Source organism: Streptomonospora sp. PA3, from assembly GCF_009728995.1.
GTDB lineage: Bacteria > Actinomycetota > Actinomycetes > Streptosporangiales > Streptosporangiaceae > Streptomonospora.
Map to the genome: position 1 here is coordinate 228045 of NZ_VTZW01000007.1, position 55413 is coordinate 283457.

The 55413-nt window shown below is 75.2% G+C and carries 53 protein-coding genes (1 of these 53 cut by a window edge); 30 read left to right on the forward strand and 23 right to left on the reverse strand.

The window, feature by feature from the left end; translation table 11 throughout:
• Both FZ103_RS05615 and FZ103_RS05620 read right to left on the reverse strand, forming a co-directional pair.
• On the reverse strand, positions 1-544 hold the 5' portion of the coding sequence (locus tag FZ103_RS05615) for a metal ABC transporter substrate-binding protein (protein ID WP_155999458.1). The gene continues 329 nt to the left of window position 1, outside the view; the window shows 544 of its 873 coding nt (coding positions 1-544); its start codon is at positions 542-544; its stop codon lies off the left edge, out of view.
• A gap of 200 nt (positions 545-744) precedes the next feature.
• Positions 745-1791: an iron-siderophore ABC transporter substrate-binding protein gene (locus tag FZ103_RS05620; protein WP_155999354.1), complete on the reverse strand. Its 1047-nt coding sequence runs from the start codon at positions 1789-1791 to the stop codon at positions 745-747.
• A 311-nt stretch (positions 1792-2102) separates the two neighbouring features.
• Between FZ103_RS05620 and FZ103_RS05625 the strand changes: the two genes are divergently transcribed.
• Positions 2103-2891, forward strand: coding sequence for an MHYT domain-containing protein (locus tag FZ103_RS05625; protein ID WP_155999355.1), 789 nt, complete (start codon positions 2103-2105; stop codon positions 2889-2891).
• Between the two features lie 62 nt (positions 2892-2953).
• On the forward strand, positions 2954-3634 hold the full coding sequence (locus tag FZ103_RS05630; protein ID WP_343233396.1) for a (2Fe-2S)-binding protein: 681 nt from the start codon (positions 2954-2956) through the stop codon (positions 3632-3634).
• Positions 3635-3661: 27 nt separating this feature from the next.
• Here the strand turns inward: FZ103_RS05630 and FZ103_RS05635 are convergent, their stop codons facing one another.
• Together FZ103_RS05635 and FZ103_RS05640 are read right to left on the reverse strand one after the other, a co-directional pair.
• Positions 3662-3997, reverse strand: coding sequence for a DUF2795 domain-containing protein (locus FZ103_RS05635; RefSeq protein WP_155999356.1), 336 nt, complete (start codon positions 3995-3997; stop codon positions 3662-3664).
• A gap of 132 nt (positions 3998-4129) precedes the next feature.
• Positions 4130-5002 carry an LLM class F420-dependent oxidoreductase gene (locus FZ103_RS05640; RefSeq protein ID WP_155999357.1) on the reverse strand — a complete coding sequence of 291 codons (873 nt, stop codon included), beginning with the start codon at positions 5000-5002 and terminating at the stop codon, positions 4130-4132.
• Positions 5003-5256: 254 nt separating this feature from the next.
• Here FZ103_RS05640 and FZ103_RS05645 point away from each other — a divergent pair, with 254 nt between their 5' ends.
• Entirely contained in the window at positions 5257-6246 is a 990-nt protein-coding gene (locus tag FZ103_RS05645) for an aldo/keto reductase (RefSeq protein WP_155999460.1), read from the forward strand.
• A gap of 118 nt (positions 6247-6364) precedes the next feature.
• On the opposite strand, the gene FZ103_RS05650 is transcribed toward FZ103_RS05645, so the two are convergent.
• On the reverse strand, positions 6365-7063 hold the full coding sequence (locus tag FZ103_RS05650) for a metal-dependent transcriptional regulator (protein WP_155999358.1): 699 nt from the start codon (positions 7061-7063) through the stop codon (positions 6365-6367).
• Between the two features lie 285 nt (positions 7064-7348).
• Here FZ103_RS05650 and FZ103_RS05655 point away from each other — a divergent pair, with 285 nt between their 5' ends.
• Positions 7349-10720 (forward strand): DNA polymerase III subunit alpha, encoded by a 3372-nt coding sequence (locus FZ103_RS05655; RefSeq protein WP_186355860.1) that lies wholly within the window; start codon positions 7349-7351, stop codon positions 10718-10720.
• Between the two features lie 156 nt (positions 10721-10876).
• A complete protein-coding gene (locus tag FZ103_RS05660) occupies positions 10877-11635 on the forward strand; it encodes a metallophosphoesterase (RefSeq protein WP_155999360.1) in 759 nt (252 codons plus the stop codon).
• A gap of 13 nt (positions 11636-11648) precedes the next feature.
• On the opposite strand, the gene FZ103_RS05665 is transcribed toward FZ103_RS05660, so the two are convergent.
• Positions 11649-12839 (reverse strand): ROK family protein, encoded by a 1191-nt coding sequence (locus tag FZ103_RS05665; protein ID WP_155999361.1) that lies wholly within the window; start codon positions 12837-12839, stop codon positions 11649-11651.
• Positions 12840-13083: 244 nt separating this feature from the next.
• Between FZ103_RS05665 and edd the strand changes: the two genes are divergently transcribed.
• Genes edd through eda form a run of 3 tightly spaced genes read left to right on the forward strand, consistent with a single transcriptional unit; the run spans position 13084 to position 16530 of the window.
• Complete coding sequence (gene edd, locus FZ103_RS05670) at positions 13084-14898, forward strand: phosphogluconate dehydratase (protein ID WP_155999362.1); 1815 nt, start codon at positions 13084-13086, stop codon at positions 14896-14898.
• Entirely contained in the window at positions 14895-15911 is a 1017-nt protein-coding gene (gene glk / locus FZ103_RS05675) for a glucokinase (protein WP_186355861.1), read from the forward strand. Before edd ends, glk begins: the two co-directional genes overlap by 4 nt.
• Positions 15892-16530, forward strand: coding sequence for a bifunctional 4-hydroxy-2-oxoglutarate aldolase/2-dehydro-3-deoxy-phosphogluconate aldolase (gene eda, locus FZ103_RS05680; RefSeq protein ID WP_155999363.1), 639 nt, complete (start codon positions 15892-15894; stop codon positions 16528-16530). Before glk ends, eda begins: the two co-directional genes overlap by 20 nt.
• A gap of 28 nt (positions 16531-16558) precedes the next feature.
• On the opposite strand, the gene pabB is transcribed toward eda, so the two are convergent.
• Positions 16559-18604, reverse strand: a complete 2046-nt coding sequence (pabB, locus tag FZ103_RS05685; RefSeq protein WP_155999364.1) for an aminodeoxychorismate synthase component I — start codon at positions 18602-18604, stop codon at positions 16559-16561.
• Positions 18605-18920: 316 nt separating this feature from the next.
• Here pabB and FZ103_RS05690 point away from each other — a divergent pair, with 316 nt between their 5' ends.
• From FZ103_RS05690 to FZ103_RS05715, 6 genes are all read left to right on the forward strand, one after another.
• Positions 18921-19175 (forward strand): hypothetical protein, encoded by a 255-nt coding sequence (locus FZ103_RS05690; RefSeq protein WP_155999365.1) that lies wholly within the window; start codon positions 18921-18923, stop codon positions 19173-19175.
• Between the two features lie 161 nt (positions 19176-19336).
• Positions 19337-19678, forward strand: coding sequence for a VOC family protein (locus tag FZ103_RS05695; RefSeq protein ID WP_155999366.1), 342 nt, complete (start codon positions 19337-19339; stop codon positions 19676-19678).
• Between the two features lie 123 nt (positions 19679-19801).
• A complete protein-coding gene (locus FZ103_RS05700) occupies positions 19802-20362 on the forward strand; it encodes a TIGR03086 family metal-binding protein (RefSeq protein WP_155999367.1) in 561 nt (186 codons plus the stop codon).
• Positions 20363-20462: 100 nt separating this feature from the next.
• A complete protein-coding gene (locus FZ103_RS05705) occupies positions 20463-21014 on the forward strand; it encodes a GNAT family N-acetyltransferase (RefSeq protein ID WP_155999368.1) in 552 nt (183 codons plus the stop codon).
• A 30-nt stretch (positions 21015-21044) separates the two neighbouring features.
• On the forward strand, positions 21045-21527 hold the full coding sequence (locus FZ103_RS05710; protein WP_186355862.1) for a GNAT family N-acetyltransferase: 483 nt from the start codon (positions 21045-21047) through the stop codon (positions 21525-21527).
• 70 nt (positions 21528-21597) lie between these two features.
• Entirely contained in the window at positions 21598-22218 is a 621-nt protein-coding gene (locus tag FZ103_RS05715; RefSeq protein ID WP_343233397.1) for a histone deacetylase, read from the forward strand.
• A 22-nt stretch (positions 22219-22240) separates the two neighbouring features.
• On the opposite strand, the gene FZ103_RS05720 is transcribed toward FZ103_RS05715, so the two are convergent.
• Positions 22241-22534, reverse strand: coding sequence for a YiaA/YiaB family inner membrane protein (locus FZ103_RS05720; RefSeq protein WP_155999369.1), 294 nt, complete (start codon positions 22532-22534; stop codon positions 22241-22243).
• An 89-nt stretch (positions 22535-22623) separates the two neighbouring features.
• Positions 22624-24711 (reverse strand): acyltransferase family protein, encoded by a 2088-nt coding sequence (locus FZ103_RS05725; protein ID WP_155999370.1) that lies wholly within the window; start codon positions 24709-24711, stop codon positions 22624-22626.
• 512 nt (positions 24712-25223) lie between these two features.
• On the opposite strand from FZ103_RS05725, the gene FZ103_RS05730 reads away from it, so the two are divergent.
• The 3 genes from FZ103_RS05730 (at position 25224) to FZ103_RS05740 (ending at position 27163) form a co-directional block, all read left to right on the forward strand.
• Positions 25224-25976 carry a methyltransferase domain-containing protein gene (locus tag FZ103_RS05730; RefSeq protein ID WP_155999371.1) on the forward strand — a complete coding sequence of 251 codons (753 nt, stop codon included), beginning with the start codon at positions 25224-25226 and terminating at the stop codon, positions 25974-25976.
• A gap of 120 nt (positions 25977-26096) precedes the next feature.
• Complete coding sequence (locus FZ103_RS05735; RefSeq protein ID WP_155999372.1) at positions 26097-26933, forward strand: arginase family protein; 837 nt, start codon at positions 26097-26099, stop codon at positions 26931-26933.
• A gap of 32 nt (positions 26934-26965) precedes the next feature.
• Positions 26966-27163: a hypothetical protein gene (locus FZ103_RS05740; RefSeq protein WP_155999373.1), complete on the forward strand. Its 198-nt coding sequence runs from the start codon at positions 26966-26968 to the stop codon at positions 27161-27163.
• Positions 27164-27227: 64 nt separating this feature from the next.
• On the opposite strand, the gene FZ103_RS05745 is transcribed toward FZ103_RS05740, so the two are convergent.
• Positions 27228-28241, reverse strand: a complete 1014-nt coding sequence (locus FZ103_RS05745) for an acyltransferase domain-containing protein (RefSeq protein ID WP_155999374.1) — start codon at positions 28239-28241, stop codon at positions 27228-27230.
• 143 nt (positions 28242-28384) lie between these two features.
• Here FZ103_RS05745 and FZ103_RS05750 point away from each other — a divergent pair, with 143 nt between their 5' ends.
• Entirely contained in the window at positions 28385-30007 is a 1623-nt protein-coding gene (locus FZ103_RS05750) for an AMP-binding protein (protein ID WP_155999375.1), read from the forward strand.
• Positions 30008-30035: 28 nt separating this feature from the next.
• Here FZ103_RS05750 and FZ103_RS05755 read toward each other — a convergent pair whose 3' ends face one another.
• Both FZ103_RS05755 and FZ103_RS05760 read right to left on the reverse strand, forming a co-directional pair.
• Entirely contained in the window at positions 30036-30341 is a 306-nt protein-coding gene (locus FZ103_RS05755) for a 4a-hydroxytetrahydrobiopterin dehydratase (RefSeq protein ID WP_155999376.1), read from the reverse strand.
• 176 nt (positions 30342-30517) lie between these two features.
• Positions 30518-31303, reverse strand: a complete 786-nt coding sequence (locus tag FZ103_RS05760; protein WP_186355863.1) for a hypothetical protein — start codon at positions 31301-31303, stop codon at positions 30518-30520.
• 168 nt (positions 31304-31471) lie between these two features.
• On the opposite strand from FZ103_RS05760, the gene FZ103_RS05765 reads away from it, so the two are divergent.
• The 5 genes from FZ103_RS05765 to FZ103_RS25850 all read left to right on the forward strand — a co-directional run bounded on the left by FZ103_RS05765 (position 31472) and on the right by FZ103_RS25850 (position 36414).
• The gene (locus FZ103_RS05765; protein WP_155999377.1) at positions 31472-32545 is read left to right on the forward strand and encodes a MoxR family ATPase; all 1074 of its coding nucleotides are present in this window, start codon (positions 31472-31474) and stop codon (positions 32543-32545) included.
• 9 nt (positions 32546-32554) lie between these two features.
• Positions 32555-33535 (forward strand): DUF58 domain-containing protein, encoded by a 981-nt coding sequence (locus tag FZ103_RS05770; protein WP_155999378.1) that lies wholly within the window; start codon positions 32555-32557, stop codon positions 33533-33535.
• Positions 33536-33635: 100 nt separating this feature from the next.
• Positions 33636-34583, forward strand: a complete 948-nt coding sequence (locus tag FZ103_RS05775; RefSeq protein WP_186355864.1) for a VWA domain-containing protein — start codon at positions 33636-33638, stop codon at positions 34581-34583.
• 182 nt (positions 34584-34765) lie between these two features.
• Positions 34766-35539: an HAD family hydrolase gene (locus tag FZ103_RS05780; protein ID WP_155999379.1), complete on the forward strand. Its 774-nt coding sequence runs from the start codon at positions 34766-34768 to the stop codon at positions 35537-35539.
• Entirely contained in the window at positions 35536-36414 is an 879-nt protein-coding gene (locus FZ103_RS25850) for an NUDIX domain-containing protein (RefSeq protein ID WP_343233399.1), read from the forward strand. Before FZ103_RS05780 ends, FZ103_RS25850 begins: the two co-directional genes overlap by 4 nt.
• 67 nt (positions 36415-36481) lie before the next feature.
• Here the strand turns inward: FZ103_RS25850 and FZ103_RS05790 are convergent, their stop codons facing one another.
• The 4 genes from FZ103_RS05790 to FZ103_RS05800 all read right to left on the reverse strand — a co-directional run bounded on the left by FZ103_RS05790 (position 36482) and on the right by FZ103_RS05800 (position 39825).
• Positions 36482-37747: an APC family permease gene (locus FZ103_RS05790; protein WP_155999380.1), complete on the reverse strand. Its 1266-nt coding sequence runs from the start codon at positions 37745-37747 to the stop codon at positions 36482-36484.
• Between the two features lie 695 nt (positions 37748-38442).
• Positions 38443-38718 carry a DUF1876 domain-containing protein gene (locus FZ103_RS25350; RefSeq protein WP_255429774.1) on the reverse strand — a complete coding sequence of 92 codons (276 nt, stop codon included), beginning with the start codon at positions 38716-38718 and terminating at the stop codon, positions 38443-38445.
• 33 nt (positions 38719-38751) lie between these two features.
• Entirely contained in the window at positions 38752-38955 is a 204-nt protein-coding gene (locus FZ103_RS25355; protein ID WP_255429775.1) for a DUF1918 domain-containing protein, read from the reverse strand.
• Positions 38956-39069: 114 nt separating this feature from the next.
• Complete coding sequence (locus FZ103_RS05800; protein WP_186355865.1) at positions 39070-39825, reverse strand: SDR family oxidoreductase; 756 nt, start codon at positions 39823-39825, stop codon at positions 39070-39072.
• A gap of 252 nt (positions 39826-40077) precedes the next feature.
• Here FZ103_RS05800 and FZ103_RS05805 point away from each other — a divergent pair, with 252 nt between their 5' ends.
• From FZ103_RS05805 to FZ103_RS05825, 5 genes are all read left to right on the forward strand, one after another.
• Entirely contained in the window at positions 40078-40767 is a 690-nt protein-coding gene (locus FZ103_RS05805) for a methyltransferase (protein ID WP_343233400.1), read from the forward strand.
• A 120-nt stretch (positions 40768-40887) separates the two neighbouring features.
• On the forward strand, positions 40888-41466 hold the full coding sequence (locus FZ103_RS05810) for a TrmH family RNA methyltransferase (protein WP_186355866.1): 579 nt from the start codon (positions 40888-40890) through the stop codon (positions 41464-41466).
• 254 nt (positions 41467-41720) lie between these two features.
• Positions 41721-43112 (forward strand): hemolysin family protein, encoded by a 1392-nt coding sequence (locus tag FZ103_RS05815; protein ID WP_155999383.1) that lies wholly within the window; start codon positions 41721-41723, stop codon positions 43110-43112.
• A complete protein-coding gene (locus tag FZ103_RS05820; protein WP_155999384.1) occupies positions 43109-44122 on the forward strand; it encodes a hemolysin family protein in 1014 nt (337 codons plus the stop codon). The genes FZ103_RS05815 and FZ103_RS05820 overlap by 4 nt, the downstream gene beginning before the upstream one ends.
• Positions 44123-44427: 305 nt before the next feature.
• Positions 44428-45369, forward strand: coding sequence for an EamA family transporter (locus FZ103_RS05825; RefSeq protein ID WP_343233401.1), 942 nt, complete (start codon positions 44428-44430; stop codon positions 45367-45369).
• 231 nt (positions 45370-45600) lie between these two features.
• Here FZ103_RS05825 and FZ103_RS05830 read toward each other — a convergent pair whose 3' ends face one another.
• The 5 genes from FZ103_RS05830 to FZ103_RS05850 form a co-directional block, all read right to left on the reverse strand.
• Positions 45601-46143 carry a hypothetical protein gene (locus FZ103_RS05830; RefSeq protein ID WP_155999385.1) on the reverse strand — a complete coding sequence of 181 codons (543 nt, stop codon included), beginning with the start codon at positions 46141-46143 and terminating at the stop codon, positions 45601-45603.
• A gap of 123 nt (positions 46144-46266) precedes the next feature.
• Entirely contained in the window at positions 46267-46689 is a 423-nt protein-coding gene (locus tag FZ103_RS05835) for an organic hydroperoxide resistance protein (protein WP_155999386.1), read from the reverse strand.
• Positions 46690-46771: 82 nt separating this feature from the next.
• Positions 46772-47251 carry a MarR family winged helix-turn-helix transcriptional regulator gene (locus FZ103_RS05840; RefSeq protein WP_155999387.1) on the reverse strand — a complete coding sequence of 160 codons (480 nt, stop codon included), beginning with the start codon at positions 47249-47251 and terminating at the stop codon, positions 46772-46774.
• 66 nt (positions 47252-47317) lie between these two features.
• Positions 47318-47758 (reverse strand): MarR family winged helix-turn-helix transcriptional regulator, encoded by a 441-nt coding sequence (locus tag FZ103_RS05845; RefSeq protein WP_155999388.1) that lies wholly within the window; start codon positions 47756-47758, stop codon positions 47318-47320.
• 133 nt (positions 47759-47891) lie between these two features.
• Positions 47892-50276: a lysylphosphatidylglycerol synthase transmembrane domain-containing protein gene (locus FZ103_RS05850; protein ID WP_343233402.1), complete on the reverse strand. Its 2385-nt coding sequence runs from the start codon at positions 50274-50276 to the stop codon at positions 47892-47894.
• 176 nt (positions 50277-50452) lie between these two features.
• Between FZ103_RS05850 and FZ103_RS05855 the strand changes: the two genes are divergently transcribed.
• Positions 50453-51325: a hypothetical protein gene (locus FZ103_RS05855; protein ID WP_255429776.1), complete on the forward strand. Its 873-nt coding sequence runs from the start codon at positions 50453-50455 to the stop codon at positions 51323-51325.
• 280 nt (positions 51326-51605) lie between these two features.
• On the opposite strand, the gene FZ103_RS05860 is transcribed toward FZ103_RS05855, so the two are convergent.
• Positions 51606-53147 carry an aldehyde dehydrogenase family protein gene (locus tag FZ103_RS05860; RefSeq protein ID WP_155999389.1) on the reverse strand — a complete coding sequence of 514 codons (1542 nt, stop codon included), beginning with the start codon at positions 53145-53147 and terminating at the stop codon, positions 51606-51608.
• A 327-nt stretch (positions 53148-53474) separates the two neighbouring features.
• Here FZ103_RS05860 and FZ103_RS05865 point away from each other — a divergent pair, with 327 nt between their 5' ends.
• Positions 53475-54542, forward strand: coding sequence for a pyroglutamyl peptidase (locus FZ103_RS05865; protein ID WP_255429777.1), 1068 nt, complete (start codon positions 53475-53477; stop codon positions 54540-54542).
• A gap of 99 nt (positions 54543-54641) precedes the next feature.
• Here the strand turns inward: FZ103_RS05865 and FZ103_RS05870 are convergent, their stop codons facing one another.
• Entirely contained in the window at positions 54642-55037 is a 396-nt protein-coding gene (locus tag FZ103_RS05870) for a hypothetical protein (RefSeq protein WP_255429778.1), read from the reverse strand.
• Positions 55038-55413: the final 376 nt, after the last annotated feature.

Consider the following 55413-nt stretch of genomic DNA (forward strand, 5'->3'; position numbering starts at 1 on the left):
CGCAGGTGACCAGGGCGCGCTGGGACTCGGGGACGCGGTCCAGCCGGTCCGCGAGGTCTTCGCCGATCCGGGCGATGCGCCGCTTGTAGTCCGCGGCGTCGGCGGCGTAGCCCTGTGCGTGTGCGGGGTCGAGCTCGCTGAGGGCCGCGGCGATGTTGTCGACGTAGATCCGGGCGTTGTCCGGCGACATCCAGGCGTGCGGATTGGGGTCGCCGCGGTAGCCCCCGGAGGTGATGGGGATGGTCTCCACCCCCTCCGACACGGTCGCGGCGGGCGCGTCGATCTGGTCGGTGAACTGGGAGAACCAGGTTTCCAGGCCGAGCCCGTTGTGCAGCATGAGGTCGGCGTCGGCGGCGCGCACGAGGTCGTCGGGGGTGGGTTCGTAGGCGTGGATCTCCGAGCCGACCCGGGTGACGGAGACGACGTCGACCCGCTCGCCGGCGACGTTGCGGACCATGTCGGCCAGCACGGTGAAGGTGGTGACGACGGTGAGGCGGCCGTCGTCGGCGGCGGAGGGGCCTGTTGCGCAGGCGGGGGCGCACATCAGGGCCGCCACTGCCGCGACCGCGGCAGCGCGCCGGGTTGAACTCAGGCGATCTCCGATGTTCGGCACGCCTAACTACTACCATAGGCGCACCGATTTCATGCACGGCCCGCGGACCCGACAGCGGCGCGCCCCCGCCGCGACCGCGGCAGGGTGCGGTCACTCGCGGCGGGGGCGCCGGGCCGGTCGGCCGGCCGAAGCTATGCGACGGGGGCGGCCTCGCCCTTGGCGGCCTGGCCGAGGCGCTCGACGTAGCCGTCCATCACCCAGGGGATGGTCAGCGGGTTGGGGGTGGAGATCGCCATGGACTGCTCGGGGTCCTCGTAGGCGATGTAGCCGCCGTTGCGCACGGCGTCGACCTTCTGGAAGACGGGGTTGCCCTCCAGCTTCTTGCGCTCCTGGGCCGAGTTGAACCACATCACCAGCACGTCGGCGTCGATCTTGTCGGCGTTCTCCAGGCTGAGCGTGCCGTAGAACTGCCCCTCGGGCACCGAGAGGTCGCCGGTGAACCCGGCGGGCTCGAACCCGAGCTGCTTCATGATGACCACGCGGGCGTCCTTGCCGACGTAGAAGCCGAACTCGCCGGTGGAGGGCATGAGGGTGCCCACCGCGAAGCTGGTGCCCGCGAACTCGGGGTGGTCCTGGGCCAGGCCCTCGATGTAGCCGCCGGTCTCCTCGACGAGCTTGCGGGCCTCCTCCTCCTTGCCCACGGCCTTGCCGATGGTGACCGTCTGCTCCTGCCACTCGGTCATCCAGGGCTGGTCCAGGTAGGGCACGGTGGGGGCGACCTTGGAGAGCTGCTTGTACTCGGCCTCGGTCATGCCCGACTGCACGCCCAGCACCAGGTCGGGCGCGAGGTTGGCGACCTGCTCGGCGGAGATGCCGTCGTCGGTGTTGATCAGCTCGGGCTTCTTCGCGCCCATCTCCTCCAGCTTCTCCAGGTCCCAGGGCAGGTAGCCCTGCTCGTCCCCGGCGTAGGTGGAGGCGTTCATGCCCACCGGGACGATGCCCAGTTCGAGCAGCGTGGCCTCGTCGGACCAGCCCACGGTGACGATGCGCTCGGGCTTGTGCTCGATGGTGGTGGAGCCGTGGGCGTGCTCGATGGTCACCGGAGACCACTCGCCGCCGGAGGCGCCACCGTCGGTCTGGGCGCCCGACGGGGCCCCGCAGCCGGCGGCGGCCACGGCTGCGGCCGCGATCAGGGCGATACGGGCAAGGGGGGCCGAAGCCCTCGTTGGCGAAGGCATGGAAGGGCCTTTCTCGGATCAGGGGCACGACTGCCGCCAGCGCGGCTAGGTGAGGCTACCCTAACTCACGTTTCTCCTGGTTTGTCACCCGGGGCGCCGCCGCGGGCCCGGCCGGCCGCCGGCGCGTGCGCGCGCTGCCGGGCACCGGCCCCCCGCGCGCGGGACGCGCGCGGGCCCGAACCGGGGGCGCCGCGAGGGTGGCCGCATACGGCCAGCTCAGTCCCCTAGGTCGCGCTCGGCGATGGAACTAAGGTCTCTTTACCTTCCCTTCATCAGCCCCAAATCGGGGCAAATCCCCCGTCAGGATCCCCATGATCGACCACTTCGCCTACGGGTGGACCACTCCCGCACTGGCCTACGCGGTCTCGTTCCTCGGCTCGCTCATCGGCCTGCAGGCGGCCCGGCGCGCCCGGCGCGGCGAGGGCGCGATCCGGGCCGGATGGCTCGCCGTGGCCGCCTTCACCCTCGGCAGCGCCGCGATTTGGGCGACGCACTTCATCGCGATGCTGGGCATGTCGGTCAGCTCGACGACGGTTCGCTACGACGTGCTCCTGGCCGTCCTCAGCGCACTGGTGGCCGTCGCCGTGGTCGGCGCCGCCCTGCTGTGGTGCACGACCCGCCGGCCCGGCCCCACCGCGGTGCTCGGCGGCGGGGCCGTCATGGGCCTGGGCGCGGCGTCGATGCACCACCTGGCCACGGCATCCATCGAGATGCAGGCCCGGATGGACCACGACCTGCGCTACTTTGCCGCCGCCGTGGCCATCGCCGTGGCGGCGTCGGCGGCGGCGCTGCTCTTCGCGCTGCGGCTGCGCGGCACCCCGGCCGCCGTCGGCGCCTCGCTGATCATGGCGGCCGGGGTCTCGGCCATGCACTACACGGCCGCCGCGGGCGCGCGCGTCACCACCCTGCCCGACACGCCGTTCGACGCCCCGCCCACCGGCGCCACCATGATGGACTTCTTCCTGCCGGTGTTCGTGGGCCTGGGCTTGCTGCTCATGATCATCTCGCTGATACTGCTGCTCTCACCCGCCGAGGACGACGAGCCGCGGCCGGTACGCGGGCGGCCGCCCCGGCACTCGGCTTTCACCCGGAGGCACTGACCATCGACCCCGCCCTGCGCACGGCACTGGCCGACGCCGGCGCCGTCAACGCCTTCTTCGCCGTGGAGACCGCGCCCGGAAGGGACGCCCGCTACCCGCTGAGCGACCTGTGGCGGGGCGGGGACCTGCTGGAGCGCGAATGCCGGGCGGTACGCGCCGGCCTGGCCGCGGCGGCGGGACTCCCCCTCGCCGCGGTCGAGCAGCGGGCCGCGGCCTCCCTGTGCTACCAGGGCCTGGCCTCGCGGCTGCTGTCGCCCCAGGTGGCCGCGGCGCTGTGCCACGGCGTGGTGGCGCCGCCCGCGGCGCTGCGGTGGCGCGTGGCCGGCGGGCGGCTGCGCCTGGCCCTGGGCGAGGGCGCGGGCGCCGCGGCGGCCGCGGACCGGCCGCGCGCCGAGGCCGCCGCCGACCTGCTGGCCGAGCACGTGCTGAGCGCCGTACTGGTACCGCTCGCCGATGCGCTGCGCGCCCGCAGCCGCCTGGCGCCGCGGCTGCTGTACGGCAACGCGGCTTCGGCGCTGGCGGGGGCCGCATCGGCGCTCGCGGCGGCCCGCCCCCCGCGGGCCGCCGACGCCTTCACCCTGGCGCGCCTGCTGCTGGACCGGCCCCCGCTGCGCGGCCTGGGCGCGTTCGCGCCCGCGGGCGGCACCGGGTTCGCTCGCAGAACGTGCTGCCTGTACTACCGCGTTCCCGGCGGCGGAGTCTGCGGCGACTGCCCGGTCGCCGCCCGCCGGCGGAACGGCTGAGCGGGGTCCGGCGCCGCGCCGGGCCCCTCAGGAGCCGCGGTTCTCGCCGAGCTCCTCCTCGATGGGGTTGACGGGGCCGGCCTCCTTGGCGCTTTCGGCGACGCCGGGCTTGGTGTGGTGCCGGCGCTGCTGGGCGCGGTCGGACTCGTCGCGCGGCCGCCCGCCGAGGTCGTCCTGGGGGACGGCGCGCAGCACCTCGTTGGGCTCGTTGTAGTCGGCCGGGGGCATGGCCTGCAGGGCGCTGAGGAGGAACCGGTCGGCGCCCTGCTCCTGGGCGTACTCCACGATCCGGTCCTTGCCCACGGGAAAGTCCAGACCGGACAGGATCTGCTTCAGGCCCTCGGTGTCGCGCAGTACCGCCATGGGGCGCTCCTTTCACTCGACCGCGGTCCCGGTGCCGCCGCCGCTGCCGGATCGGTCCAGCTCAGCGGCGCCGAGCGTACGCCCGCCGACTACCCCTGCCCCGGCCCCTCCATTCACGGCGCGGCGGCGGGCTCAGCGGCCGGCGGGGACGATGTCCGCGGCCTGCTCGGCGACGCGGCCCACGAAGGCGGCGGCACCCTGCTCGTCGGTGGCTCCCGTGCAGATGACGTGGTCGATGCCCTGCTCGGCGAGCCGGCCGCAGGTGTCGACCATCTCGGCGACGCTGGTGGAGCGCTCGAAGGCGGCCAGGGCCGTCTTCTCGATGTCCTCGTAGCGCCGCCCCTCGGCGGCGCAGTGCTCGCGCAGCACCTCCAGCTTGCGCGGCAACCGGGGGCCGCCGAAGAGGTTGCAGGCGTCGGCGTACTTGGCGACGAGGCGCAGCGTCTTCTTCTCCCCTCCCCCGCCGATGAGGACGGGCGGGTGCGGGCGCCGCACCGCCGAGGGCGAGTTCAGCGGGCGCTCCAGGCGGTGGTGCCGCCCGTGGTAGGGGCTCTCGTCGCCCGACCACATGCGGTGGGCGATCTGCAGGGTCTCCTCCAGGCGCTCGAAGCGCTCGGCCGTGGGCGGGAAGGGCAGCCCCAGACCGCGGGCCTCGGCCTCGAACCACGCCGCGCCGATGCCCAGCCAGGCGCGCCCGCCCGAGAGCACGTCCAGGGTGGTGACGCTTTTGACCAGTGCGCCGGGATGGCGGTAGACCGCGCCGGTCACCAGCGTGCCCAGGGTGATGCGCTCGGTCAGCGCGGCGGCGTAGGACAGCGCCGAGTAGCCCTCCAGCATCGGCTCCTCGGCCGCGCCGACCATCTCGATCTGCCAGAAGTGGTCCATCACCCACAGGCTGGACAATCCGGCCTGGTCGGCCTCGCGCACCGTGCGCGCGAAGGCCGGCCCGATGTGCTCGGGGCTGCCGGCGCCGGTGAAGCGGGGGATCTGGATGCCGATGCGCATGGCGGCCTCCTTCTCGCGTGCCCCGGCGGCGGGGCGCGGGCGTGTGCGGTCCGCCGCCCATCGAACCAGGCCGTGGCCCGCCGGCAAAGCAGGTTCGGGCGGCGGACCGTGCGGCGGGGCGGACGGCGGGTAGGCGCATGACTCCGGAGCAGCCGAGGCAATCGTCGTTACGGTTGCATCGATACCAATGATAACTTATCGTCGTTAGCAATACTTCGTTATCGTTGATCGGAACAAGGAGTCTCATCGTGACCATGGAAACGCGCGGCCTGGGCGCCACCGGTCCGCGGGTCTCGGCCCTGGGGCTGGGGATGATGGGCATGTCCGACCTCTACGGGCCCGCCGACCGCGACGAGGCGATCGCCACCGTGCACAGCGCCCTGGACGCCGGCATCACCCTGCTCGACACCGGCGACTTCTACGGCATGGGCGACAACGAGATGCTGCTGCGCGAGGCGGTGCGCCAGCGCGACCGCGGCAACGCGGTCATCAGCGTGAAGTTCGGCGCCCTGCGCGGGCCCGACGGCCGCTTCGCGGGCTACGACGCCCGCCCCGAGGCGGTGCGCAACTTCCTGGCCTACTCGCTGCGCCGCCTGGGCACCGACCACATCGACGTCTACCGCCCCGCCCGCCTGGACCCGGCCGTGCCGATCGAGGACACGGTGGGCGCCATCGCCGAGATGGTCGAGGCCGGCTACGTCCGCCACATCGGACTCTCGGAGGTGGGTGCGCAGACCCTGCGCCGCGCCGCCGCCGTCCACCCCATCTGCGACCTGCAGTTCGAGTACTCGCTGCTCTCCCGCGGCATCGAGGAGGAGATCCTGCCCACCGCCCGCGAGCTGGGCATCGGCGTCACCGCCTACGGCGTGCTGTCGCGAGGGCTGCTCTCGGGCCACTGGGACAGCGGACGCGACCTGCGGCCCGACGACTTCCGCGCCCGCAGCCCGCGCTTCCAGGGCGAGAACCTGCAGCGCAACCTCGACCTGGTCGAGGCGCTGCGGGCCACGGCCCAGGCGAAGGGCATCACCCCGGCCCAGGCCGCGATCGCGTGGGTGGCCGCACGCGGCGAGGACGTCGTCCCGCTGGTGGGCGCCCGCCGGCGCGACCGCCTCGCCGAGGCGCTGGGCGCGCTCGAGGCCGGCCTGACCCCCGAGGAGGCCGCCGAGTTGGAGAACGCCGTGCCCCGCGGTGCCGCTGCGGGCGAGCGCTACCCCGAGCCGCAGATGCGCCACCTGCCCGCCTAGCGGCCGGTCCGGGCGGAGGGGGCCGCCGGGGGCGGCGCGGTCGCAACGTGGGCGGCGCGGGCAGGCGGGCGCCGACGCGCCGCCCCTTCAAGCTCCCCCGGCCGCCGCCGGAACCCGGCTATTCGTGCTCGGGCGCCGGTGCGATCCACAGGGCTTCGGCGGCGACCAGGCCCAGCGCCTGCTCGCGCTGCTCGCCGGGGGCGCCGGTGCGCACGATCAGCGGGCCGCCGAAGGGCCGGCGCTCGGCCAGCTCGATGCGCATGCCGATCCCGATCTCCTGCTCGGCCAGGTGGCGCAGCAGGTCGGGATCGGAGTCGTTGACCCGCACGATGACGCCGGTGGTGCCCGCCTCGGCCTCGGAGAGCAGGAGCGTCTCGCGCTCGGGGACGCTGCCCTCGCGGGTGGGGATGGGATCGCCGTGGGGGTCGACGGCGGGCTCGCCCAGGTAGGCGGCGATGCGGTCGACGAACCGGTCGGAGACCACGTGTTCGAGGATCTCGGCCTCGTCGTGGACCTCGTCCCAGGAGTAGCCCAGCGCCTCGACCAGGTAGGTCTCCAGCAGCCGGTGGCGGCGCAGTACGGCCAGCGCGGCCTTGGCGCCGGTCTCGGTGAGCCGCACGTCGCCGTAGCGGCGGTGGGAGACCAGCCCCAGTTCGTTGAGCTTGCGCAGCATGCCCGACACCGAGGAGTTGGACACCGAGAGCCGCTCGGCCATCGCCGAGATGGTCACCGGGCCGGAACCGCGCTCCTGCAGGTCGTAGATGACCTTGACGTAGTCCTCGACCGAGGTGGACGGCCGCTCGGATGCGTTCTCCATGCTCGCCACGGTATCGCGCCCGGAAAGGTGGAGGAGGGGCCGCGGGCGCCCGGCGCCCGTCCGCCGCTGCCGGGGCGGACGCACCCCACGCCATATTTTTCCTGGTCATGGTTTTACCCAAGATCATCCCTGCGGTACGATCACTACTGATTCGTACATAGTTTCGATTTCGGCCTGTCTTCCCCGGGCGCGCGGCAGCAGCTGCCCCGCTCTGGCCGCCGCAACGGGGGGAACCATGGCCACAGCACTCGTCGCCACCGCGGCGCGCCCGAAAGGCCGCCGCTGATGGCCGGCGCCTTCGCCCACCTGCACACCGCCTCATCGGCCTCGATGCGCCACGGCACCGCGCCGCCGCACGAACTGGTGGAGCGCGCGGCCGAACTGGGCATGGACATGCTCGGGCTGACCGACCGCGACGGCCTCTACGGCGCCGTCAAGCACGCCCGCGCCTGCCGCCGGGCCGGCATCCGCCCCGTCCTGGGCGCCGACCTGGCCGTGGCCGCACCCGAGGGCGGGCGGGTGGTCGTCCTGGCCCGCGGCAGGCGCGGCTTCGCCTCCCTGTGCCGGCTGGTCAGCGCCGTCCACGCCGCCGGAACCCGCGGCGTGCCCGCCCTGTCCCGGTCGATGCTGGCCGAGCACGCCGAAGGGCTGGTCGTGCTCGCCGGCCCCGAGTCCGACGTCGGCCTGGCGGCGGGCGAGCACCGCATGGAGCGCGCCCGCCGGTGCCTGGAGGGCTGGCGCGAGGTCGCCGAGACCGCCGTCGAACTGGTCGACCACTACGGGCCCGGCCAGCACCGCCGGGCCACGGCGATGCTGCGGCTGGCCGAGGAGACCCGGACCCTGGCCGTGCTGGGCAACGCCGTGCGCTACCCGCGCCGCTCCGGAGCCGAGGTCGCCCGCGTCCTGGACGAGGCGCGGCGCTGGCTGCCCGGCACCGCCCCACCGCCCCTGCCCTGCGGGTCCCAGGCCTACCTGAAGAGCACCGCGGAGATGACCGCGGTCGCCGAGCGGATCTGCGGCCCCGACCGCACCGCCGTGCGGCGGCTGCTGGCCCACACCCGCGCCCTGGCCGCCTCCTGCAGCCTGGAACCCGGCGCCGATCTGGGCATGGACGACCACCACCTGCCCGAGATCCCCGGCGCCCGCGACCGGCTGTGGCTGACCTGCCGGGAGGGCATGGCCCGGCTGGGCCTGGGGGGCGACCCGCGCGCCCGCTCCCGGCTCGCCCACGAGCTGGAGACCATCGAGCGCAAGGGGTTCTCCGCCTACTTCCTGACCGTCGCCGACATCGCCCACCGGATCCGGGAGCAGGGCATCCGCTGCTCCATCCGCGGTTCGGGCGCCGGCAGCCTGGTCAACCACCTCATCGGGATCTCGGCCGTGGACCCCCTGGCCCACGGGCTGCTCATGGAGCGCTTCCTCACCGAGAGCCGGACCGGCCTGCCCGACATCGACCTGGACGTGGAGTCGGCCCGCCGGCTGGACGCCTACCAGGTGATCCTGGACGCCTATCCCCACGCGGCCTGCGTGTCGATGATGGAGACCTACCGCGCGCGCAGCGCCATCCGCGACGTGGGCTCGGTGATGGGCATCCCGCCCCACGAGATCGACGTGCTGGCCAAGGCGTTCCCCCACATCCGCGCCCGCCAGATCCGCTCCGCCTGCGCCGACCTGCCCGAACTGCGCTCCGGCGGCCTGGCCGACTACCCCGTGGAGACACTGTTCCGGCTGGCCGAGCGCCTGGACGGGCTGCCCCGCCACATCGCCCTGCACCCCTGCGGCATCGTCGTCTCCGACGCCTCGCTGCGCGACCGCGCGCCCCTGGAGCCCAGCCGCATCGGCTACGACATGGTCCAGTACGACAAGGAGGACGTCGAGGAGATGGGGCTGATCAAGCTCGACGTCATCGGGGTGCGCATGCAGTCGGCCATGACCCACGCGCTGGGCGAGGTCGAGCGTGTCGAGGGCCGGCGCGTCGACGTGGACGCGCTGCCCCCCGACGACGCCGCCACCTATGCGATGATCCGCTCCTCGGCCACCCTGGGCTGCTTCCAGATCGAGTCGCCCGGCCAGCGCGAGCTCGTCAGCCGGCTGCGCCCGGCCTGCATGGACGACCTGATCGCCGACATCTCCCTGTTCCGCCCCGGCCCGGTCAACAGCGACATGATCACCCCCTTCATCGCCGCGCGCGACGGCAGGCGCGTGCCCGAGGCCCCCACCCCCGTGCTGTCGGAGGTGCTGGCCTCGACCGGCGGGGTGGTCGTCTTCCACGAGCAGGTCATCGCCGTGCTGCACGCCATGACCGGCTGCGGGCTGGACCAGGCCGAGGCGATGCGCCGCCGGCTGGGCACCGACGAGGGCAAGGAGGAGGTGCGCCGGCGCTTCACGGCCATGGCCGGCGAGTGCGGCCACAGTGAGCGGGTGATCGAGGAGGTCTGGCACATCCTCGCCGCCTTCGGGGCGTTCGGGTTCTGCAAGGCCCACGCCGCGGCGTTCGCGGTGCCGACCTACCAGTCGGCGTGGCTGAAACGCCACCACCCGGCGGCCTTCTACGCCGGGGTGCTCACCCACGACCCGGGCATGTACCCGCGCCGCGCCATCATCGACGACGCCCGCCGCTTCGGCGTGCCGGTGCTGGGCGTCGACGTCAACCGCTCCGAGCGCGAATGGCGGGTGGAGCCCGCCGGGCACGGCAAGCTGGGCATCCGCGCCGGATTGGCCGACGTCAAGGGGATCACCGAGGCCGAGATGGACGCGCTGGTGGCCGGGCGCCCCTACGCATCGCTGAACGACGTCGCCAACCGGGCCCGGCCCTCCCGCGGCGTACTGGAGGGGCTGGTGCGGGTGGGCGCCTTCGACTCCCTCTACGGCATCGGCCAGGGCGGAGCCGCAGCGGGCGGGCTCACCCGGCGCGACCTGCTGCTGCGGGCCGGCGCGCTGGAGCGCACGGCCCGCCGGTCGCTGGGCGGCGGGCAGCTTCCCATCGCCCTGGAGGCCGCCGCCGAGGAGCCGCGCGAGGAGGGGCTGCCGCCGATGACGCCGGCGGATGCGGTCCAGGCCGAGCTGGAGGTGCTGGGCTATGACGCCTCCCGCCATCTGCTGGACTGCTACGCGGAGCTGACCGCCGCGCTGGGCGCGCTCTGCGGCGCGGTGCGCGCCCGCGACCTGGCCGCGGTCCCCTCGGGGACGGAGGTGCTGGTGCTGGGGGTGAAGGTGGCCACCCAGACCCCGGCGGTGCGTTCGGGCCAGCGCATCGTCTTCACCACGCTGGACGACGCCACCGGGCTGATCGACCTGACGTTCTTCGAGTCGGTGCAGGAGCGCTGCGCCGCCACCGTCTTCGGGTCCTGGCTGCTGGCGGTGCGCGGGACGGTGCGCCGGGCGGGTTCGGGGCTGGCCACGGTCAACGCCACCCACGCCTACGACCTGGAGGAGCTGGCGCGGGTCTGGCACGAAGGGGGCGAGGACGCCGCGGCGGCGCTGCGCGAGCGGCTGGGCCAGGAGCCCGCGAGCGTGCCGGTCAGCGGGGTCGGCGGGCGCCGGATCCGCTACGCCAACGGCTATGAGCTCTCTACCTACGCCGACATCGCGCCGGCGGGGGCCGCGGCCGCGCCCCGCAAGCTCTGGCACGCCAGCCCGGGCAGCGCGGGCCGCTGAGGCCGCCGCGCAGGCGGTGGTCACCGCCCGCTCACCCGCCCGCCGCGGCGCGGTCGTCCCGGCGGCCGCGGCCCGGGCTAGAGTGCCGGGTGCGGGCACGGCCGGCGGCGGACCGTGACCGCGGCCGCGGCCCCCCAGAAGCGCGGAGGACGGATATTGATCACGCTGGCCCACATCAGCGATCTGCACATCGACGGCGGCGCCCGCGCCCGCGAGCGGGTCGAGCGGGTGATGGCCTACATCGACGCGGTCGCCGACTCCCTGGACGCCCTGGTGGTCACCGGCGACCTCGCCGAGCACGGCGCGCTCGGCGAACTGGAGGAGGCCCGGGCGCTGCTGTCGGGGCGGCTGCCGGCGGCGACCTGCCCCGGCAACCACGACGTCGTGGAGGGGCGGTCGGCCTTCCGCCGGGTGATGCTCGGCGAGCCGGGCGGCGAGGACCCGGTCAACGCGGTGCACCGGGTCGACGGCGGCGCGGTGGTGATGTGCGACTCCACGGTGCCCGGCGAAGGCGGCGGCCTGCTCTCCGAGGAGACCCTGGAGTGGCTGGAGGACACCCTCGCCGACCTGCGCACCACGCCGGTGGTACTGGGTTTCCACCACCAGCCGGCGCGCCTGCACGCCCCCTACGTCGACGCCCTCGCCATGCAGGGCGCCGACCGGCTGGCGTTCCTGCTGGAGCGCCATCCGCAGGTGGCGGGGCTGCTGTGCGGGCACGCCCACACCGCGGCGGCCACCGCCTTCGCGCAGCGCCCGCTGCTGGTGGCGCCCGCGACGGCCGGGGTCCTGCCGCTGCCCTGGGAGGACGCCCACCGGGTCACCGACGCCCAGCCGCCGGCGCTGGCCTTCCACATCCTCGACGACGACGGGCGGATGACCACCCACTTCCGCACGGCGCCGCCGCAGGAGGACTGAGGCGCCGGCGGGGTCAGGGCTGTGCGGCGATGCGGGCGTTGACGGCCTCGGGGGCCAGGACGCGGTCGAGCACCATGGTCGCGGCGCCGCGCAGGCCCGCCTCCTCGCCGCTGCTGTTGGCGAGGATGCGCAGCTGCCGGGTGGCCAGCGGCGCGGAGCGCTGGAAGACCACCTCGCGCACGCCGGCCACGAGGTGGTCGTAGGCCTGGCCCAGCAGCCCGCCAAGCACGATCACCTCGGGGTTGAGCAGGTTCACCGCCCCGGCCAGCACCTCGCCCAGGCGGCGCCCGGCCTCGCGCACCAGCCGCACGGCGCGGGGATCGCCCTCCTGGGCCAGCGCCGCCAGCTCGGCCGTGTCGGCGGCGGCGCGCCCCTGCTCGGCCAGGCGCGCCAGCAGCGCCGGGCCACCCGCCACCGCCTCCAGGCAGTCGGTGTTGCCGCAGCGGCAGGGCGTGCCGCCGCCCTCGCGCACCGGGATGTGCCCGATCTCCCCGGCCGCGCCCAGCGCTCCGCGCAGCAGCCGGCCGCCGGCGATCACGCCGGCGCCGATGCCGGTGGAGACCTTGACGAAGAGCAGGTCGCCGACGTCGGGGTGCGCGGCGCGGTGCTCGCCCAGGGCCATGGTGTTGACGTCGTTGTCGAGCAGGACCGGCGCGGCGAAGCGCTCGGTCACCAGCGGCGCGATCTCAACGCCGCCCCAGCCGGCCAGCACCGGCGGGGTCTGGGAGCGCCCGGCGGCGAACTCGACGGTGCCGGGCACGCCGATGCCGCTGCCGCGCACGTCGCCGGCGCCGCGCCCGCACGCGGCCAGCAGCTGCTGCCAGGTCTCCAGCAGCCACGGCAGCGCCGCCTGCGGGCCGTGCTCGATTTCGGGCGCGCCGCTGCTGCGGGCCAGCAGGCGCCCGCCCAGATCGCAGACGGCGGCCTGGCTGCGCGAGACGCCCAGCGCGGCCGCGAGTACGACTCCCCCGCCGGCGTTGAACTCCAGCCTGCCGGGCGGGCGCCCCCCGTTGGAGGGGGCGGCGCCGGTCTCGGTGACCAGCCCCTGGCGCAGGAGCTCGGTGACGCGCAGGGCCACCGCGGGGCGGGAGAGCCCGGTCAGCCGCCCGATCTCGGTGCGGGTGGCGGCCGCACCGGTGCGGATGAGGTCGAGCACGTGTCCGCTGGAGGCGGGGGCGGCCGATGCCGCCTTGCTACGGGGCATGCCTCATTGAAACACCTTGCGCACCGGTTCGGCGCACAAGATGGGAACTTATGTAAACGAATGTTCAAAAGCGAGGGTTGTCTGACACACAAGTTGCCGCTATGTTTCCAGGGACCCTGAAGACCCTCGCCCGCTCCCCCGCTGCCTCGGCCCCATCCCGCGGGCCCGTGCGGCCGCGCGGGACGCCCCCCGGCGCGGGTTCCGGCCGGTTCGGCCATCCCCCGCACGAAACGGAGCCCGCACGATGACGCCGCACCCCCGCATCGCCGAAGTCACCCGGCGCATCGCCCAGCGCAGCGCGGCCACCAGAAACGCCTACCTGGAGCGGATGCGCGCGGCCGCCGCCGAAGGCCCCGCCCGCGCCGGGCTGGGCTGCGCCAACCTCGCGCACGGCTTCGCCGCCTGCTCCCCGGGCGACAAGCTCGCCCTGGGCACCACGGCCAAGCCCGACATCGCGATCGTGTCGGCCTACAACGACATGCTCTCGGCCCACCAGCCGCTGGCCGACTACCCGGCGCTGCTGAAAGAGGCCGTGGCCCAGGCCGGCGGCGTGGCCCAGTTCGCCGGAGGCGTACCGGCGATGTGCGACGGCATCACCCAGGGCCGGGCGGGCATGGAGCTGTCGCTGTTCAGCCGCGACGTCATCGCCATGGCCACCGCCGTCGCGCTCTCCCACGACATGTTCGACGGGGCGCTGATGCTGGGCGTGTGCGACAAGATCGTGCCGGGCCTGCTGATCGGCGCCCTGTCCTTCGGCCACCTGCCGGTGGTGTTCGTACCGGCCGGGCCGATGCCCTCGGGGCTGCCCAACGCCGACAAGGCCCGCGTCCGCCAGCGCCACGCCGAGGGCAAGGCCGACCGCGCCGAGCTGCTGCAGGCCGAGTCGGCCGCCTACCACGCCCCCGGCACCTGCACCTTCTACGGCACCGCCAACTCCAACCAGATGCTCATGGAGGTCATGGGCCTGCACCTGCCCGGAGCCAGCTTCGAGCAGCCCGGCACCCAACTGCGCACCGCGCTGACCGCCGAGGCCGGGCGCGCGGTGACCTCCCTGACGGCGCTGGGCGAGTCCTACACCCCCATCGGCGAGGTCGTCGACGAGCGCGCGATCGTCAACGCGGTCGTGGCGCTGCTGGCCACCGGCGGATCGACCAACCACACGCTGCACCTGGTGGCCGTGGCCCAGGCCGCCGGCATCGAACTGACCTGGGACGACTTCGCGGCGCTGTCGGAGGTGGTGCCGCTGCTGGCCCGGATGTATCCCAACGGCACCGCCGACGTGAACCGGTTCCACGCCGCGGGCGGGATGGCGTTTCTCATCGGCCGGCTGCTGGACGGCGGGCTGCTGCACGCCGACGTCGCCACCGTCGCCGGCGCCGGCCTGGCCCGCTACCGCCTGCGCCCCCGGCTCACCGGCGCGGGCCTCACCTGGGGCGAGGAGCCCGAGGAGAGCACCGACACCACCGTGCTGCGCGGCACCGAGGACCCCTTCAGCGCCGACGGCGGACTGCGCATGGTCCGCGGCAACCTGGGCCGGGCCGTCGTCAAGGTCTCGGCCGTGGCGCCCGAGCACCGCGTCGTGGAGGCCCCGGCGCGCGTCTTCGACAGCCAGGCCCAACTGCAGGAGGCCTTCGCCGCCGGGGAACTGGACGGCGACCTGGTGGCCGTCGTGCGCTTCCAGGGCCCGCGCGCCAACGGCATGCCCGAGCTGCACAAGCTCACCCCGCCGCTGGGCGTGCTGCAGGACCGCGGACACCGGGTCGCCCTGGTCACCGACGGCCGCATGTCGGGCGCCTCGGGCAAGGTGCCCGCGGCCATCCACGTCTCCCCCGAAGCCGCCGCCGGCGGAGCGCTGGCCCGGGTGCGCGACGGCGACCTGGTCCGGCTCGACCCGGCCGCCGGGGTGCTGGAGGTTTCAGGCGCCGACCTGCAGGCGCGCCCGGCCGCCGAGCCCGCCGCCGACTCCGCGACCGGCACCGGCCGCGAGCTGTTCGCCGCCTTCCGCGCGGCCGTGGGCCCGGCCGAGCGCGGCGCCGGCGTCTTCGGGGCACTGCAGTGAGCCCGCTCGCACCGCCCTGCGCCCAGCGCCCCTGGCTGGTCGCCGACATCGGCGGCACCAACGCCCGCTTCGGCCTGGTGGAGGCCCCCGGCGCCCGGCCGGTCCGGGTGCGCCGACTGGACGGGGCCGACCACGCCGGCCTCGCCGCGGCCGCGACCGCCTACCTGGAACAGGCCGGCGCCTCCGCCGCCCCCGGCGCCGCGTGCGTGGCCGTGGCCGGACCCGTCGGCGGCGACCGGATCCGGCTGACCAACTCCCACTGGGACTTCTCCGCGGCCCAGACCCGCGACCGGCTGGGCCTGGACCGGCTGGAGGTCATCAACGACTTCGCGGCCCTGGCCCTGTCGCTGCCGCGGCTGCAAAGCGCCGACCTGGTGGCGCTGGGCGGCCCCGCCCCGGCGCCCGCGGGACCCAAGGCGGTGCTGGGGCCGGGCACCGGGCTGGGCGTGGCCGGACTCGTGCCCGCCGGCAACACCTGGGTCCCCGTGCCCGGCGAGGGCGGCCACGTCGACGTCTGCGCCGTGGAGGAGCGCGAAGAGGAGGTGGTGCGCCTCCTGCGCGCCCGGCAGACCTCGGTCACCGCCGAGTGCCTGCTGTGCGGGCCCGGGCTGGCCCGTCTGCACGACGCCCTCGCCCGCCTGCGCGGGGAGCAGGCACCGCCCCGCACGGCCGCCGAGATCTGCGCCGCCGCGCCCGAGGACGCGCTGTGCGCCGAGACGCTGGAGGTGTTCTGCCGCCTGCTCGGCGGCTTCGCCGGCAACACGGCGCTGATGCTGGGCGCGACCGGGGGCGTGTTCCTGGGCGGCGGGATCCTGCCGCGTATCATCCCCACGGTGCTCTCCAGCGGCTTTCGCCGCCGCTTCGAGGACAAGCACCGGATGACCGACTACCTCCGGGGCGTCGCCACGGTGCTGATCGTGGCGCAGGACCCGGCGCTGCTGGGCGCGGCGGCCCGCCTCGACCAGCTTCTCGACCACGGCAAGGAGGCGGCGTATGAACCCGCGCAGCGGTGAGGACCTTCTCGCACTGGCACCGGTCGTGCCGGTGGTGGTGCTCTCCGAGGCCGCGACCGCGGTGCCGCTGGCCCGCGCGCTGGTGGCCGGCGGGCTGCCGGCCGTGGAGGTCACCCTGCGCACCGGCGCCGCCCTGGAGGCCATCGAGCGCATCGCCGCCGAAGTGCCCCAGGCCGTGGTCGGCGCGGGCACGGTGACCACCCCGCACCAGGCCGAGCAGGCCGCCGCCGCGGGCGCGGCGTTCCTGGTCTCCCCCGGCTGCACCCCGGGGCTGCACGCGGCGATGGCCGCCACCGGCCTGCCGGCGCTACCGGGTGCGGCCACGGCATCGGAGGCGCTGGCGCTGCTGGAGCGCGGGGTCACGGCGATGAAGTTCTTCCCGGCCGAGGCGGCGGGCGGGCGCGCCTACCTGAAGTCGCTGGCGGGCCCGCTGCCCCAGGTCCGCTTCTGCCCCACCGGCGGCATCACCGCGGCCTCGGCGCCCGACTACCTGGCCCTGCCCAACGTCGGCTGCGTCGGCGGCACCTGGCTGACCCCCGCCGACGCCGTCGCCTCGGGCGACTGGAGCCGCGTGGAGGAGCTGGCCCGACTGGCCTCCGGGCTGGGCGGCGCACCCTAGGCGCGCAGGCGCCCGCCCCCGGGCGCCGTCAGCCGCCGCTGAGCGGGACGGCCGCCTTGAGCAGCATCTCGGCGTACTCGTCGGCGGGGTCGGAGTCGAGGACGATAGCGCCTCCGGCCCCGACGGCCAGGTGCGGCCCGCTGCGCACCGCCGTGCGGATGACCACGCTCAGATCCGCGGTGCCCTGGTGGGAGAGGTAGCCCAGCGCTCCCGAGTACACGCCCCGGGCCGAGCCCTCCAGCCGGTCGATGATCTCCATGGTGCGCAGTTTGGGCGCACCGGTCATCGACCCGGCGGGAAAGCAGGCCCGCACCGCGTCGACGGGGTGCACCCCGGCGCGCAGAGCCCCGCGCACCGTCGAGACCAACTGGTGCACCGTGCTGTAGGACTCGACGTCCATGAAGCGCGGCACGTCCACGCTGCCGACCTCGCAGACCCGGCCCAGGTCGTTGCGGAGCAGGTCCACGATCATCAGGTTCTCGGCGCGGGTCTTGGCGCCGGTGCGCAGCCGCTCGGCGCCGCGGGCGTCGGCGGCCGGGTCGGCGCTGCGCGGCGCGGTGCCCTTGATGGGCCGGCTCTCGACCGCCGCCTGGGCGTCGATGCGCAGGAACCGCTCGGGCGAGGCGCTGTGCACGGCCGCGCCGTCCAGCCGCAGCAGCGCCGCATACGGGGCCGGGGCCGCGCGGCGCAAACGCCGGTAGAAGTCGAGGTCGCCGGCCGGCGCGGCGGCGCGCAGCCGGTTGGTCAGGCAGATCTCGTAGCTCTCCCCGGCCTCCAGCAGCCTCAGGCACTCCTTGACGTCGGTCAGGTAGCCCTCGCGACCGCGCTCCAGCAGCGGTTCCAGGTCGCCGGGCGCCGCGGCGCCCGGTCCAGGCCGCGGCGCGGGGCCCAGCGCGGCCAAAACGCCGGCGGTCTCGGCGGCCCAGGCGCCGGCGCCGGATCCGCGGGCCACCAGGTAGGTGCGGTCCTGCTCGTGGTCGACGGCCACCAGGCGGTCGCAGCGCATCCACACGGCGTCGGGCCCGGGCGCGCGGTGGGCGGCCGCGGCGCCGCAGTCGGCCTTGAGCTCGTAGCCGAAGTAGCCCACGTAGCCGCCGGTGAAGTCGAAGGGCAGGCCGGCGGGCGGCGCGGGCCGGGCGGGCGTGCGCCGCCGCAGGGCGTCGAAGATCGTCCCGGCTTCGCGCCGGCGCGGGCCGCCGGCCGGGTCGACGGTGACGGCGCCCTGCCCCACGCGGTAGGTCAGCACCTCGCCGCCGGGCGCGTGGGCGTCGCCCAGGAAGGAGAAGCGCGCGGTGGGGCCGGTGCGGCTGCTGTCCAGCCAGAAGGCGTGGCGGCTGCCGGCGTAGAGGCGGGCGAAGGCCGCCTCGGGGTCCACGGCGCGCTCCAGGGTGCGCACATGCGGGGGCGGGGGCGGGGGCGTGCCGCGGGCGTCACCGGTCCGGCCGCCGCGGGGCACCGCCGCCGGCGCCGCAGCGCGGCCCGCGGGTCCCCGGACGCGGCGGGCCAGGCGCAGGAAGTTGGCGACCAGTTCGCGGCCGTACCGCCCGGCGACGGACTCGGGGTGGAACTGCACGCCCCACCGGGGCAGGGCGGTGTGCTCCACGGCCATCACCACGCCGTCCTCGGCGCGGGCCGTGGCCGCCAGCTGCGCCGGCAGCGGAGGGCGCGCGGCCAGCGAGTGGTAGCGCACGGCGGTGAAGTCCTGCGGCAGCCCGGCGAAGAGGCCGCGGCCGGTGTGGCGGATGCGGCTGAGGTGGCCGTGGCGGGGTGCGGGGGCGGGGGCGACCTCGCCCCCGGCCAGGTGGACGAGGGCCTGGTGGCCCAGGCACACGCCCAGCACCGGCACCTCGGGGGCGCGGGAGAGCGCGCCTGCGAGCAGTCCCAGGTCGCGGGGGCGGGCGGGGTGGCCGGGCCCCGGCGAGACCACCACGGCGGACCGTCCCGCCAGTCCTTCGCACTCCAGGCGCGGGTCGTCGTTGGTCCACACCTCGGGTTCGGCCCCCGCGGTCGCGGCGAGGAGCTGGAAGAGGTTGTAGGTGTAGGAGTCGTGGTTGTCCACGAGCAGGACGCGCATGCGGCTCCCGGGGGTCGGGGACGGCTTCGGCGGGGGCGCGGCGGGAATCGGCCGCGGGCACCGAGACCGTTTCAGGCTACGTTCGCCGCCGCCGCCCGCACCGACCGGGGCGCGTGCCGCCTGCCCGACAGGCGGGCCCGGCGCTCAGCGCGGCGCCGGCCCGGCCGCACCCCGGCCCGGGGCGGCGTGCAGCGGCATCCGCTGCTCATCGGATTCCGGACAGCAGGAATCCCGGCCTCTGCCCGTTCCGATACCCGCGTTTCGATGATGTGCTGCGACACTGGCCGCCCACGTCCCGCGACCCCCGGAAGGACACATGCACGCGCCCTGCGACCTCTTCGGACACCTCGTGGCCCTGATGCACGCCACCACCGACGCCGTCATCGCCGTGTCGGCCGAGGGAACGGCGCGCATCTGCCCGCGCTCCGAGATCGGCGCGGCCGAGCGCGAGGCCTACTCCCGCGACCTGCTGCTGGCCGAAGGCGTCGTGCCCACCCCGGCGGCCCTGCACGAGGTGATGGCCCGCATCGCCGCCGACGCCGGCAGCGAGCACTGGGACCTGGTGGCCTGAGGAGCCGCCGCCGACCCGGCGCGCCGCCGCAGGGACACACCCGCGCCCACCCGAACCGGTCCGCAGCGCTGCCGGCCGCGCCCTCTCAGCCCGCCCGCTGTGACCGCCTGCGGCCACCGGATCGTCCGCGGCGCCGGGCTCCGATCGCCTACGATCACCGGATGGCCCTGCAACTGTTCGCCGGGATCCCGGTCGCCGACTACGCGGCGGCCCTGGCATGGTACGAGCGGCTCCTCGGCCGCCCACCCGCGTTCGTCGCGAGCGACACCGAGTCGGTGTGGGAGCTCGCCGAACACCGCTACCTGGCCGTGGAGCACCTGCCCGAGCGGGCCGGCCGGGCCCTGACCACGGTCTTCGTCGACGACTTCGACACCGTGGTGGCGCAAATCGCCGAGCGCGGAATCGAACCGGCCCACCGGGAGACCTACCCCAACGGCGTGCGCAAGGCCACCTTCCGCGATCCGGACGGCAACGAGATCGGTTTCGGCGGCGCACCGGTGTGACCCGGCCCCCGGGCGGGCCCCGCGGCCCGGCTCCGGCCGATCACCCCGCGCCGGGTTGATTGCCCCGCCCGCACTGCGGGTAGTGTCCCGCACCGCCCATGTCCGAGCCCAAGGGGGAGCGCGATGACCGATCTGCTGGATTTGCACGGCCAGGCCATGGCGGAGTTCGACCGCAGGGTCCGCGCGATCCGGGTGACGCAGTGGGCCGATCCCACGCCCTGCACCGACTGGGACGTCCACGACCTGCTCAACCACCTCACGGGCGAGCAGCTGTGGGCGCCCTTCCTGCTCGCCGGCGGCCGCATCGAGGAGGCCGGCGACCGCTACGAGGGCGACGTGCTCGGCGAGGAGCCCGTGGCCACCTGGGAGGTCGCCTCGCGCGAGGCCCGCTCGGCCTGGCTGCAGCCGGGTACGCTGCAGCGCACCGTCCACCTGTCCTTCGGTGACGCGACGGGCGAGACCTACCTGTGGCAGATGACCTTCGACCTGGGCGTGCACGCCTGGGACCTGGCCCGGGCCATCGGCGCCGACGAGAAGCTCGACACCGGCCTGGTCGAGGCGCTGCTGGACTGGCTGGGCGGCCAAGGCCCCGGCGCGGGCGCCCTGTTCGCCCCGCCGGTCGCGGTGGAGGAGGACGCCGACGCCCAGACGCGGCTGCTGGCCCTGACCGGGCGCCGCGCCTGAACCGTGCCGACGCCGGGCCGGCGCGAAGCCGCCGGGCCGCTGCCGGAGGGCCCCGGTTCATGCGCGGCGGCGGCCGGGCGGGAGGGACTAGAGTCGCGCCATGAACGAGGTCCCGACACTGCAGACGCCGCGGCTGCTGCTGCGCGACTGGCGGGAGGAGGACCGGGCGCCCTTCGCCCGGCTCAACGCCGACCCCCAGGTCATGGAGCACTTCCCGCAAACCCACACCCGCGAGGAATCCGACGCCGGCGTCGACCGCATCAGGGCCCACCTGGCCGAGCACGGGTTCGGGCTGTGGGCCGTGGAGGTCGCCGAAACCGGTGAGTTCATCGGCTTCACCGGCCTGCAGTGGGCCCGCTTCCCCGCGCACTTCACCCCCGCCGTGGAGGCGGGGTGGCGGCTGGCCCGCCACGCCTGGGGCCGCGGCTATGCCACCGAAGCCGCCCGCGCCGCCGTCGCGTTCGGGTTCGACCGGTGCGGACTCGGCGAGATCGTCTCCTTCACCTCCCGCACCAACACCCGCTCCCAGGCGGTGATGCGGCGGCTGGGCATGCACCGCGACTCCGCCGAGGACTTCGACCACCCCCAACTGCCCCCGGGCCACCGGCTGGCGCCGCACGTCCTCTACCGGCTGGCCGCCGACCACCGGTGAGGCCCAGAGCGCGGGCTATCCTTTTCTGCCGTGCGTATCGAGATCACCGAGGCGGACTGGGACGACCCCGTCGGCGCCCGCCTGCGCCGCGACCAGGAGCGCGAGACCGTCGAGCGCTACGGCGGCGACCTGGAGCAGGGCGAGAAGCCCTCGGCGCAGAACACGGCCCTCTTCCTGCTGGCCACCGAGACCGCCGGCGGCGAGGTCGTCGGCTGCGGCGGGCTGCGGCGCCTGGACGAGCACACCTTCGAGCTGAAGCGGATGTATGTGGTGCCGGCCTGGCGCGGCCGCCGGATCGGCCAGGCGCTGCTGCACGCGCTGGAGGAGGCCGGCCGCCGGCGCGGCGCGCGGCGGATGCGCCTGGAGACCGGGGTGGCCCAGCCCGAGGCGATGCGGCTCTACGAGCGCTGCGGCTACCGCCGGATCCCGCTGTATGGCCCGTATGTGGGCTGCGCGGAAAGCGTATGCTACGAGCGCGACCTGGGGCCCCTGCCCTCGCCCGCCCAGGCCTGAGTAGCTCGGGCGGAGCCCGGGTGGGGCGGTGGCCGGGTCGCGCCGGTACGCGGGCAGGAAGGCGGAAGCGGTGCGCGACTCCCCCGCCCTGGTGTGGTACGCGAGCTACGGCGCGAACATGTCCGCGCAGCGCTTCGCCTGCTACCTGGGCGGCGGCGTCCCGCCCGGCGGCAGCCGCGCCAACCCGGGCTGCCGCGACGGTGCGCCGCCGCGTGAGCGGTGCGCGGTGTGGCTGCGCGGGGGGATCTACTTCGCGCTGGCCTCGCCGATGTGGGGCGGCGGGCTTGCGCTCTACGACCCGGACCTGCCCGGGGCCGCGCCCGCCTGCGCCTACCTGGTCACCGCCGAGCAGTTCGCCGACATCGCCGCACAGGAGATGTACCGCGCCCCCGCCGCGGCCCGGGACCCGTCCCGCGTGCCCGCAGGCGGGCGGCTGAGCCTGGGCGGGGGCCGCTACGAGACGATCGTGCACTGCGGCCACATCGGCGGCCACCCGGTGCTGACCTTCACCGCCCACTGGCCGCGCTCGGCGGTGGAGGCGGCGGCGCCGGCCGCGGCCTACCTGGGGGTCATCGGTGCGGGGCTGCGGGCCGGGCACGGCTGGAGCGCCCGGCGCTGCGGCGCCTACCTGGCCGCCCGCCCCGGCGCCGCCGGGGTGTGGACGGCCCGGCGGGTGGCGGCGCTGCTGTGAGCGCCGGGCCGCCCGGGCGGCTTCAGGGGGTGTCGACGCGGAAGGGGTCGTGTTCGGCCAGCAGCTTGTCCAGCCGGGCCTGGTCCACGCGCCCGGAGACGGTGGTCTCGTCCTGGCGGTCGCGGACGCATTTGGCCAGCGTGAAGGCCGAGGTGATCACATAGAGCAGGCCCAGGGTGAGAAACGCGCGCACCCAGGCGTCGACGGGCAGGTAGACGATGCCGGTTCCCACGGCGACGGCCGAGACGCCGAAGGACAGGGCGGACTGCACGAAGAAGGCCGATGTGGTGGCGGGACGCAGAGGTGTTGTGCTCATGGCGACCATGGTGGCCGCCGGGCGGCGATCGCACCCGAGTACGCGTACTCAGATCGGCGCTGCGCCCGCCCCGCACAGGGCCGGGTGCTTCAGCGGCCGTCGATGGCCGGGGCCGCCTCCTCCGCCAGGTCCGCGGCCAGCAGCCGGGAGTAGGTGGCGGTCATGTGGTGGCTGTCGCGGTAGACCAGCACGTTGCCCACCACCGGCAGGCAGCGGTCGCCCTGGCAGAACTCCTCGCTCATGTCGACGACGGTGACCTCGGCGTCGGTCTCGCGGGCGGCGATCAGCTGGGGGTCCTGCTCGGCGAACGCCTCGCCGCGGGGCCGGGCGCACTCGGTCGGATCCTCGGCGTGGCGGGAGACGCACTCGGGCAGGCGGGTGCGGGTCGTCGGGGTGTCGCGGATGGCCACGACGTCGCTGCCGGCGTCGTCGAGGGACTCCCACAGCCGGGCCATGCCCGCGGCGATCTCGGCCCGGTCCTGAGCCTGGGAGGCGGCGCCCTCCTTGGTGGCCAGCGCGCTGGAGCTGGTGAAGACGAGGTCGGGGCGCACCTCGCCGGTCAGCTCCTCGAGGAGGGCCCGGTTGTAGTCGCGGCACTCGCCGAAGGGGCGGCCCTCGTCGGGGAACTCCAGGGTGGCCGCGGTGAACCCGCAGGAGGACTTGGTGTAGGTGTACAGGCGCCAGTCGCGCTGCTCGGCGATGCGGCGCAGTGCGGGCACCCAGTGGGCCGCGTGGGAGTCGCCCACCACGGCCACGGTGGTGTCGGCGTCGGCGGGGCCGTAGACGCAGGGGTCGAGCCCGGTCGCCTTCTGGCCGGCCTGGCAGCCGTCCTTGTAGGGGTCGGGAAGGTCGTCGCCGGCGGCGGCGGGAGCGGGATAGACCGGCACCTCCGGTGAACCCGCGGGCTCGGAGGTGCCCAGCGCCGCCGGGCCCACATGCTCCACCGGATCGAACTCCACACTGCGCAGCCATTCGTAGCGCGCGTACTGGCCGGCTCCCACCAGCGCCACGAGCACGGCCGCGGCCACCGCGAAGACGCCGGCCGAGCGCCCGGTGCGCAGCCACCCGTAGCGGCGCACCGGGTCCTCCACCACCAGCTTGGTGGCCCAGGCCAGCAGCACCGAGGCCACCACCGCCAGCCCGCCCAGCAGCGGCCCCGGCTCCTGGGAGCCGCTCCAGGCCAGCGCGAACACGATGACCGGCCAGTGCCACAGGTACAGGGCATAGGAGATGTCGCCGCCGAAGCGCGCCGCCGGGCTGGCCAGCAGGCCGTAGGCGGAGGAGCGCCCGCCGCTCTCGCCGGCGGCGATCACCGCCGCCGCGCCCAGCACCGGCACCAGGGCCGCCGCGCCGGGAAACGGGGTCTGGTCGCTGTAGGTCCAGGCCGCCCAGGCGATGGCGGCCAGCCCCGCCCAGCCCGCGCACCACCCCAGCACCGGCGGCACCTGCCAGCGCAGGGCCGCCACCGCCAGGAGGCCGCCCACGGCCAGCTCCCACATCCGCGTCTGCGGCAGGAAGTAGGCCGGCTGCGGGTCGGTGGCGGTGACCACCACCGAGTACGCCAGGGACACCGCCAGCACCGCCGCGGCCCCGGCCGCGATCACCCGCAGCCGGCCCAGCCGCCCCGGCAGCATCGCCCAGCCGGCGAACAGCAGCGGCCACAGCAGGTAGAACTGCTCCTCCACCGCCAGCGACCAGTAGTGCTGCACGGGGCTGGCCGCGCTCTCGGCGGCCAGGTAGTCCACCGAATGCTGCGCCAGGAACAGGTTCTCGACGTAGAACGCCGATGCCACCAGTTCTCGGGCGGTCTCGGCCAGGCGCGGGGAGGGCAGCGCCCACAGCGACACCAGGCCGGTCACCGCCAGCACCAGCCCGGCCGCGGGCAGGATGCGGCGGATCCGGCGGACGTAGAAGGCGCCCAGCGCCACCCGCCCGGATCCGCGGGCCTCGCGCAGCAGCAGCGAGGTGATCAGGAACCCGGAGATGACGAAGAAGACGTCCACGCCCACATAGCCGCCCGGCAGCAGGTCGTGGTCGACGTGGTAGACCAGCACGAGCGCCACCGCCACGGCCCGCAGGCCCTGGACCTCGGGCAGGAAGCGGCGGACGTGTGGGGATCCGGCGGCGGCCGGGGGCCGGCCGAGCGCGGTCTGTGTCTGTGTTGCCACGGAGCGCATTTCGTGACGGGAGTACGGGTCGAGGGGCGGTGGGGCCCGGCCTCCGGCGGGAACCGGGAACCACCATGGTGCCGTGACGTCCTCGTTACATACAAGACGCCTGGGCGTGATTCCTGTGAATTCTCTCAGGAAAGCATAGACATGCTTACCCCATCGGCACGCACCGAATCCAGTCGGCCACCCCGGGCGCCCGCGACACACCCCGCCCGAAGCGGCGAACCCCCCGCAACCAGGGCACCGCCGGGCGGATCCGCGCCCCGCCCGCACCGCCGGCCCCCCACCGCCGGTGAGAAACCGCACGCCCGATCCCCGGCACGGTGCGCACCGACCCCGGCAGCACGCAGCCGCGGCCGCGCCCCTCCCGCCGGACCGGCGGGCATGGCAGGCTGTCGGTACCGGCACCCCTGCGGCGCGGTCGCATCCGGAGGCGCCCCCGCGGAGACATCCCACCACCGGTCTCGAAATATGGGATTACGATTCCGTTAATTGAGACGAACCGGTAGGTTGCCGCCATGGCAGCACAGCGATGGGACCCCCACCTCTACGACGACCGCCATGCCTACGTCGCCCACCACGGCGGCGACCTCATCGGCGAACTCGACCCCCGCCCCGGCGAGCGGATCCTCGACGCGGGCTGCGGAACCGGCGAACTCACCGCCGCCCTCGCCGACACCGGCGCCAAGGTCCTCGGCGTCGACTCCAGCCCCCAGATGATCGACCGCGCACGCCAACGCTTCCCCCACCTCGACCTGCGCGTGGCCGACCTGCGCGAACTCGACGTGGAGACCGGATTCGACGCCGTACTCAGCAACGCCGTCCTGCACTGGATCCCCGAGGCCCCCGCCGCCGCAGCCGCCCTGGCCGGCGCCCTGCGCCCCGGCGGACGCCTGGTCGCCGAACTGGGCGGCTCCGGCAACATCGCAGCCATCCGCGGCGCCGCCCGCGCCCTGCGCACCGAACTCGGCCTCCCCGCGGCCGCCGAGACCTGGTACTTCCCCACCATCGAGGAGTACTCCGCCGTGCTCACCGACGCCGGCCTGGAGATCACCGGCGCCTGGCTATTCGACCGCCCCACCCGGCTGGAGGGCGACGACGGCCTCGCCGCCTGGCTGCGCATGTTCGGCGCCCCCCTGCTCGCAGAGGTCCCCGACCCCGACGCCTTCGCCACCCGCCTCAGCGACCGGCTCCGCCCCCTCCTGCACCACAGCGGCAGCTGGTGGGCCGACTACCGGCGCCTGCGCATCACCGCCGCCAAGCCCGGCTGAACACGCCGACACCCCGACACGCCGACACCGACCGGTTTACCCCGACCCCTGGCCGCTGCCGGCCGCACCCGCCCCCGGTTTCCCCCCGCACCCGCCCCGCCGCGACCCTAGGGTGAACCCATGATCTGGCAGCGCGACGTCGATCTCGTGGTCCCCCTCTGGCAGGGCGGGGACGACGTGCGCGTGGCCGCCGGAGCCGGCGCGCTCGCCCGCCTGGTGCCCACCCACGCCGAACGCCTGCACATCGCCGTCTCCGAAGGGCCGCGCCGCGCCCGCGACGGCGTCCGCAACCTCGACACCCTCGCCCAGACCACCCGGCGCATGCGCCAACGCCTCGACCACCGCAACCCCTCGCGCATCCTCACCCTCGGCGGCGACTGCGCCTGCGACCTCGCCGCGGCCCAGCACCTCACCCGCCGCCACCCCGACCTCACGGTCTACTGGGTCGACGCCCACGGCGACCTCAACACCCCCGCCCAGTCCCCCAGCGGCCTGGCCCACGGCATGGCGCTCAGAACCCTGCTGGGCGAAGGCCACCCCGACCTGACCGACCCGGCCGGCCCCGCACTGCGCCCCGATCAGATCGTGCTCGCCGGCGTCCGCGACCTCGACCCGCCCGAGCGGTCCTACATCTCCGCCAACGCCGTCACCGCCGTGGAACCCGCCCGCCTGGCCGACGCGCCCGACCACCTCACCGCCGGCCGCCGCGCCGGCTCGCCCGCCTACATCCACCTGGACCTGGACGTGTGCGAACCCCTGGAGATGCCCGCCGTCGCCGTACCCACCCCCGGCGGCCCCGGCGTGGCCGCCGTCGCCCGCGCCCTGGCCGCCGTCGCCGCCCACCACCGCATCGCCGGCGTGGCCGTCACCGAGTACGCGCCGGTCATCGAACACGGCGAGCAGCGCATCGCCGACCTGCTGGAAGCGCTCGGCCTGCTGGAGCGGCCGGCCGGCTGACCGCACCCCGCGCCCCCGCCTATGCTGCGGGGATGGACTTGATGATCGTGTGCCAGGCATGCCAGGGCAGCGGACTGCGCGTCTGCGTCGTCGGTTACTCCGGCAGCGACCTCACCGGCGAGATGGTGGTTCCCCGGCGCTGCCGCGAATGCGCCGGCGCCGGCCGCATCAAGACCTCCGGCTGGAGCGCCGGCGACGACCCCGACGACTCCCCACCCCCGGCACGGTGAGCCCCCCGCGGCAGCGGCGCACCCCGCCCGACCGGCCACCGCAGGCAGACCGCCCGCAGCCGCCTCAGCCCAGCCGCAGCCACCCCGTGCGCACGCGCCAATGCCGGCCCGCCCGCAGATGCTCCACCGCGGCCTTCTCCAACCGGGTCCGCCGCGGCGCCCGCTCGACATCCACCCCGGGCATGCCGAAGACGAACCGGAACACGTCCGCATCCCCCGGCACCCCCTCCCCCACCAGCGCGAACCGCCGCTGAAACGCCACGATGTTCGCCGACTCCGGCAGATACTCCGCCAACTGGGGATCCAGCAGCCACGACGAGCAGGACGCCACCGGGTAGTCGACACCCCAACACCCGGCGAAGAACCCCCGCGCCCGCGCCAGCGACTCCTCCACCCCGCCCGGATCCAGCGGCCCCTCCGCCGGGATGTGCAGCCGCAGGACCGGCGCACCCCACGCCAGTTCCGACCCCAGCGCCGCGGCCTCCTCGCGCCCGTACCAGCACACCGCGCCCTCGGGCCCCGCCCGGTTGGGCTCGTACTGCAGCCGTCCCAGCTCAAACAGGCCGCAGCGGAAGTGCAGCGCCATCCACGTGGCGGTCTCCAGCCCCAGCCGCGCGAACATCGCGCGGGTCTGGGCCACATGGCGCCCGGTGTCGGCAAGCGTCGCCGCGCTCACCGCGGCCGGCACGCCCCGGCGGGCGTGCTCGGCCAGCACCAGCGGCACCGCGGCCGCCAGCGCCACCAGCACGGCACAGCGCACCCGCGCGTCCGCGTGGTGCACCAGCACCGGCCACTCGCGCCACCGCTCGCACCCCCGGGCCAGATCGGCGGCCAGGCGCGCGCACATGCGCTCGACCACCCACATCAGCGCCTCGGGCCAGTCTCCGTCGGGCCACAGACCCACGAGCTCGTCCTCATCGGCCCGCGCCAGCCCCAGCGGCGCCAGCGCCGTGCGCGCCCCCGCCACCGGCGGGACCGCGGGCACGCCCGCCGGCACCTCCAGCTCCGCCGCCTCGGCGAGCCAGGCGCGCGCCGCCGCGTCCAGACCCAGCCGCCGCGCCGCCTCGTCAGCGTCCATCCCCCCATCATCCCCGCCGCGCCCCGCCCGCACCACTCGGTTTCCCACCCCCGGACTCTGGGACGCGCGTCACAGCAGGGGACATAGTCTGATACGGGAAACCCGACCCGCCAACCCATCACCGGACAAGGGGACGACCACCGATGCCCGAACCGGCGCAGCAGGTACGCGACTGGCTCGCCACCTACGACTCCTCCACCGCATCGGTGGCCGAACTCCTCTGCGACCGCCACCCGCGCCAGGCCGTCGCCCTCACCGAGATCGGCCCCGACCTCGCGGCGCGGGACACCACCTACGGCGAGCTCGCCGACCGCTCCGCGGCCCTGGCCGCCGGCATGGCCGCCCTGGGGGTAGGCCCCGGAGACCACGTGGCCACCCTGGTAGGCGGGGGCACCGACCTCGCCGCGACGGCGCTGGCCGCCTGGCGCATCGGAGCGGTGCACATACCCCTGCTGACCGCCTTCGCCCCCTCGGCGATCGCCCACCGCCTCACCCCGGCCACCAGGCTCGTCGTCTGCGACGACGACCAGCGCGCCAAGCTCGACCCCGGCCCAGACCTGCCCGCCGAGCCGCCGTGGCGAGTGGCCACGACCGGCCACGCGCCGCTGCGCGAGGGCGACCGCACCCTCGACGACCTGGCCGATCCGGGCGCCGGCGCACCGGCCGAGGCGGCGGCTGTGGGCGGCGGCGCCCCCTTCGTGCTCATGCACACCGCCGGCAGCGCCGGGCCCGCCAAACGCATCCCCGTGCCCGTGCGCGCCCTGGCGGCCTTCCACGCCTACCACCACTACGGGCTCGACGTCGCAGACGACGACGTCTTCTGGAACACCGCCGACCCCAGCGGCGCCTACGGCCTCTACCACGGCCTGATCGCGCCCCTGCTGGCCGGGCACCGCACCCTGCACGTGCAGGCCGGCTTCGACCCCGAACTGGTCCTGGACGTGCTGGCCCTCCACCAGGTCACCAACCTGGCCGCCGCGCCGACGGTGTACCGGTCGCTGCGCGCGACCCTGAAGACCCTGCCGCCGGAGATCGCCGTGCGCCGCCTCTCCAGCGCGGGCGAACCGCTGGGCCCCGACGTGCTGGAGTGGGCGCGCGACGTGTTCGGCGTCCCCGTGCGCGACCACTACGGCCAGACGGAGCTGGGCATGTGCGTGGGGCATCCGGGCCACCCCGACCTCGCCGACGAGCCCCGCACCGACTCGCTGGGCGCCGCGCTGCCCGGATGGCGCGCCACCGTGCTGGAGCCCGTCGCCGACGAGGAGGCCCCGCCCGGCGCCTTCGGCCGGATCGCCGTGGACGTCAAGGCCAGCCCGCTGATGTGGTTCACCGGCTACCACGACGCGCCCACCGCCACCGCGGCGCGCTTCACCCCCGACGGCCGCTGGTACCTCACCGGCGACACCGGCACCCGCGACCGCGAGGGCCGACTGTACTTCTCCTCGCGCGACGACGACGCCATCCTGACCTCGGGCTACCGCATCGGGCCCTTCGACGTGGAGACGGCGCTGCTGGAGCACCCGGCGGTGCAGGAGGCGGCCGTCTACGGCGTGCCCGACGACCTGCACGGCCAGCTGGTGGCCGCCACGGTCGTCCTGCGCGAGGGCTTCACCGGCGACGACGGGCTCGCCGAGGACCTGCGCGAGATCGTGCGCACGCGGTTCGCCACCCACGCCTACCCGCGCCGGATCACCTTCGCCGACGAGCTGCCGCGCAGCCCTTCGGGCAAGATACGGCGCTCGCGGCTGGGGCCGTCGCGGGCCTGAGCCCCCGGCGGGCGCGGCGGCGCTCCGGTCAGCTCCGGGCCAGGGCGTCGGAGACCAGCTCGTCGATGCGCGCGGCCAGCTCCATGTCGGCCTCGGTCAGACCTCCCGAGGAATGGGTGGTCTGGTGGAAGGTGATCCGGTTGTAGCGGATGTCGATGTCGGGGTGGTGCCCGGCCTCCTCGGCCGCATGGGCGATGGAGGTCACCAGGTGGATGCCGCTCATGAAGTCGGGCATCTCCACGGTGCGCCGGATCGCGCTGCCCTCGCGCTCCTGCTCCCAGCCGTCGAGCCGGGCAAGGCCCTCGGTGATCTGGTCCTGGGTGAGCTGCGCCATGGGTCGGCTCCTCGGTGTAAGCGGAGGTCTGCTTGCGGTGAGGGTCCTACCGCGCCGGTCTGCCGAGCAATCACACAGAAGCGATTTCAGTTGTATTGAACAGCCGCCTTTACAGCGTAGATTATCTTGGTTCGGCCGCCGCGCCGACAGGGCCCGATCGCCCCGGCGCCGCAGGCTCAGGCCTGGTCCTGGGGATCGGTGGGGATTTCGCCCGGCGGGTAGTCGTCCTCGTCGACGTCGACGCTGGGCACCGCGCTGGGCGACGGAGCCGGACTGGGCCGCCCGGTGGCGGGGGCCTGCGGGCCCTCGGACTCGCCGCTGGGCTGCGGGCTCGGCGAGCCCGAACCGGGCCCCGGCGAGGATCCGTGGCCCGAGGGCGGCGGGGACGGCGGAGCGCCGGCCTGCATCGTGAAGTTCTGCAGCAGCAGGAACAGGGCCACCACCAGTACCGCGAACAGCAGCAGGGCGATCAGCAGCGCGACGATCACCGGCCAGCCGGCGGCGCCCGGCGCGCCGTGGCCGCGCCGCAGACCCACCGAGGCCCACGACCAGGCGGCCGCGGCCGGGGCGGCGCCGGCCGCCTGCCCGGCCCAGTAGGGGGCGTAGGAGGGGCCTCGGCCCGCACCGGCCGAATGCGGGTCCGCCGCCGCCACCGGCTCCAGATAGGCCTCGGCCCCCCGCGACCCGCGCCGGCGCACGGCCACCCACGAGGCGGCCGGGCTGGAGAGGCTGGAGGCCAGCACCGGGGGCGGATCCTCCACGCCCCTGCCGCCGCGCACCGCGGCGGCGAAGCGGTCGCGCGCGGCGGGGTCAGCGGCCGCTCCCGCGCTGAGCATGGCCACGCTGACCCGGCGGCCGCGGGAGTCGCGGGCGAGGTAGACGACGCCCTCGGCGCTGGAGCCGACCCGGTCGCTGAGCCGGAACGGCCCCAGCTGGCGCGGATCCTCCTCGTGCAGGGGCACCCCGGGCCTCCTCCCCCTCGGCACCTCACAGGTCGCATTCGCACCAATGCCCCGAGACGACCGGTTCCTCACCGCCGCAGCGGGTAGCATCGCCGTTGCGTGACCTTCAACGTACACGTACCCGGCGGCGCGCCGCGGCGACCGCGGCGCTGTGGAAAGGCTGGTGGCATGGCCGAATCCGATCTCCCGGGCGGGCACGGCGACGAGGCCGCACCCAGCACCCGCGGCGCCGCCACCGGCGAGCCCACGCGCCTGCTGCGCGCCGCCCTGCAGGAGGTCTCGACCGTCATCGTCGGCCAGGACCAGATGGTCGAACGCAGCATGGTGGCGCTCATCGCGCGCGGCCACTGCCTGCTGGAGGGCGTGCCCGGCATCGCCAAGACACTGGCGGTCTCCACCCTGGCCAAGGTCACCGGCGGTTCGTTCGCACGCGTGCAGTTCACCCCCGACCTGGTGCCCTCCGACATCGTGGGCACCCGCATCTACCACCCCTCCACCGAGCAGTTCGACGTGGAGCTGGGCCCGGTCTTCGCCAACTTCGTGCTCGCCGACGAGATCAACCGCGCGCCCGCCAAGGTGCAGTCCTCGCTGCTGGAGGTCATGGCCGAGAAGCAGGTCTCACTGGGCGGCACCACCTACCCGCTGCCCGACCCCTTCATCGTCATCGCCACCCAGAACCCCGTGGAGTCCGAGGGCGTCTACCCGCTGCCCGAAGCCCAGCGCGACCGGTTCCTGATGAAGGTCGTGGTGGACCACCCCCGCGCCCACGAGGAGATGGAGATCCTGCGGCGGATGAGCGCCCGCCCGCCCGAGCCCCACCAGGTGCTCGACCCGGTCACGCTCAAGGAGCTGCAGCGCGACGCCGAGCGGGTGCACGTCCACCAGCTCATCGCCGACTACGTGGTGCGGCTGGTCATGGCCACCCGCGAGCCCGAGAACTACGGGGCGCCCGAACTCCGCCGGGTGCTGGAGGTCGGCGCCAGCCCGCGGGCGAGCCTGGGCCTGGTCGCCGCCGCGCGCGCCCTGGCCCTCATCCGCGGCCGCGACTACGTGCTGCCCGAGGACGTGCGGGGGCTGGCGCGCGACGTCATGGCCCACCGGCTGGTGCTCACCTTCGACGCGCTGGCCGACGGCGTCACCACCACCCAGATCGTCGACCGGGTGCTGGCCGCGGTGCCGCCGCCCCGCGTCATCTGGGACGACCCGCCCGGCGGCGAGCACGCCGCCATGGCCGCGGGGTAGGGCCGAGCGATGCCCCAGCGCCCCATCGCCCCCGGGTTCGACCCGCGGATGCACGAGGCCCTGCACCGGCTCGACCTGCGCATCGTCCGCCGGCTCGAAGGGCTGCTGCACGGCGAGCACCTGGGGCTGCGGTCCGGACCCGGCAGCGAGCCCGCCGAGGCGCGGGCCTACCAGCCCGGCGAGGACGACGTGCGGCTGATGGACTGGTCGGTGACCGCGCGCACCACCGTGCCCCACGTCCGCGACCTGGTCGCCGACCGCGAACTGGAGAGCTGGACCCTGCTGGACCTCTCGGCCAGCATGGACTTCGGCACCGCCCTGGAGCCCAAGCGCGAGGTCGCCATCGGAGCGCTGGCCGCCGTCACCGTGCTCACCCAGCGGGTGGGCGACCGCTTCGGAGCCCACTTCCTGCACCGGGGGCGGATCCGCCGCTGGCCGGCCCGCTCGGGCAAGGCGGCGCTGCTGTCGCTGCTGTCCACGGTCGCGGCCGCGCCCGAGGGCGACACCGCCGAGGCCCGCGGCGCCACCCTCGCCGACGCGCTGGACGACATGGCCCGCACCCGCAGCCGCCGCGGCCTGCGCGTGGTCATCTCCGACTTCCTGGACACCCCGCCCGAAGCCGCATCGGCGGAGTCCCCGGCGCCCTGGGAGCGCGCGCTGCGCAGCATGGCCACCCGCCACCAGGTCCTGGCGGTCGAGGTCCTCGACCCCCGTGAGCTCGACCTTCCCGACATAGGATTGGTCACGATGCAGGATCCCGAATCCGGCCGCGCCCGGGAGGTCCGCCTCACCCAGCGCGTCCGGCGCGACTACCAGTGGGCCGCCCAGGCCCAGCGCGCGGCCGTGCAGGCGGCCCTGCGCCGCTGCGGGGTCCCCCACCTCACACTGCGCACCGACCGCGACTGGATCGCCGACATGGCGCGCTTCGTCATCGAGCAGCGCCGCACCGCCCACCGACTGGCCCGCCACACACCCGCCGTCCCACGCTGATCCTCACTGTCCGGCGCGCGGCCGCAGGCACCGCGCTCCGGCCACCCGACAGCGCCCCCGGGCGCGCGACCAGGCGTACGCACGCGGAAAGGACGACCCGGTGACCTTCCAATCACCAGGCTGGTTGTGGCTGCTGCTCGTCCTGGGCGCGCTCGTCGCCGCCTACGTCGTGCTGCAGCTGCGCCGCCGCGAGAACACGCTGCGATTCACCAACCTCGCACTGCTGGACCGGGTGGCCCCCCGGCGCGCCGGCTGGCCGCGCCACATCGGAGCCGCGCTGTTCTTCCTCGCCGTGGGAGTGCTGATCGGCGCCATGGCCCGGCCGGCGATGCCCGTGGAGGTCCCGCGGGAGCGCGCCACGATCATGGTCGCCATCGACGTGTCGCCCTCGATGGCCGCCAACGACGTCGAGCCCAACCGGCTGACCGCCGCCAAGGAGTCCGCGCGCGGGTTCGTCGACGCGCTGCCGGACCGGTTCAACGTCGGGCTGGTGGCGTTCTCCTCGACCGCGAGCGTCATCTCCTCGCCCACCCAGGACCACCAGGCCGTCATCGACTCCATCGAGAACCTGCAGATGTCGCCGGGCACGGCCATCGGCGAGGGCGTGTTCACCTCGCTGCAGTCCATCCGCTCCTTCGACGAGGAGGCGGGGCAGGACCCGCCGCCCTCCGCCGTCGTGCTGCTCTCCGACGGTGAGAACACCAGCGGGCGCCCCATCACCGCGGCCGGCCGGGCGGCCTCCGACATCGGCGTTCCCGTCTCCACCATCGCCTTCGGCACCGGCTCGGCCATCATCGAGATCAACGGCGAGCCGGTGGAGGCCGACATCGACAAGGCCGCCCTGGAGCGGCTGGCCGCCGACACCTCCGGCCACTTCTACGAGGCCCAGTCCGAATCGGAGCTGAGCGACGTCTACGACGACATCGGCTCCTCGCTGGGCAGCGAGACCGTCGAGCGCGAGATCGTCACCCGGTTCGTGCTTGCGGGCCTGGTCCTGGCCGTCGCGGGCGCCGCGGCGTCGATGGTGTGGGGCCAGCGGGTGCCCTGAGCACCGTGGCCGCATCCGGCCAGCGCGGAGCCGGGGCGGTGGCCGACCGGGTCCCATCGGCCCCGGTTCGACCGCGGCGCGCGTGCCGCCCGCGCCGGGGCCGCTACCGCGTTTGCGCAGGCCGCCCGGTAGCGTGGCAGTATTTGCGGTTGCCCTCACCCTGGGACGACGGAAAAGGAACGATGCCCCCAACAGCCCCCGCTCCCGAGGCCGTCTTCTTCGACCTCGACGACACCCTGCTCGACGACCGCGCCGCCAGCTCGGCGGGCCTGCGGACGATCATGGAACGCCTCGGGCACCCGGACTTCCCCTCCGCACGCCGGTTGTGGGACGTCCAGACCGACATCTCCTTCGGCGCCTACATCGCCGGCCGCCTCACCCTGGAGGAGCAGCGCCGCGAGCGCATCCGCGCCCTGGCCGTCCAGGCGGGCCACTCCCAGCTCTCCGACGAACATTGCGACGAGCTGTACCGGATCTACCTCTCCGCCCACCGCTCGGCCTGGGCCCCGTTCCGCGACGTCGTCCCGGTGCTGGGCGAACTGGCCCGCGGCGGTGTGCGCCTGGGCGTCATCACCAACGGCATCGAGCAGCTGCAGCGCGACAAGCTCGCCGTGCTCGACATCGCCGGCTTCTTCCCCACGGTCGCCTGCGCCGACGCCGTGGGCGCGGGCAAGCCCGATCCGCGGATCTTCCAGGCCGCCTGCCAGCACATCGGGGTGCCGCCCGAGCACGCCTGGCACGTCGGCGACCAGCTGCACTCCGACGCGGTGGGCGCCGTCGCCGCGGGCCTGCACCCGGTGCTGATCGACCGGCACGAGCGCAACGAGGGCGCCGGCCACGACGTCACCACCATCGTGGGGCTCGACGAACTGCTGCGGATGGTGCAGTCCGCGCGCCCGGCGTCCTTCCCGGCCCAGCCGCCGGCCGGCCGCACCGCCGACGCGGCCGGGCTGTGAGCGGACCGACCGCCGCGGGTACGGCGCCGCGCCGGGCGCGCCGGACCACCGCCCACCTCGCCCTGGTCGACGCCGACGGGCGCGCGGTGCTGCCCGCCGACCGGCCGCCGGGCGAGGAGCGCCTGGCCGGCGCCCGGATCGGCTTCGGCGACGATCCCGCCGAGGTCGCCCGGGCGGCGGCCGGGCTGCCGGCGGAGGCTCCGCTGGCGCCCTGCGACGTCCGCAGCGAGGTCGCCGAGGCCCAAGCGCCCGGCGGCGTCCCGGTGGAGCTGCACATCGACAGGCTCTACTACACCGCTCCCCTGGCCTGGGCGCCGGACGCCGCACCCGGCGGGCGCCGGGTCCCGGTGCGCGCGGCGGTCGCCCTGCCCGCCGCTCCGGCGGCGGCCGACCTGGCCGAGGAGGAGGCCGAGCGCGCCGCGCCCGTGCTGCGCCGGTTCTCCTCCTACGGGGTGGTCACCGACCCCGCCGGGCGCATCCTGCTCTCCCTGATCGCTCCCGGCTTCCCCGGCGCCGGCACCTGGCACCTGCCCGGCGGCGGAGTCGACCACGGCGAGACCGCCCGCGCGGCGCTGCGCCGGGAGGTGGCCGAGGAGACCGACCAGCGCTGCGGCGTCGGCGAGCTCATCGCGGTCACCCCCCACCGCCGCACCCGCGCGCCGGGGCCCGAGAGCCCGGAGACCGACATCTACGCCGTGTGGGTGTTCTTCCACGCCCACGTGCCCGATCCCCGGCCGCTGCGGGTGGTGGAGGTCGACGGGTCCACCGCGGACTGCGCCTGGTTCGAGGCGCCGGACCTGGCCCGCATCCCGCTCTCGGCCACGGCCCGGCGGGCCTTCACCACGCTTTCGGCGGCCGGCTCCGCCGGGGAGTAGGCCCGCCCCGCGGGCGCGGGCGCGCAGGCCACTCGGGCGCGCTACCGCCGGAAGGGCGGTCGGCCCCTCAGCGGCGTTCCAGCACCAATCGGCGCAGCGCCCAGACTCCGGCTCCGGCCGCCACGACCGCGACACCGGCCACCACGGAGCTCAGCGGAAGGCTGAAGGCCAGGACCACGCATCCGGCCAGGCCCACGACCGGGACCAGCAGCGGAGGGCGGTTCTCCTGGGGACCCAGCCGCAGCGCCGAGGCGTTGGTGAGGGTGTAGTAGACCAGCACGCCGAAGGCCGAGAACCCGATGGCGCCGCGCACGTCGGCGACCAGCACGACGAGGCAGACCAGCGCGCCCACCAGCACCTCGGCGCGGTGCGGCCCGCCGAAGCGCTCGTGCACGGCCGCGAAGTAGCGCGGCAGATGGCCGTCGGCGGCCATCGCCGCCACGGTCCGCGACACGCCCAGGATGAGCGCCAGCAGCGCGCCGAGGCTCGCCAGGGCCGCGCCCGCACCCACCACCGGGACCAGTTGCGGCCAGCCGGCGGCCGCGACCGTGTCGGCCAGCGGCGCGCGGCTGTCGGCGAGCCGCTCCCGGCCCAGCACGGTCAGCGCGGCGGCGGCCACCAGCAGATAGACCGCGAAGACGCCGGCCAGCGTGATGCCTATGGCGCGCGGGATGGTCGTGGCGGGGTCGCGGACCTCGCCGCCGAGGGTGGCGATGCGCGCATACCCGGCGAAGGCGAAGAAGAGCATGCCGGCCGCGCCCAGCAGCCCGAAGAAGCCCGGCCAGTGGCCGGAGACCGCCAGTTGGGCCGGGTTGGCCTCGCTGCCCCCCAGTCCCACCGCCGCCACGGCCGCCAGCACGGCCAGTACCGCGGCCAGCAGCAGCCGCGCCAGCCCCGTGGACGTGCGCAGCCCCGCGTAGTTCACCGCGGTCAGCGCGACGACGGCGGCCACGGCCAGCGGCCGGCTCCATTCGGGGGCGACGTAGGCGGCGAAGGTGAGCGCCATCGCCGCGCACGAGGCCACCTTGCCCACGGTGAAGGACCAGCCCGCCAGATACCCCCACAGCTCGCCGAGCCGCTCGCGCCCGTAGACGTAGGTGCCGCCGGACTCGGGATGGCGCGCCGCCAGCCGGGCCGAGGAGGTGGCGTTGCAGTAGGCGACCACGGCGGCGATCAGCAGCGCCACCCACAGCCACGCCCCGGCTTCGTCGGCGGCCGGCGCGAAGACCGCGAACACCCCGGCGCCGATCATCGCCGCCGCACCGACGGTGACCGCGTCGGCGGTGCCCAGCACTCGGGACGGCCTCGCCTGCGATCCAGAAGAGGTGGTCATAGTCGCAGAGTCTGCCCCACCACGATCACGCCTCAGTGAACTTCCCGACCGCCCGGCGCGACCACAACCGGCCGCGCGGGGTGCAGGCGCCGCAACCCCGGGTCGATCCGGGCGCCCGCCCACGCGGGCATCCGGGGCGCGGCGCCGTCGGGACCGACGGAGCGAGGCCTTGAGCGGGTGTGCGGAGCGCGGCGCCGGCCGGACCGGTTAAGAGGCGGACACCACAGGAGGTTGCGGCAATGGGGCTATATGCGCGAATCCCGCCCGTCACCCGCCACCGCCCCTAACGGAGGCGCTGCGCGCCACGTACCTGTTCAGAGCCGGCTTGCCGCCGAGCGCACGGCGCACCTTTGCACCGGAGCCCCGCAACCGGTGGTGCGGCTCCGCCTGGGAAGAACCGCGTGCGCTCGGCGGCCAGGAAACAGTGACGCGAAGCGTCTCCGTTGGGGTGGCGGCGGGCCGGCGGGCGGGCCGGCGGGCGGGCCGCGCTACGCGAGGCGCGCCCATTGCCGCAACCCCGATGGCGGCCGCCCCGGGGGGTACCCGGAGGGTTCCTGGAAGACCGCGCCTCAAAGCGCGCCGCACTTCCCGCGCAAGAACACAGCGCGTGCCATCTCACACGCGCCGCCCCGGCCGCGGGCACCCCGCCGGCAGGCCTCCGGCGGGGTGCCCGCGGCCGAGACCCGAACCGCGGCCTACGGCCGCCACGGCGTGCCGGTGTGCTCGCCGATGTCCTCGGCGGCGACCTGCCGGAGCTGGCGGGAGAGGTCGGCCAGCGCCCGCGACACCGCCAGCTCGTCGCCGATCTCGGGGACGTCGTCATCGACGGGGTTCTTGCGGGCCATGCCGCGGCCGCGCAGGCCCATCCCGTCGTGGGAGTCGAGCCCCGCCTCGGCCCACGTGCGGGCGGAGTCGCCCTCGGTCTCCTCTGACAGCAGGATGTCGATGTTCCACCGCTTCGTGGTGTGCATCGTCATCCACCTCCCGTGCCTGCCGCCGGCGGCTCAGCGCTCGGCGGCGTCCTCTTCGATGTGGGCGTCGGGTCCGGGATAGACCAGCGACTCGGTTGCGGAGTCCTCGTCCAGCCAGCGGACCTGGTAGGGCGGTGCGCCCTCGCTGCCGCGCACCTGTGTGACCACTCCGGTGCGGCGGTGCAGATCGTCGCGGGGACCCTCGACGACGAGGCGGTCTCCGACCTTGGCTCTCATCGCTCCTCCCCTCGTGGCCGCCTCAGCGGTTTCTGCGGACTACCCACCATCCTCCGCCTGGTCAACGCGGATTTCAATGCCGATCAGGGGCCTGCGGCGGAGTCGGCCGCGCGGCTACTCCACGCCCGCGCTGAGCGTGCGGCCGCCGTCGAGGGTGTGGGTCTGGCCGGTCACCCAGGAGGCGTCGTCGGAGGCGAGGTAGGCGATGGCGGCGGCGACGTCCTCGGGCACGCCCAGGCGGCCCAGCGGATAGCCCGCGGCGGCCTTCTCCTCGTCCTCGAACAGGGCCTCGGCGAACTTGGTCTTGACCACGGCCGGAGCGACGGCGTTGACGCGGATGCGGGCGTGGGCCAACTCGTAGGCCAGCTGCTCGGTGAGGTTGATCAGCGCGGCCTTGCTGGCGCCGTAGATCCCGATTCCGGGCGAGGGGTGCTGGCCGGCCAGGGACGCGACGTTGACGACCGCGCCGCCGTGCTCGGCCATCCAGGCGCGGTGGACCGAGGCGACCCACGAGGCCGCGGCGATGACGTTGATCTCGAAGATCTTGGCCATCGCAGCGGGCTCCACGTTGACGATCGCGTCGAAGACGGGGTTGGTGCCCGTGTTGTTGACCAGGACGTCGATGCGGCCGAACTCCTCAAGGGTCCGCTGCACCACCGCCTCGCGGTGCTCGGCGTCGTGCGCCTTGCCCGCCACGCCGACGGCCGTGCCGGCTCCGCCCAGGTCCGAGACCGCCTTCTCCAGCGGTTCGGCGTTGCGTCCGGTGATGACGACCTTGCCGCCCTCGTCCACGATGCGCTGCGCGGTGGCCAGCCCGATACCGCGGCTGGCTCCCGTGATGATGGCGACTTTTCCGGCAAAACGTCCCACGAGCCTGCGTCCTTTCGTCCGTGCTTCGGCGACACAACACTACCGACCAGTCGGATTGTGACGCAGGCCGCCTCCGCCTTCCATCCGTCCACCGAGCGCGCGCCCGCCCCCGCGCCCGGTCCGCGGCCCTGCCGTGTGCGCTGGTAACGTGCGCCCGTATGCGCGAGCGGGGCGGATCCGGCGCGGTCCGGCCGGCCGGCGGCGCCCCGGCGAGGACAGCCCCGAGCGGGGCGCGTGGCGATGGGAGGCGCCGTGGACCGGCGCGGGCAGGACAGCGGATCGGGCGGCGAGGGGCGGCGCCCCCAGCACTACTTCGCGGCCGATCCCGCCGCGGCCAGCCGCCCAGGCTCGGTCGACCTGGTGCTGCCCGACGTGCACCTGCGCCTGGCGACCGACCGCGGCGTGTTCTCCGCCGACCGGGTGGACCTGGGCACCCGCGTGCTGCTGGAGTCGGTCCCCCCTCCCCCCGCCCGCGGGCGCCTGCTCGACCTGGGTTGCGGCTACGGCCCCATCGCGCTGGCCATGGCCGCCCGGGCGCCCGACGCGGCGGTGCTGGGCGTCGACGTCAACGCGCGTGCGCTGGAGCTGGCGCAACGCAACGCCGCGGAGAACGGCCTTTACAACGTAGATTTTCAATTGGTGGAAGCCGACGGCTCCCCCGCCCCGGCGGCGTCCGCCCCTGCGCCTCCGGGGCCCGGTGCCACCGGCCCCTTCGACGCCCTCTGGTCCAACCCGCCCATCCGCATCGGCAAACCGGCGCTGCACGCGCTGCTGCGCACCTGGCTGAGCCGCCTGTCCCCCGGCGGCCGGGCGCATCTGGTCGTCCAGCGCAATCTGGGCGCCGACTCGCTGCACCGCTGGCTGGAGCAGGAAGCGCGACTGGCGACCGAGCGCACCGCATCCCGCGCCGGCTACCGGGTGCTTTGCGTCCACGCCCCCTGACGCGGCGCTTCCCGCGGCACCGCCCGGCCTCCCCTGCCCCTCGCGCACCGATGCCGCTATCGTGGGAATCGACCGGGCCGCACCGGCCCCACGAACCCGTACACGAGGAACGCACCGCAGGTGAGCACGCAGCTGCGCCCCACTGACGTCAAGCGACTGAACCGCCACTGGCGCAGGCGCACCGAGGGCCGGATCGGCCTCATCGTCGAATCCGTCACCCAGCCCTTCAATCTGGGCTCCATCCTGCGCACGTGCGCCACTTTCGGGGTGGAGACCGTGTGGCTGGCCGGCAACACCGCCGACCCCGCCCACCCGCAGGTCGGCAAGACCGCGCTGGGCACCGAGCACAAACTGCGCCTGGAGAAGGTGTCCGGCGCCGCGCAGGCCGTCGCGGCCGCCCGCGAGTCCGGGTTCCGCGTCGCGGCCGTCGAACTCGCCCGCGGAGCCGTGCCCCTGCACCGGGCACCGCTGGAGGGCGACGTCTGCCTGGCCGTGGGAGCCGAGGACCACGGCTGCTCGCCGGCGCTGCTCGACGGCGCCGACATCCTCGCCTACATCCCGCAGATCGGCCGGGTCGGCTCGCTGAACGTGGCCGTGGCCGCCGCCGTCGCCATCGCCGAGACCCGGCGCCGCGAATGGTGCGATCTGCCCGACGCCGCGGAGGACCCCGATGCCGCCGAGGCCGTCCGCTCCCGCTGAAGGCGCCGCAGCGCCGCGCGAACGCCGCGTTCGAAGTCGGGGCGCCCAAGAGGTTCGAGACGGCGTATCGGGGGAATTTTTCCAGCTCCGCGTTCGTATCCACCACTGAACCCACGAGACGAGAGAGGACACGTGGACCCGTCCCGAAGTACCGGCAGCGTCCTGGACGGACGCTGCTCCCCCGAATCCGACGAGCCTCCTTCACCAGGTAGCGCGCGCACCGAAGACCGTCGCTCCGAGGCGGTGCGTGCGACATGAGCGTCATCCTCAGTACCCTCCTCGGAGCGCTGGTGATTCTGGCCATCACTGCGGCGACGGGCTACTTCGTCGCCCAGGAGTTCGGCTTCATGGCGGTGGACCGCTCCCGCCTCAAGGCCCGCGCCGCCCAGGGCGACTCCGGCGCGCGGCGCGCACTGAGCATCACCGGCCGGACCTCGTTCATGCTCTCCGGCGCCCAGCTCGGCATCACCGTCACCGGTCTGCTGGTGGGTTATGTCGCCGAGCCGATGATGGGCGAGGGCATCGGCGAGCTGCTGGGCTGGGCCGGCGTCCCGGCCGGGACCGGTATCGCGGTGGGCACCGTCTTCGCACTGCTGTTCTCCACCGTGGTGCAGATGGTCTTCGGCGAGCTGTTCCCCAAGAACCTGGCCATCGCCCGCCCCGAGCCGGTGGCCCGCTGGCTGGCGCTGTCCACCGGCCTGTACCTGCGCCTGTTCGGGTGGCTGATCTGGCTGTTCGACCAGGCCGCGGTGCTGCTGCTGCGCGCGGTGCGCATCACGCCGGTCGAGGACGTCCAGCATGCGGCCACGCCCCGCGATCTGGAGTACATCGTCGAGGAGTCGCGCGAGAGCGGCGACCTGCCGGCGGAGCTGTCCACGCTGCTGGACCGCACCCTGGACTTCCACGACCGCACGGCCGAGCACGCCATGATCCCGCGTCCGCAGGTCTCCACGGTCGAGGCCGGCGAGCCGGTCAGCCGGGTGGTGGAGCTGATGGCCTCGGGCCACTCCCGCTTCCCGGTGCTGGGCGACGGGGTCGACGACATCGTCGGCGTCGTGTGCCTGCGCGACGTGCTCGCGCTGGGCGACCGGGCGCTGGAGAGCGTCGCGGTCTCCGACGTCGCGCGCTCGGCCGTGCTGGTGCCCGGATCGCTGCCGCTGCCCGCCGTGCTGGGCCGGCTGCGCGAGTCCGACGAGGAGTTCGCCTGCGTGGTCGACGAGTACGGCGGCCTGGCCGGTGTCATCACCACCGAGGACATCGCCGAGGAGCTCGTGGGCGAGATCGCCGACGAGCACGACCCCGAGGACGCCGGCGAGGCGCGTGTGGGCGAGGACGGCAGCTGGCTGGTGCCCGGCGCGCTGCACGTCGACGAGGTGGAGCGGCTGATCGGCCACGACCTGCCCGAGGGCGACTTCGAGACCATCGGCGGCCTGGTGATCGCCGAGCTGCGGCGGCTGCCCGAACCCGGCGACAGCGTCAGCGTCGACCTGCCCCGCCACGCCGGCGCCGCCGACGACGAGCCGCTGCGCACCGTCGACCTGGGGGTGCGCACCGTCGACCGGCACGTTCCCGAAACCGTCCGCCTGGAGCTGCGCGAGCGGCCGGAGGGCGACTACGCCGAGCACAACCGGGAGGTGAGCGCATGAGCGACATGGACCCGCTGCTGGCGATGGCGGTCACGGTCGCCATCATCGCGCTGAGCGCCTTCTTCGTGGCGATCGAGTTCGCCCTGGTGGCGGCCCGCCGCTACCGGCTGGAGGAGGCCGCCGAGAGCAGCCTTTCGGCGCGGGCCGCGCTGAAGAGCTCGCGCGACCTGTCGCTGCTGCTGGCGGGCTCCCAGCTGGGGATCACGCTGTGCACTCTGGCGCTGGGCGCCGTGACCAAGCCCGCCGTGGAGCACATGCTGCACCCGCTGTTCACGGGGTGGCTGCCCGATGCGGCGGCGACGGTGGTGGCGTTCGTGGTCGCGCTGGTCGTGGTGACCTTCGTGCACCTGGTCGTGGGCGAGATGGCGCCCAAGTCCTGGGCGATCTCCCACCCCGAGCGCTCGGCGACGCTGCTGGCGCTGCCGATGCGCGCGTTCATGTGGCTGACGCGTCCGGCGCTGGTGGTGCTCAACGGAATGGCGAACCGGTCGCTGCACCGGGTGGGCGTGCAGGCGGTCGACGAGGTCGCCTCCGGGCACGGGCCCGAGGACCTGCGCGAGCTCGTCGACCACTCCGCCAAGACGGGCGCGCTGGAGGAGGACCGGCGCGACCAGCTGGCCACCGCGCTGGAGGTGAACTCGCGCCCGCTGCGGGAGATCACCACGCCGCGCGAGGAGCTGGCGGCGGTCGAGCCCACGGCCACGCTGGAGGACGTCAAGCGGGTCTCCCGGGAGTCGGGGCACCTGCGGCTGGTGGTGCGCGAGGGCGCCGAGCCCGTGGGCGTGCTCCATGTGCGCGACGCGCTGACCAGTCCGCCGCAGACCACCGCCGCCGACCTGATGCGGCCGGTGCTCACCCTGGAGGGCGACACGCCCATCTACGCGGCCCTGGGCATCATGCGCGAGAGCCGCACCCACCTGGCGCTCGTGGAGGAGCAGGGGCGCCTGGCCGGGCTGGTCACGCTCCAGGACATGCTGGACCGGCTGCTGGTGATCGACTCGGCGGCCTGACCCGCCGGCGCGGCGGCCGCCCCTTCGAGAAGGAGGCGGCCGCCGCGCTTGTGCGCGGTGCGGAGCCGCCACCGCCCCGCCCTCCTGCCCGCACCGGCGGCCGGGAGCGCCTCGTGGATCCGGCCCCGGCGGCGGTGCGGTTTCGCGGGAATGGGCGCGGCGGGCGGGCTGTTCTGCTGTGTCGCGTGCACCGTCGCGCCGGTGGGCGCGGCGGTGCCGCGGAGGCGGTCGCAGCCGACTCGGGCGGGGCGGCTACGGTTGGCCGCGGAGACGACCGCGACGAAAGAGAATCAGGGGACGGCGACGTGGTGCAGGCACGCGGGGCGGACCGGATGTGGGCGGTGGCGCTGGCCGCCGGACTGTGGGGCACGTCGGCGCTGCTGCGCGATCCGCTGGCGCAGGTGCTGCCGGCCTCCACCATCGTCTTCTACGAACACGCCGTCATCGTGGCGCTGCTGCTGCCGTGGCTGCTTCCGGCGCTGCGCGCGCTGGCCGGTGCGGGTCCCGCCGTGATCGCCGCGGTCGCGGTGATCGGCGGCGGGTCCTCGGCGCTGGCGACCACGCTGTTCACCATGGCCTTCACGGTGGGCGACCCGATCACGCCCCAGGTGCTGCAGAAACTGCAGCCGGTCTTCGCGATCGTGCTGGCGGTGGTGCTGCTGGGCGAGCGGCTGGCGCCGCGCTTCGCGCTGTATGCGCTGCCGGCGCTGGCGGGGGCGTGGTTCCTGGCCTTTCCCGAGCCCCTGGCGGTGAGCGTGCGCGACGCCCAGGGCGCGGCGCTGGCGGTGGGTGCGGCGCTGCTGTGGGCGGCCGGCACCGTGCTGGGCCGACTGGCCGGCGCCCGCCTGGAGTTCATGCACGTCACGGCGCTGCGGTTCGCGATCGGCCTGCCTGTCGCGCTGGTCATCGCCCTGTCCTCGGGCGCGGCGCTGGCGGTGGGTGCGGCACAGCTGCCGCGGCTGGTGCTGCTGGCGCTGATCCCGGGCCTGCTGGCGCTGACGCTCTACTACTGGGGGCTGCGCCGCACCGCCGCCAGCCGGGCGACACTGGCCGAACTGGCCTTCCCGCTGGTCTCGGCGGCCGTGGGCGCGGGGCTGCTGGGCGCGGAGCTCGCCTGGAGCCAGTGGGCGGGCGGCGCCGTCGTGCTGGCCGCGGTCACCGCGATGGCGCTGAGCCGGTCGGGGCCGCGGCCCTCGGGCGTGCGCGTACCCGAGTCGTCGCCGGCGGCCCGGCCGGCGGTGCGCTGAGGGGGATCGGCGCCCGCACACCGCGGCGCGGGCGCCGGTTCGGGCGCGGCCGTAGCGGTGACCACGGGCGATCGGCGGGCAGGGGCGGCCGGGCCCCGGCGCTGTGGGGGCTCGCCGGCACGGGTCGGGCCGGGTGCGCCGGGTACGGGCCGAGCGGTCGGATTCGGCGCTGGGCCGCGGGCGGCGGGAGCAGGGCGGTGCGGGCCGCACGCCGCGCCGGCGGCGGTGCGCTCAGGCCGCGGCCAGTGACGCCGACAGGGCCGAGATGAAGCGCTCGCGGGAGCGGGGGTCGCAGTGGGCGGCCTCCAGCACGCGCAGCTCGCGGTCGGCGTCGGGGCCGGCCTCGTGGTCCGCGCCCTCGCCGGCCGCCACCCGCATCGAGGAGGCGCCGTCCCAGCCCGGCGTCGAGGGGTAGGTGACGTCGAGGGCGACGCGCTCGCCGGCGATCTCGACGACCAGGTAGCGGTGGACGTCCCACAGCCCGTCCTCGGGCACGGCCTGGGCCGCGTCCTCGCCGATGCGCTCGCGGGCGGTGTCGGGTGTGCACAGGTGGACGCGGTGCACCAGGCGCGGTTTCGTCTCGGGCCAGCCCTGTTCCAGGGCGGCGGCCAGCAGGTCGTGCTTGGTGGTGCAGGTGCCCCGCCACTCTTCGAGGGTGCCGTGGGCGCTGCGGTCGGCGGGGAGTCCGAAGGGGATGCGGTGGACGGCCTCGACCACCTGGGCGAGGGAGGCGTCAGCGGGAAGGCCGGCCCGCTTGATGAGTGGATCCAACATGGCCGCCAGCGTAACGAAGCGGCCCGTGGCGGCGGTAGGCGGCGGTTCGACCACGGTGCGCATCGGACCGCCCGTCGAGCGGGTGCGCGCCCGCCCGCGTCCGGGCGGGCGCGCACCGGCGCCTCAGCCGTTCTTCGTGGTGAGGGTGACCTCGATGTTGCCGCGGGTGGCACGCGAGTAGGGGCACACCTGGTGGGCCGCCTCGACCAGCCGCTGCGCCTCCTCCTGGGTCTTGCCCGGGATGGTGACCTCCAGCTCGACGGCCAGCGTCAGGCCGTCGTCGTCGGTGCCCAGGCTGACCTTGGAGTCGATCGTGGAGCCGTCGACGGAGTCCTGGGATTCGCGGGCGACCTTCTTGAGGGCACCGTGGAAGCAGGCGGCGTAGCCCACGGCGAACAGCTGCTCGGGGTTGGTGCCCGGCCCGTCGTCGCCGCCCAGGCCCTTGGGCACGGACAGGTCGACGTTGAGGCGGTCGTCGGAGGTGCGGCCCGTGCCCTTGCGGCCCTCGCCGGTGACCTCGGCTTCGGCGGTGTACATGACCTTCATCGCGCTGTCTTCCTTTCGGATGGCGTTTCGTCCGCGGCGCACGTGGCCGCGGTCGCTGTCCCCGCCGCGCGCCGCCGGCCGCTCACCGCCGGCTGCGGAGGTCGTCGGCGGCGGCGGTGGCGGAGTCGGTGATCCGCTCCAGGGTCCGGCGCAGTTGCGCGGCCTGGGCCGCGGAGACTCCGGTGGCGTCCAGGACCCGGGCGGGAATGCCGGCGGCCTGCTCGCGCAGCGCCGCCCCGGTGCCGGTGAGGGTGATGCGCACGACGCGCTCGTCGCCGCCGGTGCGGCTGCGGCGCACCAGGCCGCCCGCTTCCAGCCGGCGCAGCAGCGGCGACAGGGTGCCCGAGTCGAGCCGCAGCCGGGTGCCCAGCTCCTTGACGGTGACCTCGCCGTGCTCCCACAGCACCAGCATGGCCAGGTACTGGGGGTAGGTGAGGCCGAGTTCGCCGAGCAGCTCGCGGTAGAGGCCGGTCATCGCACGCGATGCGGCATAGACGGCGAAGCACAGCTGGCGGTCCAGGGCGAGCGGATCGGTCTCGGGCGCGGCTGCCGTGTCGGTCATCGCTGGGGGTCCCTCCTCGACAGAGGTCAATTTAGCACAACCGGATTGCACGCAACCGACCCGGCCTCACTCGGCCGACTGCGCGCGGCGCAGCTTGCGGGCGATGTCGCGCAGAGTGCACAGCTCCTCTCCCGACAGCGCCGTGCCCACGTAGCGCTCGATGGCCGCCGCGTGGGCCCGTCCGACACGCTGCAGCACCTCGCGGCCGTGATCGGTGAGGCCGACGACGGTGCCGCGCCGGTCGCACGGATCGCCTTCGCGGGTGACCAGTCCGCTTTCGGCCATGCGCTCGACGAGGCGGCTGATGCTGGGCTGGGTGAGCAGCACGTGCTCGCTGAGGTCGCGCATGCGCGACCCCTTCGGGCAGCGGGACAGGGTGAAGAGCACGTCGTACTCGCGCATCGTGATGCCCCAGTCGCGGAAGTCGTCCTGGAACCTGCGCATCAGCGCGATCTGGGCGCGGGCGAGCTCCTCCCACGCCTCTTCGGCGAGCCTGTTCCCGGCCATTGCCCGCTTCCCCGCTCCCGTCGGTCCTCTCGCGCGCGCCCGCGGGCCGGCCCCCGCCGGGCCCGGTGCGGGGCGCGCGCCGTGCACCCATGATTCCACCGACCGCCGACGCGCCCGCGGCGCCGCGGCGGGTTCAGATCGCCTTCCAGCGCTGCAGCAGGTGGAAGGCGCCCCATCCGGGCAGCACCGGGAACCAGAAGGTCAGGATCCGAAACAGCAGCACCGCGGGCAGGCCGACGGCCGCCGGCACCCCGGCGACGGTGGTCAGCCCGCCCAGCAGCGCGGCCTCGACCGCGCCCAGTCCGCCGGGGGTGGGCGCGGCCGACCCGATCGCGTTGCCCGCGAGGAAGACCACGGCCAGCGCCGCGATGTCGGCGCGCCCGCCGAACGCGGCGACCGAGAACCCCAGGCACAGCACGAACGCCGCGGTCTGCAGAAGGGTCCCGCCCACGCCCATCGCCAGCCGGCGCGGGTGCTGGAGCAGGTCCAGCAGCTGGGGCAGCGTGCCCTGGAAGTAGGGGCGCACCCGCTCCAGGACCACGCGGCGCAGGCCGGGGACCAGCAGTACGAGCGCCACGGCCAGCGACAGGCCCGCGGTGACGGCGATGACCGTGACCGACGGCGAGAAGTCGGCGATGTAGGAGGTGCCGGTGAGGTAGGCGCACACCAGCAGCAGGGGGATCTGCAGGATCAGCGCCACCGCCTGGGACAGCCCCACCGCCGAGATCGCCAGTCCGGCCGAGGCGCCCATCCGGGTCACGTAGCGGGAGTTGACGGCGAGCGTCCCCAGCCCCGCGGGCGCGGCGATGCGCACGAAGGAGCCGGCGTATTGCACCAGGATCGTCGTCCACAGGCTCAGCCGGATGGGCACGAAGCCCATCAGCGCCATGGCCCCGGCGACCATGCACACCACCGAGGCGGCGAAGGCGGCAGCCGCCCAGCCCAGGTCGGCCTGGGAGATGGTGCTGAAGTCGACGTCGGCGAGCTGGTAGGCCAGGATCAGCCCGACGGCGGTGGCGGCGACCACGCTGACCACGGTGCGCGGGCGCATCCGCTCCAGCCGCGCCGGGCGGGCCGGCGCCTCGGGCACCGCTCCGGTGATCTGGGCGCGGATGGCCTTCAGCGTCTCGCGGCGGCTGCGCAGCCTGCTGCGCAGCGCGAAGGGCATGCCCGCCGTCTGCAGGAACGGCAGCGCCCCGGCGGCGGTGTCGCGCCCCAGCACCCGGATCGCCGACTCCACCGCGCGCTGCTCCCCCACCCGCAGCGCCAGGAGGGTCATCAGGGCGGCCACGTCCAGCGACGCCTTGATCGGCGAGGCCGCGACGGTCCCGTGGGCCAGCCCGGTGAAGACCACCCGCCCGTTGAGGCGGCGGCCCACGGTGGAGCCGTTGAGGTTGCCGTGGGTGATGCGGTTGCGGTGCAGCAGGGCCAGTTCGGCGAAGATTTCGTCGAGGGCGTCGTCGGTGAGCTCGGCGGTGTCGAACGCGTCCAGCGGGCGCACCGGGACGTGCTCGGTGACCAGCGCCACGGTGCCCAGGCCCAGCTCGCCGACGGCCAGCACGCGCGGGCCGGCGGCTCCGGCGGCGCGCGCGGCGAAGTCCATCAGCGCGGCGTGTTCGAGCCGGCGCTGGGTACCCAGCAGGACCGGGGGCGCCGCGGGACCGCGCAGCATCACCGCGCCCAGCAGCCGCTTCCACACGCCGCTGTTGTCCTCGGAGCGGAACAGCACCACGTCCAGGCGCCGGTCGACGGTGTCGACGGCGAAGCGCTGGTTGCCCTCGGCGTCGCCGCCCAGGGGGGTCAGGCCCAGCGGCTCCCAGCCGAAGCGGCGCAGTTCCCGGACCAGGCGCCCCGTGGCCGGAACCGGCCGCGACAGGCCCACGGCGTAGGCGGCCACCGATGCGCAGGTCCATCCGGCCAGCACGGTCAGCACCAGCGACAGGGCCGTGGTGACGCCCGCCAGCAGCACCGCGGCGGAGGTCAGGGCGATGCCGCCCCACATCGCCGCGCGCACGCGGGGCAGGTGGCCCAGCGGCAGCGCGCGCAGGTAGGCGATTCCGGCGGCGATGTAGGCGTGCAGCGGGGAGGTGAACAGGCTCTGGGACTCCGGCGCCATCAGCACCTCGGGCAGGCCCGAGGGGGTGAGCGCCTGCACGGTGGCGTTGGCCGCGCCGGTCAGCCCGTAGCCGAAGGCGCCCGCCGCGAGCGCGCGCACGATCTGGCGGAACTCGCGCCGCAGCAGCCGCTCCACCGCGGTGGCGCCGATCAGCACGATGACCGTCAGGTTGGCGATGCCGGCGATCAGCGCCAGCATCGAGGGGGGCAGCAGGGTGCGCAGTTCGGCCGGGTAGGGGGACTGCTGGCCGTCGGTGGTGAGTCGGACGACCACCAGTACGGCGGCGATGACCAGCACTCCGGCCGCCGCCACCAGCAGATCCACGGGCCTGCGCGCGGTTGGGCCCAGTTCCGGCAGGCGCTCTCCTGCGCCGCGGTCCGGGCCGAATCCTCCAGATGTCACGGTTCCAGACTGCCCGAATCCGGGCACTTCCCGCGTCAGCCGCCGCGGCGGCGTGTTCGCGGCGGTCGTGCAGGCCCGCCCGGCACGGCCGCGGGTGACCGGCGCCACACCTCAGCGTTACCGGGCCGTCACCGGTGGTCGATCCGGTGAAACGCGCGGCGGGCACGGTGGTGGGCATGAGCCGGACGCGATCGGACACGCATACGCGAAGCAGGGCCGAGACCGCACAGGGCGGGCCCGCCCCGCGGGGCTTCCTCGGCCAGGAGATGGTGGAGGTGGGCGGCCTGCTGCTGGCGGCGGGCGCCGCGCACCTGCTGGTGCTGTCGCTGGGCCACAGCGACCACGGCGGCGTGCTGCTGGTGGCGACGGGAGCGGCGCTGCTGGGGATCTCCATGCTGCACCGGTGGCGCGCCCACCGCGCCGCCCGGCCGGTGGGGGCGGGTGCGGCGGGGACCCTGCGCCGCGCGCCGCACGCGGCCGGGGCGGAGGCCTCGGACCGGCTGTGGCGGGTGCGGGTGGCCGTCGACGACGTCCCCGGCGGCCTCGCCGCCCTCACCGCGCAGATGGCGCAGCGGGGCGTGGACATCCGGCTGCTGCAGATCCACCCCGCCGGCGACGAGGCGGTCGACGACCTCTATGTGGCCGCACCGGCCGGCGTGGGCGCCGACGTGCTGCGGGATGCGGCGGCCCGCGCGGGCGGGCGCCGGCCCGTGGTCGAGCCCGCCGACGTCCGCGACCTCACCGACACGGCCGCGCGGACCCTGTCGCTGGTGGCGGGGCTCGTCGGCGGGGACGCGGACCTGGCGGCGGTGCTGGCGGCGGTCGCGGGCACCGGCGATGTCGAACACCGCTCCGCTCCCCCGCGGGATCTGGAGGAGGAGGACCTGCGGCGGACGGTGATGTGCCTGCCGGCACCCGAGGGCGGTGTGCTGGTACTGCGCCGGCGCGTCGCCTTCACCCCGGTGGAGTTCGCCCGGTGCCGGGCGGTCGTGCACACCGCCGCCGGGCTGCAGGCGCGCCTGCGCCGGGAACGGGTCGGCGAGCACTGAGCGGCGGCGGTTCGCGGGCGGGCGCACCCGCCCGCGAACGTCCCGCGCCCGCCGCGGCCCGGTTCTCGGCGGTGCGGATCGCGGGTGTTGTCCCAGGCCCGTTCCGGGTAGCGGGCCACCAGCCCGCCGCCGGGACACGGGGCCGCCGGCCTTCCACCCCGGTGGACGGGATGCGGATTGCCACAGGCGGGCCGCGCCACCCGCGGCACCGCCGGCGAGACCCGGTCGGCGCGGCACCCGGACCTCCTGCCGCGTCGGCCGCCTCACCGCGCCCGGGCGCTCACAGGAAGCTCACCCCCTGGGCCAGCGGGAGTTCGGTGGAGTAGTTGACGGTGTTGGTGGCGCGGCGCATGTAGGCGCGCCAGGCGTCGGATCCGGACTCGCGGCCGCCGCCGGTGGCCTTCTCGCCGCCGAAGGCGCCGCCGATCTCGGCGCCGGAGGTGCCGATGTTGACGTTGGCGATGCCGCAATCGGCGCCGGCCGCGGACAGGAACCGCTCGGCCTCGCGCTGGTCGCGGGTGAACACCGAGCCGGAGAGGCCCTGGGGCACCCCGTTGTGCAGTTCCAGCGCCTCCTCGAAGGTGCGGTAGGTCAGCACGTAGAGGATCGGCGCGAATGTCTCCTGGCGCACGATGGCGCTCTGGCGCGGCATGGCGACCACAGCGGGGTCGACGTAGTAGGCGGCCGGGGCCTCGGCCTGAAGGCGGCGCGCTCCGCCGGTGAGCAGCCGGCCGCCGTCGTCGGCGGCGGACTGCAGGGCCTCGCCCATCGACCGGTGGGCGCCCTCGCCGATCAGCGGGCCCACCAGGGTGTCCTCGGCGAAGGGGTCGCCGACGCGCGCCTGGAGCTTGCCGTAGGCCTCGACGACGCGCTCGGTGAAGTCCTCGGCGATGTCCTCGTGCACGATGAGGCGGCGCTGGGTGGTGCAGCGCTGCCCCGCGGTGCCGGCGGCGCCGAAGACGACGCCCTGCAGGGCCAGGTCGGCGTCGGCCGAGGGCGCGACGATCGCGGCGTTGTTGCCGCCCAGCTCCAGCAGGCAGCGCCCGAGGCGCGCGGCCACGCGGGGGGCGACCTCGCGCCCCATGCGCACCGATCCGGTGGCGCTGAGCAGCGCCACCCGGGGGTCGTCGGCCAGTGCCTCGCCGGCCTCGCGCCCGCCCAGCACCAGCCGGTGGACCCCCTCGGGGGCGCCCACGTCGGCCGCGGCGCGCATCAGCAGGCCGTGGCAGGCCAGCGCGGTCAGCGGGCTCTGCTCGGAGGGCTTCCACACCACGGTGTCCCCGCACACCAGCGCGACCGCGGTGTTCCAGGACCACACCGCCACGGGGAAGTTGAAGGCGGTGACGACGCCGACGACGCCCAGCGGGTGCCAGGTCTCCATCAGCCGGTGGCCGGGCCGCTCCGAGGCCATGGTGCGGCCGTAGAGCTGGCGCGACAGGCCCACGGCGAAGTCGCAGATGTCGATCATCTCCTGGACCTCGCCGGCGGCCTCGGAGCCGATCTTGCCGGCTTCGATGGTGACCAGCTCGGCCAGGTCCTGCTTGTGCTCGCGCAGCAGCTCGCCCAGCCGGCGTACGAGGTGGCCGCGCTCGGGGGCCGGGGTGTCGCGCCAGGAGCCGCGGAAGACCGACTCGGCGGCCGAGACGGCCTGCCCGGCGTCGGCGGCGCCGGCGGGGGCGAGCCGGAACAGGGCCTCGCCGGTGATGGGGGTGCGGGCGGTGAGACCGGCGCCGGCGGCCCCGTCGGGGCTCGCGGCGCCGCAGCGCCCCAGCGCCGCGGTGGCGCGGTCGCGCAGGCGCTCGGTTGCGGGAAGGGCTGCCATGGCCTTCTCTCTCCGTTGAGAGGCGGTTGCGGGCACGGAACTTTTTCCCTGCGCCGCGCCGGACTAACCGCGTGCCGCCGCGCGCCGGGATCCCCGGGGGCGCGGGGCCTGCGCGCCGGAGCCGGCGCCGCCTGTGGCAGGCTGTGCGCCGGAACCCGCGCCCGGCCGCCGCTTCGGCGGGTGCGCGCACCCGCCGGTGCCGCAGGGCGCGCCTGAGGTGACCGCATCGCACGAAGACCGGCGAGTCGCGCTATACCTGGAAGGAGGCGCGGCGTTGCCCCGCCCGGCCGGGGGCCGCACGCCGCAACGCACATGAGGGCCACCGCCATGACCGTCGAGGAATCCCGCACCGCCTTCGCCGCACCGCAGGCGATCCTGCGCCGCTCCGGCTTCGCGGCGGCGGCCCCCTTGTTCGCGGCCGACCTCGCCGCCGCGCGGGACCCGGAGGAGGCCGAGGCGGTCGTGGCGGCGCACGGCCGGCGGCTGTGGACCGAGGCGGTGCGCCAAAGCGAGGGCGTCGCCGACGACCGCTTCCTCTACTGGGCGCGGCTGACCCTCAGCGCCCGGCTGCGGGAGTGGAGCCCCGGCTTCCCCCTGGACGCCGACCGGCGCGCCGCGCTGGCCGAACGGCTGGAGCGGGCCTCCCGCGGCCACGACGACCTGGTGTTCCCGCCCGACGACAAGCTGCTGCGGGTCATCGTGACCGGGTTCGACCCCTGCGGGCTGGACGAGGACGTGCGCCGCTCCGACCCCTCGGGCGCCGCGGCGCTGACCCTGCACGGCTCGGTGCTTCAGGCGCGGGGCCGCCGGGCCGCCGTGCGCACCGCGGTGTTCCCCGCGCGCTGGCGGGACCTGGCCGCCGGAATGGTGGAGCAGGCGCTCTCTCCGCACTACTTCCCCGTGGCGGGAACAGTGGCCGCCGATGCGGTGATCACCGTGAGCCAGGGGCGCGGCGGCGGTTTCGAACTGCCCGCCTACAACGGCGCCCTGCGCGGCCGCGCGCCCGACAACGAGGGCGTGAGCGCGCCCGGGCCCGTCCCCGCGCCGCCCGGTGCGCCCGCGGCCGGGCCGCTGCCGGAGCGGACCGCCTCCTCGCTGCCGCGCCGCGCCGTCGCCGAGCGCGGTGCCGGGCGCTTCCCGGTGCACGGGGGCGCCGAGCCCGGCGCGGGGGCGGGTCCGGCGGGCGGCGACGGCGTGCCCAACGAGGTCGCCTACCGCAACGCGCTGCTGCGCGACGCCGCCGAGCGCGACATCCCCGCCGGCCACGTCCTCACCCCGGTGCTGGAGATCGGCTCGGCCGACCCGCAGGAGCTGGCCACCCCCGAGTTCGAGCGCGACCGCGCCGACATCGTCGAGCAGCTGCGCGCGATCGTCCAGGCGGCACTGGAGGCATGACCGCGCCGCGCACGCGAACGCCCCGGCCCGGTCGCGGATGCACCGGGTCGGGGCGCTGAGCGGGATCGCGGCGGCGGCCCCCATCGGGCGGCCCGGCCGCTAGTACGTGGAGTAGTCGGTGGTCGAGGCCGAGAACATCGCCACGCCGTAGATCACCCACCAGATGATCCCCACGACCAGGGCCACGCCGAAGTAGATCCAGGCGATCAGCGTGCAGATGCGCGCGGCCTTGGGGTTGCTCTCGGCCATGGTCAGGCCGATGATCGCCAGGACCAGGCCGACCAGGGTGCCGCCGCAGGTGAAGCACATGCCGATCACGTTGGCGATGAGCGCACCGATGGCGCTGCCCTTGTTGGCCGGCGGTTCCATGCCGGGGCCTCCGGGCGGGGGCGGCGGAGCGCCGTAGCCGCCGCCAGGCGGGCCGGGCGGCGGGGGCGGCGGGCCGTAGCCGCCGCTGCCGTAGGGCGGCTGACCCCCTGACGGACCGTAACTCATGTGACTCCTCCCCGGAATGCCCGGGCGCGCTCGCCGCGCCACCGGGTGTATCGCTGAACTTTTCGGTATTTGCGCGCACGTTGGATGCGCACACGCCCGCCGCGGTTCCATCGGTTCGCTGGAGCCTGCCCGAGCGGGCGCGGGGGACGGCCGCCTGCGGCGACGTACCGATAGGCGTTCGGAGCGTTCGAGGCCGCGGCGCCCGCCAGGGCAGCATACGGCGTGCGGCGCCCGGCCCCGTCCGCCGGAGGGCGGGATCGCCCCCGCATCCGGGGCCGCGTGTCCGGTTCCGGCCACCGCCGCGGCCTGCAGGTGCGCGTCGCGCAGGGCCGCGCCGCGCGGAGGGCGCTCACCGGTGCGGTGAATCGTGATGCGA

Excerpts from the sequence above, each read along its gene's own strand:
- FZ103_RS05620 (WP_155999354.1), bottom strand. The coding sequence starts at position 1,791 with ATGCCTTCGCCAACGAGGGCTTCGGCCCCCCTTGCCCGTATCGCCCTG.
- FZ103_RS05625 (WP_155999355.1), top strand. The coding sequence starts at position 2,103 with ATGATCGACCACTTCGCCTACGGGTGGACCACTCCCGCACTGGCCTAC.
- FZ103_RS05635 (WP_155999356.1), bottom strand. The coding sequence starts at position 3,997 with ATGGCGGTACTGCGCGACACCGAGGGCCTGAAGCAGATCCTGTCCGGT.
- FZ103_RS05640 (WP_155999357.1), bottom strand. The coding sequence starts at position 5,002 with ATGCGCATCGGCATCCAGATCCCCCGCTTCACCGGCGCCGGCAGCCCC.
- FZ103_RS05645 (WP_155999460.1), top strand. The coding sequence starts at position 5,257 with ATGGAAACGCGCGGCCTGGGCGCCACCGGTCCGCGGGTCTCGGCCCTG.
- FZ103_RS05650 (WP_155999358.1), bottom strand. The coding sequence starts at position 7,063 with ATGGAGAACGCATCCGAGCGGCCGTCCACCTCGGTCGAGGACTACGTC.
- FZ103_RS05655 (WP_186355860.1), top strand. The coding sequence starts at position 7,349 with ATGGCCGGCGCCTTCGCCCACCTGCACACCGCCTCATCGGCCTCGATG.
- FZ103_RS05665 (WP_155999361.1), bottom strand. The coding sequence starts at position 12,839 with ATGCCCCGTAGCAAGGCGGCATCGGCCGCCCCCGCCTCCAGCGGACAC.
- edd (WP_155999362.1), top strand. The coding sequence starts at position 13,084 with ATGACGCCGCACCCCCGCATCGCCGAAGTCACCCGGCGCATCGCCCAG.
- eda (WP_155999363.1), top strand. The coding sequence starts at position 15,892 with ATGAACCCGCGCAGCGGTGAGGACCTTCTCGCACTGGCACCGGTCGTG.
- pabB (WP_155999364.1), bottom strand. The coding sequence starts at position 18,604 with ATGCGCGTCCTGCTCGTGGACAACCACGACTCCTACACCTACAACCTC.
- FZ103_RS05690 (WP_155999365.1), top strand. The coding sequence starts at position 18,921 with ATGCACGCGCCCTGCGACCTCTTCGGACACCTCGTGGCCCTGATGCAC.
- FZ103_RS05695 (WP_155999366.1), top strand. The coding sequence starts at position 19,337 with ATGGCCCTGCAACTGTTCGCCGGGATCCCGGTCGCCGACTACGCGGCG.
- FZ103_RS05700 (WP_155999367.1), top strand. The coding sequence starts at position 19,802 with ATGACCGATCTGCTGGATTTGCACGGCCAGGCCATGGCGGAGTTCGAC.
- FZ103_RS05705 (WP_155999368.1), top strand. The coding sequence starts at position 20,463 with ATGAACGAGGTCCCGACACTGCAGACGCCGCGGCTGCTGCTGCGCGAC.
- FZ103_RS05720 (WP_155999369.1), bottom strand. The coding sequence starts at position 22,534 with ATGAGCACAACACCTCTGCGTCCCGCCACCACATCGGCCTTCTTCGTG.
- FZ103_RS05725 (WP_155999370.1), bottom strand. The coding sequence starts at position 24,711 with ATGCGCTCCGTGGCAACACAGACACAGACCGCGCTCGGCCGGCCCCCG.
- FZ103_RS05730 (WP_155999371.1), top strand. The coding sequence starts at position 25,224 with ATGGCAGCACAGCGATGGGACCCCCACCTCTACGACGACCGCCATGCC.
- FZ103_RS05735 (WP_155999372.1), top strand. The coding sequence starts at position 26,097 with ATGATCTGGCAGCGCGACGTCGATCTCGTGGTCCCCCTCTGGCAGGGC.
- FZ103_RS05740 (WP_155999373.1), top strand. The coding sequence starts at position 26,966 with ATGGACTTGATGATCGTGTGCCAGGCATGCCAGGGCAGCGGACTGCGC.
- FZ103_RS05745 (WP_155999374.1), bottom strand. The coding sequence starts at position 28,241 with ATGGACGCTGACGAGGCGGCGCGGCGGCTGGGTCTGGACGCGGCGGCG.
- FZ103_RS05750 (WP_155999375.1), top strand. The coding sequence starts at position 28,385 with ATGCCCGAACCGGCGCAGCAGGTACGCGACTGGCTCGCCACCTACGAC.
- FZ103_RS05755 (WP_155999376.1), bottom strand. The coding sequence starts at position 30,341 with ATGGCGCAGCTCACCCAGGACCAGATCACCGAGGGCCTTGCCCGGCTC.
- FZ103_RS05765 (WP_155999377.1), top strand. The coding sequence starts at position 31,472 with ATGGCCGAATCCGATCTCCCGGGCGGGCACGGCGACGAGGCCGCACCC.
- FZ103_RS05770 (WP_155999378.1), top strand. The coding sequence starts at position 32,555 with ATGCCCCAGCGCCCCATCGCCCCCGGGTTCGACCCGCGGATGCACGAG.
- FZ103_RS05780 (WP_155999379.1), top strand. The coding sequence starts at position 34,766 with ATGCCCCCAACAGCCCCCGCTCCCGAGGCCGTCTTCTTCGACCTCGAC.
- FZ103_RS05790 (WP_155999380.1), bottom strand. The coding sequence starts at position 37,747 with ATGACCACCTCTTCTGGATCGCAGGCGAGGCCGTCCCGAGTGCTGGGC.
- FZ103_RS25350 (WP_255429774.1), bottom strand. The coding sequence starts at position 38,718 with ATGCACACCACGAAGCGGTGGAACATCGACATCCTGCTGTCAGAGGAG.
- FZ103_RS25355 (WP_255429775.1), bottom strand. The coding sequence starts at position 38,955 with ATGAGAGCCAAGGTCGGAGACCGCCTCGTCGTCGAGGGTCCCCGCGAC.
- FZ103_RS05815 (WP_155999383.1), top strand. The coding sequence starts at position 41,721 with ATGAGCGTCATCCTCAGTACCCTCCTCGGAGCGCTGGTGATTCTGGCC.
- FZ103_RS05820 (WP_155999384.1), top strand. The coding sequence starts at position 43,109 with ATGAGCGACATGGACCCGCTGCTGGCGATGGCGGTCACGGTCGCCATC.
- FZ103_RS05830 (WP_155999385.1), bottom strand. The coding sequence starts at position 46,143 with ATGTTGGATCCACTCATCAAGCGGGCCGGCCTTCCCGCTGACGCCTCC.
- FZ103_RS05835 (WP_155999386.1), bottom strand. The coding sequence starts at position 46,689 with ATGAAGGTCATGTACACCGCCGAAGCCGAGGTCACCGGCGAGGGCCGC.
- FZ103_RS05840 (WP_155999387.1), bottom strand. The coding sequence starts at position 47,251 with ATGACCGACACGGCAGCCGCGCCCGAGACCGATCCGCTCGCCCTGGAC.
- FZ103_RS05845 (WP_155999388.1), bottom strand. The coding sequence starts at position 47,758 with ATGGCCGGGAACAGGCTCGCCGAAGAGGCGTGGGAGGAGCTCGCCCGC.
- FZ103_RS05855 (WP_255429776.1), top strand. The coding sequence starts at position 50,453 with ATGAGCCGGACGCGATCGGACACGCATACGCGAAGCAGGGCCGAGACC.
- FZ103_RS05860 (WP_155999389.1), bottom strand. The coding sequence starts at position 53,147 with ATGGCAGCCCTTCCCGCAACCGAGCGCCTGCGCGACCGCGCCACCGCG.
- FZ103_RS05865 (WP_255429777.1), top strand. The coding sequence starts at position 53,475 with ATGACCGTCGAGGAATCCCGCACCGCCTTCGCCGCACCGCAGGCGATC.
- FZ103_RS05870 (WP_255429778.1), bottom strand. The coding sequence starts at position 55,037 with ATGAGTTACGGTCCGTCAGGGGGTCAGCCGCCCTACGGCAGCGGCGGC.